Annotated in this window: 55 protein-coding genes and 1 other annotated feature (2 of these 56 cut by a window edge); of the genes, 31 read left to right on the top strand and 24 right to left on the bottom strand. The window is 54.0% G+C overall.

Annotated elements, in window-relative coordinates; genetic code table 11:
* From cpsG (ACUTSW_RS07945) to gndA, 11 genes are all read left to right on the top strand, one after another.
* Positions 1-384, top strand: the final stretch of a protein-coding gene (gene cpsG / locus ACUTSW_RS07945; RefSeq protein ID WP_062870306.1) for a phosphomannomutase CpsG. The gene continues 984 nt to the left of window position 1, outside the view; the window shows 384 of its 1,368 coding nt (coding positions 985-1,368); its start codon lies beyond the left edge, outside the window; the stop codon is at positions 382-384.
* Between the two features lie 121 nt (positions 385-505).
* Entirely contained in the window at positions 506-1,522 is a 1,017-nt protein-coding gene (gene galE / locus ACUTSW_RS07940; RefSeq protein WP_062870308.1) for a UDP-glucose 4-epimerase GalE, read from the top strand.
* Positions 1,523-2,159: 637 nt separating this feature from the next.
* Entirely contained in the window at positions 2,160-3,572 is a 1,413-nt protein-coding gene (locus tag ACUTSW_RS07935) for a mannose-1-phosphate guanylyltransferase/mannose-6-phosphate isomerase (protein WP_062870310.1), read from the top strand.
* Between the two features lie 14 nt (positions 3,573-3,586).
* Complete coding sequence (gene cpsG, locus ACUTSW_RS07930; protein WP_445584093.1) at positions 3,587-4,960, top strand: phosphomannomutase CpsG; 1,374 nt, start codon at positions 3,587-3,589, stop codon at positions 4,958-4,960.
* Positions 4,961-4,971: 11 nt separating this feature from the next.
* The gene (locus tag ACUTSW_RS07925; RefSeq protein WP_445584458.1) at positions 4,972-5,757 is read left to right on the top strand and encodes an ABC transporter permease; all 786 of its coding nucleotides are present in this window, start codon (positions 4,972-4,974) and stop codon (positions 5,755-5,757) included.
* Positions 5,757-6,974, top strand: a complete 1,218-nt coding sequence (locus ACUTSW_RS07920; protein ID WP_445584092.1) for an ABC transporter ATP-binding protein — start codon at positions 5,757-5,759, stop codon at positions 6,972-6,974. The genes ACUTSW_RS07925 and ACUTSW_RS07920 overlap by 1 nt, the downstream gene beginning before the upstream one ends.
* Positions 6,971-8,308, top strand: a complete 1,338-nt coding sequence (locus ACUTSW_RS07915; protein ID WP_445584091.1) for a class I SAM-dependent methyltransferase — start codon at positions 6,971-6,973, stop codon at positions 8,306-8,308. Before ACUTSW_RS07920 ends, ACUTSW_RS07915 begins: the two co-directional genes overlap by 4 nt.
* Complete coding sequence (locus ACUTSW_RS07910) at positions 8,308-11,952, top strand: glycosyltransferase (protein WP_445584090.1); 3,645 nt, start codon at positions 8,308-8,310, stop codon at positions 11,950-11,952. The genes ACUTSW_RS07915 and ACUTSW_RS07910 overlap by 1 nt, the downstream gene beginning before the upstream one ends.
* Before the next feature lie 101 nt (positions 11,953-12,053).
* Positions 12,054-13,199 (top strand): glycosyltransferase family 4 protein, encoded by a 1,146-nt coding sequence (locus ACUTSW_RS07905; RefSeq protein ID WP_445584089.1) that lies wholly within the window; start codon positions 12,054-12,056, stop codon positions 13,197-13,199.
* Complete coding sequence (locus tag ACUTSW_RS07900; protein WP_445584088.1) at positions 13,192-14,322, top strand: glycosyltransferase family 4 protein; 1,131 nt, start codon at positions 13,192-13,194, stop codon at positions 14,320-14,322. Before ACUTSW_RS07905 ends, ACUTSW_RS07900 begins: the two co-directional genes overlap by 8 nt.
* A gap of 208 nt (positions 14,323-14,530) precedes the next feature.
* The gene (gndA, locus tag ACUTSW_RS07895; RefSeq protein WP_062870323.1) at positions 14,531-15,937 is read left to right on the top strand and encodes an NADP-dependent phosphogluconate dehydrogenase; all 1,407 of its coding nucleotides are present in this window, start codon (positions 14,531-14,533) and stop codon (positions 15,935-15,937) included.
* A 114-nt stretch (positions 15,938-16,051) separates the two neighbouring features.
* Here the strand turns inward: gndA and hisIE are convergent, their stop codons facing one another.
* The 9 genes from hisIE to hisL all read right to left on the bottom strand — a co-directional run bounded on the left by hisIE (position 16,052) and on the right by hisL (position 23,331).
* The gene (gene hisIE, locus ACUTSW_RS07890) at positions 16,052-16,666 is read right to left on the bottom strand and encodes a bifunctional phosphoribosyl-AMP cyclohydrolase/phosphoribosyl-ATP diphosphatase HisIE (protein ID WP_445584087.1); all 615 of its coding nucleotides are present in this window, start codon (positions 16,664-16,666) and stop codon (positions 16,052-16,054) included.
* Positions 16,660-17,436, bottom strand: a complete 777-nt coding sequence (gene hisF, locus ACUTSW_RS07885) for an imidazole glycerol phosphate synthase subunit HisF (protein WP_062791475.1) — start codon at positions 17,434-17,436, stop codon at positions 16,660-16,662. The genes hisIE and hisF overlap by 7 nt, the downstream gene beginning before the upstream one ends.
* Positions 17,418-18,155, bottom strand: a complete 738-nt coding sequence (hisA, locus tag ACUTSW_RS07880; RefSeq protein ID WP_004942443.1) for a 1-(5-phosphoribosyl)-5-[(5-phosphoribosylamino)methylideneamino]imidazole-4-carboxamide isomerase — start codon at positions 18,153-18,155, stop codon at positions 17,418-17,420. Before hisA ends, hisF begins: the two co-directional genes overlap by 19 nt.
* Positions 18,156-18,160: 5 nt before the next feature.
* Positions 18,161-18,751: an imidazole glycerol phosphate synthase subunit HisH gene (hisH, locus tag ACUTSW_RS07875; RefSeq protein WP_006324441.1), complete on the bottom strand. Its 591-nt coding sequence runs from the start codon at positions 18,749-18,751 to the stop codon at positions 18,161-18,163.
* Positions 18,751-19,818, bottom strand: a complete 1,068-nt coding sequence (gene hisB / locus ACUTSW_RS07870) for a bifunctional histidinol-phosphatase/imidazoleglycerol-phosphate dehydratase HisB (protein WP_006324442.1) — start codon at positions 19,816-19,818, stop codon at positions 18,751-18,753. The genes hisH and hisB overlap by 1 nt, the downstream gene beginning before the upstream one ends.
* Positions 19,815-20,903: a histidinol-phosphate transaminase gene (gene hisC / locus ACUTSW_RS07865; protein ID WP_445584086.1), complete on the bottom strand. Its 1,089-nt coding sequence runs from the start codon at positions 20,901-20,903 to the stop codon at positions 19,815-19,817. Before hisC ends, hisB begins: the two co-directional genes overlap by 4 nt.
* The gene (gene hisD, locus ACUTSW_RS07860; protein WP_063199858.1) at positions 20,900-22,207 is read right to left on the bottom strand and encodes a histidinol dehydrogenase; all 1,308 of its coding nucleotides are present in this window, start codon (positions 22,205-22,207) and stop codon (positions 20,900-20,902) included. Before hisD ends, hisC begins: the two co-directional genes overlap by 4 nt.
* A 4-nt stretch (positions 22,208-22,211) precedes the next feature.
* Positions 22,212-23,111, bottom strand: a complete 900-nt coding sequence (gene hisG / locus ACUTSW_RS07855) for an ATP phosphoribosyltransferase (protein ID WP_004942454.1) — start codon at positions 23,109-23,111, stop codon at positions 22,212-22,214.
* Between the two features lie 70 nt (positions 23,112-23,181).
* Positions 23,182-23,308: a sequence feature (His leader region), on the bottom strand.
* Positions 23,284-23,331 carry a his operon leader peptide gene (gene hisL, locus ACUTSW_RS07850; protein WP_110605893.1) on the bottom strand — a complete coding sequence of 16 codons (48 nt, stop codon included), beginning with the start codon at positions 23,329-23,331 and terminating at the stop codon, positions 23,284-23,286. It overlaps the preceding feature by 25 nt.
* 229 nt (positions 23,332-23,560) lie before the next feature.
* Between hisL and ACUTSW_RS07845 the strand changes: the two genes are divergently transcribed.
* Entirely contained in the window at positions 23,561-24,385 is an 825-nt protein-coding gene (locus ACUTSW_RS07845) for an SDR family oxidoreductase (RefSeq protein WP_062870331.1), read from the top strand.
* Here the strand turns inward: ACUTSW_RS07845 and ACUTSW_RS07840 are convergent.
* Entirely contained in the window at positions 24,378-25,319 is a 942-nt protein-coding gene (locus ACUTSW_RS07840) for a LysR family transcriptional regulator (protein ID WP_445584085.1), read from the bottom strand. The genes ACUTSW_RS07845 and ACUTSW_RS07840 overlap by 8 nt on opposite strands.
* Positions 25,320-25,567: 248 nt before the next feature.
* Between ACUTSW_RS07840 and speB the strand changes: the two genes are divergently transcribed.
* Complete coding sequence (speB, locus tag ACUTSW_RS07835; protein WP_063199851.1) at positions 25,568-26,500, top strand: agmatinase; 933 nt, start codon at positions 25,568-25,570, stop codon at positions 26,498-26,500.
* A gap of 71 nt (positions 26,501-26,571) precedes the next feature.
* A complete protein-coding gene (locus ACUTSW_RS07830) occupies positions 26,572-27,954 on the top strand; it encodes a sodium:solute symporter (protein WP_445584084.1) in 1,383 nt (460 codons plus the stop codon).
* Positions 27,955-27,976: 22 nt separating this feature from the next.
* On the opposite strand, the gene ACUTSW_RS07825 is transcribed toward ACUTSW_RS07830, so the two are convergent.
* Positions 27,977-28,957 carry a magnesium and cobalt transport protein CorA gene (locus ACUTSW_RS07825; protein WP_445584083.1) on the bottom strand — a complete coding sequence of 327 codons (981 nt, stop codon included), beginning with the start codon at positions 28,955-28,957 and terminating at the stop codon, positions 27,977-27,979.
* A gap of 13 nt (positions 28,958-28,970) precedes the next feature.
* Entirely contained in the window at positions 28,971-29,390 is a 420-nt protein-coding gene (locus ACUTSW_RS07820; RefSeq protein WP_445584082.1) for a GNAT family N-acetyltransferase, read from the bottom strand.
* 131 nt (positions 29,391-29,521) lie between these two features.
* Between ACUTSW_RS07820 and ACUTSW_RS07815 the strand changes: the two genes are divergently transcribed.
* Complete coding sequence (locus tag ACUTSW_RS07815; protein WP_445584081.1) at positions 29,522-30,631, top strand: PQQ-dependent sugar dehydrogenase; 1,110 nt, start codon at positions 29,522-29,524, stop codon at positions 30,629-30,631.
* Between the two features lie 23 nt (positions 30,632-30,654).
* On the opposite strand, the gene ACUTSW_RS07810 is transcribed toward ACUTSW_RS07815, so the two are convergent.
* Both ACUTSW_RS07810 and ACUTSW_RS07805 read right to left on the bottom strand, forming a co-directional pair.
* Positions 30,655-31,275, bottom strand: coding sequence for a glutathione S-transferase family protein (locus ACUTSW_RS07810; protein ID WP_013812229.1), 621 nt, complete (start codon positions 31,273-31,275; stop codon positions 30,655-30,657).
* A gap of 101 nt (positions 31,276-31,376) precedes the next feature.
* On the bottom strand, positions 31,377-32,033 hold the full coding sequence (locus ACUTSW_RS07805) for an HAD family hydrolase (protein WP_004942490.1): 657 nt from the start codon (positions 32,031-32,033) through the stop codon (positions 31,377-31,379).
* Positions 32,034-32,328: 295 nt separating this feature from the next.
* Between ACUTSW_RS07805 and ACUTSW_RS07800 the strand changes: the two genes are divergently transcribed.
* On the top strand, positions 32,329-33,351 hold the full coding sequence (locus tag ACUTSW_RS07800; RefSeq protein ID WP_004942491.1) for an isopenicillin N synthase family dioxygenase: 1,023 nt from the start codon (positions 32,329-32,331) through the stop codon (positions 33,349-33,351).
* A 57-nt stretch (positions 33,352-33,408) separates the two neighbouring features.
* On the opposite strand, the gene ACUTSW_RS07795 is transcribed toward ACUTSW_RS07800, so the two are convergent.
* Together ACUTSW_RS07795 and ACUTSW_RS07790 are read right to left on the bottom strand one after the other, a co-directional pair.
* Entirely contained in the window at positions 33,409-34,554 is a 1,146-nt protein-coding gene (locus tag ACUTSW_RS07795; protein ID WP_064798763.1) for a trans-sulfuration enzyme family protein, read from the bottom strand.
* 13 nt (positions 34,555-34,567) lie between these two features.
* Complete coding sequence (locus ACUTSW_RS07790) at positions 34,568-35,935, bottom strand: pyridoxal-phosphate dependent enzyme (RefSeq protein WP_197912842.1); 1,368 nt, start codon at positions 35,933-35,935, stop codon at positions 34,568-34,570.
* 466 nt (positions 35,936-36,401) lie between these two features.
* Here ACUTSW_RS07790 and ACUTSW_RS07785 point away from each other — a divergent pair, with 466 nt between their 5' ends.
* Entirely contained in the window at positions 36,402-37,607 is a 1,206-nt protein-coding gene (locus ACUTSW_RS07785; RefSeq protein ID WP_020438774.1) for a serine hydrolase, read from the top strand.
* A 50-nt stretch (positions 37,608-37,657) separates the two neighbouring features.
* On the opposite strand, the gene ACUTSW_RS07780 is transcribed toward ACUTSW_RS07785, so the two are convergent.
* From ACUTSW_RS07780 to deoC, 4 genes are all read right to left on the bottom strand, one after another.
* A complete protein-coding gene (locus ACUTSW_RS07780; protein WP_006324455.1) occupies positions 37,658-39,025 on the bottom strand; it encodes an L-serine ammonia-lyase in 1,368 nt (455 codons plus the stop codon).
* A gap of 93 nt (positions 39,026-39,118) precedes the next feature.
* Positions 39,119-40,414, bottom strand: a complete 1,296-nt coding sequence (locus ACUTSW_RS07775) for an HAAAP family serine/threonine permease (protein ID WP_062870346.1) — start codon at positions 40,412-40,414, stop codon at positions 39,119-39,121.
* Between the two features lie 969 nt (positions 40,415-41,383).
* Positions 41,384-42,148, bottom strand: coding sequence for a DNA-binding transcriptional repressor DeoR (gene deoR, locus ACUTSW_RS07770; RefSeq protein WP_445584080.1), 765 nt, complete (start codon positions 42,146-42,148; stop codon positions 41,384-41,386).
* A 146-nt stretch (positions 42,149-42,294) separates the two neighbouring features.
* Positions 42,295-42,975, bottom strand: coding sequence for a deoxyribose-phosphate aldolase (gene deoC / locus ACUTSW_RS07765; protein WP_012006065.1), 681 nt, complete (start codon positions 42,973-42,975; stop codon positions 42,295-42,297).
* A gap of 227 nt (positions 42,976-43,202) precedes the next feature.
* Here deoC and ACUTSW_RS07760 point away from each other — a divergent pair, with 227 nt between their 5' ends.
* Positions 43,203-44,036, top strand: coding sequence for a hypothetical protein (locus ACUTSW_RS07760; RefSeq protein ID WP_445584457.1), 834 nt, complete (start codon positions 43,203-43,205; stop codon positions 44,034-44,036).
* 36 nt (positions 44,037-44,072) lie between these two features.
* On the opposite strand, the gene ybjG is transcribed toward ACUTSW_RS07760, so the two are convergent.
* Positions 44,073-44,678 carry an undecaprenyl-diphosphate phosphatase gene (gene ybjG / locus ACUTSW_RS07755; RefSeq protein WP_004942504.1) on the bottom strand — a complete coding sequence of 202 codons (606 nt, stop codon included), beginning with the start codon at positions 44,676-44,678 and terminating at the stop codon, positions 44,073-44,075.
* A gap of 5 nt (positions 44,679-44,683) precedes the next feature.
* Positions 44,684-45,418: a phosphatase PAP2 family protein gene (locus ACUTSW_RS07750; RefSeq protein WP_020438775.1), complete on the bottom strand. Its 735-nt coding sequence runs from the start codon at positions 45,416-45,418 to the stop codon at positions 44,684-44,686.
* Between the two features lie 151 nt (positions 45,419-45,569).
* Here ACUTSW_RS07750 and ACUTSW_RS07745 point away from each other — a divergent pair, with 151 nt between their 5' ends.
* From ACUTSW_RS07745 to ACUTSW_RS07715, 7 genes are all read left to right on the top strand, one after another.
* Positions 45,570-46,418, top strand: a complete 849-nt coding sequence (locus ACUTSW_RS07745) for a 5'-methylthioadenosine/S-adenosylhomocysteine nucleosidase (protein WP_197912840.1) — start codon at positions 45,570-45,572, stop codon at positions 46,416-46,418.
* Between the two features lie 140 nt (positions 46,419-46,558).
* A complete protein-coding gene (eco, locus tag ACUTSW_RS07740) occupies positions 46,559-47,071 on the top strand; it encodes a serine protease inhibitor ecotin (RefSeq protein WP_445584079.1) in 513 nt (170 codons plus the stop codon).
* Between the two features lie 199 nt (positions 47,072-47,270).
* The gene (locus ACUTSW_RS07735; RefSeq protein ID WP_445584078.1) at positions 47,271-48,239 is read left to right on the top strand and encodes a threonine ammonia-lyase; all 969 of its coding nucleotides are present in this window, start codon (positions 47,271-47,273) and stop codon (positions 48,237-48,239) included.
* Between the two features lie 151 nt (positions 48,240-48,390).
* On the top strand, positions 48,391-48,570 hold the full coding sequence (locus tag ACUTSW_RS07730; protein WP_445584456.1) for a tail fiber assembly protein: 180 nt from the start codon (positions 48,391-48,393) through the stop codon (positions 48,568-48,570).
* A gap of 188 nt (positions 48,571-48,758) precedes the next feature.
* A complete protein-coding gene (locus ACUTSW_RS07725) occupies positions 48,759-49,322 on the top strand; it encodes a DUF2975 domain-containing protein (protein ID WP_037432515.1) in 564 nt (187 codons plus the stop codon).
* A gap of 12 nt (positions 49,323-49,334) precedes the next feature.
* The gene (locus ACUTSW_RS07720) at positions 49,335-49,565 is read left to right on the top strand and encodes a helix-turn-helix domain-containing protein (RefSeq protein ID WP_006324462.1); all 231 of its coding nucleotides are present in this window, start codon (positions 49,335-49,337) and stop codon (positions 49,563-49,565) included.
* 322 nt (positions 49,566-49,887) lie between these two features.
* Complete coding sequence (locus ACUTSW_RS07715) at positions 49,888-50,496, top strand: contractile injection system protein, VgrG/Pvc8 family (protein WP_445584077.1); 609 nt, start codon at positions 49,888-49,890, stop codon at positions 50,494-50,496.
* A gap of 47 nt (positions 50,497-50,543) precedes the next feature.
* Here ACUTSW_RS07715 and ACUTSW_RS07710 read toward each other — a convergent pair whose 3' ends face one another.
* The gene (locus tag ACUTSW_RS07710; RefSeq protein ID WP_062871318.1) at positions 50,544-52,232 is read right to left on the bottom strand and encodes an aspartate:alanine antiporter; all 1,689 of its coding nucleotides are present in this window, start codon (positions 52,230-52,232) and stop codon (positions 50,544-50,546) included.
* Positions 52,233-52,547: 315 nt separating this feature from the next.
* Here ACUTSW_RS07710 and ACUTSW_RS07705 point away from each other — a divergent pair, with 315 nt between their 5' ends.
* Positions 52,548-52,937: an inner membrane protein YbjM gene (locus tag ACUTSW_RS07705; RefSeq protein ID WP_445584076.1), complete on the top strand. Its 390-nt coding sequence runs from the start codon at positions 52,548-52,550 to the stop codon at positions 52,935-52,937.
* 43 nt (positions 52,938-52,980) lie between these two features.
* On the opposite strand, the gene ACUTSW_RS07700 is transcribed toward ACUTSW_RS07705, so the two are convergent.
* The gene (locus ACUTSW_RS07700) at positions 52,981-53,244 is read right to left on the bottom strand and encodes a GrxA family glutaredoxin (protein WP_004942515.1); all 264 of its coding nucleotides are present in this window, start codon (positions 53,242-53,244) and stop codon (positions 52,981-52,983) included.
* Between the two features lie 240 nt (positions 53,245-53,484).
* Between ACUTSW_RS07700 and ACUTSW_RS07695 the strand changes: the two genes are divergently transcribed.
* The 5 genes from ACUTSW_RS07695 to potG all read left to right on the top strand — a co-directional run.
* Positions 53,485-53,799: a YbjC family protein gene (locus ACUTSW_RS07695; RefSeq protein WP_062870353.1), complete on the top strand. Its 315-nt coding sequence runs from the start codon at positions 53,485-53,487 to the stop codon at positions 53,797-53,799.
* A 56-nt stretch (positions 53,800-53,855) separates the two neighbouring features.
* Positions 53,856-54,758: a 30S ribosomal protein S6--L-glutamate ligase gene (rimK, locus tag ACUTSW_RS07690; protein WP_004942517.1), complete on the top strand. Its 903-nt coding sequence runs from the start codon at positions 53,856-53,858 to the stop codon at positions 54,756-54,758.
* A 163-nt stretch (positions 54,759-54,921) separates the two neighbouring features.
* The gene (locus ACUTSW_RS07685) at positions 54,922-55,401 is read left to right on the top strand and encodes a type III secretion system chaperone family protein (protein ID WP_004942518.1); all 480 of its coding nucleotides are present in this window, start codon (positions 54,922-54,924) and stop codon (positions 55,399-55,401) included.
* Between the two features lie 408 nt (positions 55,402-55,809).
* Positions 55,810-56,919 (top strand): spermidine/putrescine ABC transporter substrate-binding protein PotF, encoded by a 1,110-nt coding sequence (gene potF / locus ACUTSW_RS07680; protein ID WP_062792956.1) that lies wholly within the window; start codon positions 55,810-55,812, stop codon positions 56,917-56,919.
* A 140-nt stretch (positions 56,920-57,059) separates the two neighbouring features.
* Positions 57,060-57,313, top strand: the beginning of a protein-coding gene (gene potG, locus ACUTSW_RS07675; protein ID WP_013812251.1) for a putrescine ABC transporter ATP-binding subunit PotG. The gene runs 880 nt beyond the window's last position; the window shows 254 of its 1,134 coding nt (coding positions 1-254); it begins with the start codon at positions 57,060-57,062; its stop codon lies off the right edge, out of view.

The following is a 57,313-nucleotide window of genomic DNA, read 5'->3' as shown; positions in this document are numbered from 1 at the left end:
AGCGCTCACCACTATTTCCGCGATTTCGCCTATTGCGACAGCGGCATGATTCCGTGGTTGCTGGTAGCTGAACTGGTCTGCGTCAAGGGCCAGACTTTGGGGCAACTGGTGCAGGACCGAATCGCGGCTTACCCGTCCTCGGGAGAAATCAATATCAAACTGTCGCAACCGGCAGCTTCCATCGAAAGCGTGAAGCAACATTATCTGGCCCAGGCCGCTGAAGTAGATTACACCGATGGAATCAGCATGGAATTTGCTGATTGGCGCTTTAACTTACGCTCATCCAACACCGAGCCGGTAGTTCGTCTCAACGTTGAGTCACGTGCGGATGTGGCGCTGATGCAAGAAAAAACAAACGAAATTTTGGCGATGCTGTCTCGTTAATAGTTTTGCCATGATATTGCATCAGATTAGGGCTGTTTTTTCAGCCCTAATCGCTTGAATGAACGTCATGGGCGGTAAAAACTTATATCTTTAGCGCCACGGGCGCGCATAGGGAGTTGTTATGGCGGTTTTAGTCACTGGTGGTGCCGGTTATATTGGTTCTCATACTGTGCTGGCCTTGTTGGGGCGCGGCGAAGATGTTGTTGTATTGGATAATCTGTCGAATTCGTCAGAGGAGTCGTTGCAGCGCGTCGAACAGTTGGCGGGTAAAGCGGCTGTTTTCTACCAAGGGGACATCCTGAACGGTGAGTGTCTGCGTCGCATCTTTGATGAGCATGATATTTCATCGGTGATCCATTTTGCCGGCCTGAAAGCGGTGGGGGAGTCGACCCGCAAGCCACTCGAATATTATCAAAATAATGTTTCCGGGACTCTGGTATTGCTGGAAGAAATGCGTCGTGCGGGGGTGCATCAGTTCATTTTTAGTTCTTCCGCTACTGTCTACGGTGCCAATTCTCCGGTCCCTTATGTTGAAACGACTCCGATCGGCGGCACGACCAGCCCTTACGGCACATCAAAGCTGATGGTGGAGCAAGTTCTGCAGGATTTTGCCAAGGCAGAATCGCAGTTCTCTATTATCGCATTACGCTATTTCAACCCGGTTGGAGCCCATGAGTCGGGGATGATTGGTGAAGATCCAAATGGCATCCCGAATAACCTGTTGCCTTATATTGCGCAGGTGGCGATAGGTAAACTGGAGAAATTGGGGATATTTGGCGGTGATTACCCAACGAAAGATGGCACCGGGGAACGCGATTACATCCATGTGATGGATTTAGCCGAAGGGCACCTGATGGCGATGGATCATCTGAAGAAAGTTGATGGTTTCAAAGCGTATAATCTGGGCGCTGGGGTAGGACACTCGGTATTGGCCATGGTGAAGGCTTTTGAGAAAGCGTCAGGGGTAAAAATCCCATACCAAATTTTACCTCGTCGTGACGGAGACCTGCCTGCGTTCTGGGCTGATGCAAACCTGGCACGCCAGGAGCTGGGCTGGGAAGTAAGTCGTGGCATTGATGATATGATGCGCGATACCTGGAACTGGCAAAAGAATAATCCTCAAGGTTACCGTAATTAACTTTTCGCACTGAAAGTATTCTTACACCCTCCTCAAGTCATGATTGCAGCTTGTAGCCTACAGGCTGCGATCATCTGTCTAAGATATATCCTGATTTTTAATAACATAAAGAACTATATCATTGCTAACTATTTGATGGGTATTGTATTTGTACAACAAGTATTTTGATCTGTGCATTTAATGAACGTTCATTTTCAGATAACCCTGAAAGAACGGATAATGTACAGGTGTTTTGATAGGTAAGGTGATAGCATACGCAACAAAAATATTGCCCTGCTTTCCTATGTATCCTATCAGGATGACGAGGACATGACTTATTGTGCCATACGGGGGATGCCCAGCGTGATGGCGCAAGATAGGGCGCTAAAATTTATATAAATATCAGTCTATTGGTAGCTGTAGAGCCAAGGGCGGTAGCGTGTTTTTTTGTTGGTATCGATGATGGCGCTTTCGAATGGGCCGTGCGAACTCGGTCCATCTACAGGTTATGAAACTGTCGCGTTTGTGATGAGTGGCACATCCTTGCCCTTCCACCAGTAACATGAAAGATGTAGCAAGTGCAGCAAATTAACCTGGTGTATTTGCTTAAGTTGTTGAAACTATAGTTCTATATAGCTGAGCGTTATAAGGATAAAAAATGTTACTTCCAGTAATTATGGCAGGCGGTACAGGCAGCCGTCTCTGGCCTATGTCCCGTGAACTTCATCCTAAACAGTTTTTGCGTTTGCATAGCCTGCACTCGATGCTGCAGGAAACGTTGAAACGTCTTGATGGGGTGGAGGTTAGCGAGCCTGTCGTAATCTGTAACGAAGATCACCGCTTTATGGTAGCTGAGCAATTGCGTCAAATTGACATGCTGTCCCATAACATCATTCTTGAACCTATTGGCCGCAATACGGCGCCGGCTATTGCCTTGGCAGCTTTGAATGCCATCGTTCAGGGACATGACCCTATCATGCTGGTGTTAGCCGCAGACCATATCATAAAAGACGTTGCAACCTTCCATAATGCCATTGAGGCAGCAATACCTTATGCCTCCGGCCAGAGCCTTGTTACCTTTGGCATTGTGCCAAGCGGGCCGGAAACGGGCTATGGTTATATCCAACGTGGCGAAAACACGGGTGAAAATGCAGCGGCATGCAGTGTAAAGCGTTTTGTTGAAAAACCTGATCTTGCTACAGCGCAGGCTTACGTGGACTCTGGGGAATATTTCTGGAATAGCGGCATGTTCATGTTCCGCGCCAAGCGGTATCTGGAAGAGTTGGAAGCGTTCCGTCCGGACATTCTGGATGCATGCCGCCGTTCCCTGGCTGACACCGAGTGCGATAAAAACTTTATCAACGTTAATTTTGATGCCTTCTCCAACTGCCCAGACGAATCGGTGGATTATGCGGTGATGGAGAAAACTCACGATGCCGTTATGATCCCGCTGGATGCCGGTTGGAGTGATGTTGGTTCTTGGTCGGCCTTGTGGGAAGTCAGTCAGAAAGATGAGGCAGGCAACGCGTTGACTGGCGACACCTTCCTGCATAATACCCATGACTGCTATATCAATACTGACGAAAAGTTGGTTGCTGCTGTGGGCGTAGATAACCTGGTGATCGTTAATACTAAAGACGCTGTATTGGTTGTTGACAAATCCAAGGTTCAGGACGTTAAAAAAGTCGTCGAACATCTGAAAAAGCATAAACGCAGCGAATACAGAAGACACCGCGAGGTTTATCGCCCATGGGGCATTTGCGACCTTTTGGTCGATGAAAAACGTTTTAATGTGAATCGCATCACCGTGAACCCGGGTGAAGCCTTCTCTTTGCAGATGCACCACCATCGCACTGAGCATTGGGTTGTACTTGCGGGCACGGCAAGAGTAACAACCGGAGATAAAACTTTTTTACTGACAGAAAATCAGTCCACATTTATTCCTATTGGTGTTGTTCACCGCTTAGAAAACCCAGGGAATATTCCGTTGGAATTGATAGAAGTGCAGGCGGGGTCTTATTTAGGGGATGATGATATTATTCGTATTAAAGATCATTATGGTCGTTGCTAAATTTTGAGGTTTTAATGAGTACCTTAACTTGTTTTAAAGCATATGATATTCGTGGGCAGTTGGGTGATGAACTGAACGAGGATATTGCCTACCGTATCGGCCGAGCTTATGGCGAGTATCTCAAACCGCAGCGTGTTATCGTCGGTGGTGATGTGCGGCTGACCAGTGAGGCCCTTAAACTGGCCCTTGCTAACGGGTTGCAGGATGCCGGCGCTGATGTGTATGACATTGGCATGAGTGGCACCGAAGAAGTCTATTTCGCGACTTTCCATCTCGGTATGGACGGGGGGATTGAGGTAACGGCCAGCCATAATCCAATGAATTACAATGGCATGAAACTGGTGCGAGCCAACGCACAACCAATTAGCGGTGATACCGGCCTGCTGGAAATTAAACAGCTGGCAGAGGCGAATGTTTTCCCTGCTGTTGCAGAAAACAGACGTGGCAATTATCAGAGAATATCGATTCTGACCGAGTATGTTGATCATCTGTTGGGATATATTGACACAGCGACACTGAAGCCGATGAAGCTGGTAATTAATTCCGGTAATGGCGCTGCAGGTCATGTTATCGATGAAATTGAACGCCGCTTTAAATGCAACAATGTTCCCGTAACCTTTGTGAAAGTACACCATCACCCGGATGGAAATTTCCCGAATGGTATTCCTAACCCGTTATTACCTGAATGCCGTGCCGACACCGCTAAAGCAGTACTTGAGCACCAGGCTGATATGGGGATAGCTTTCGACGGCGATTTCGACCGTTGCTTCCTGTTTGATGAGAAAGCCACCTTTATCGAAGGTTACTATATCGTTGGTCTTCTGGCTGAAGCTTTCTTGCAAACCAATCCAGGTTCCAAAATTATTCATGATCCGCGCCTTTCCTGGAACACGATTGATATTGTCAATCAGGCTGGCGGTGTACCGGTGATGTCTAAAACCGGGCATGCTTTTATCAAAGAACGCATGCGCAAAGAAGACGCCATCTACGGTGGCGAGATGAGCGCACATCATTACTTCCGAGATTTCGCTTATTGCGATAGCGGTATGATCCCTTGGCTTCTGGTAGCCAGCTTGCTCTCTGTCAAAGGCAAAGCGCTGAGTCAATTGGTGAAGGATCGCATGCATGCCTATCCGGCATCTGGCGAGATTAACCGCAAGCTGATTGACGCCAAAACTGCCATTGAGCGCGTTTTGAACGTCTATAAAAATGATGCTCTTGTTTTTGATATGACTGATGGCATTAGTCTTGAATTTGATGAATGGCGTTTTAATTTGCGAACCTCAAATACCGAGCCTGTCGTGCGTTTGAACGTTGAATCAAAGGGGAACGTTGAACTGATGCAGAAGAAAACTAAAGAAATTTTGGCAATCTTAGGCGGAGAATAACAATGAAAGAGATGTTATTAGCCATCTATGGTTATCGGGGTTTCATTTGGAGCAGTATTAAACGGGACTTTCAGTCCCGTTACCAGACCAGTATGCTGGGTGCGTTATGGTTGGTATTACAGCCGTTAGCCATGATTTTGGTTTATACGCTGGTGTTCTCTGAGGTAATGAAAGCCAGGATGCCTGATAATTCGGGACCTTTTGCTTACAGTATTTATCTTTGCTCTGGGGTTCTGACATGGGGACTATTTACTGAGATTCTTGATAAGAGTCAAAGTGTATTTATTACCAATGCCAATTTAATAAAAAAACTCAGTTTCCCTAAAATATGTTTGCCGGTGATCGTTACTGCTTCCGCAATTTTAAACTTCGCCATCATATTCAGCTTGTTTTTGGTCTTCCTTATATTTACTGGTAATTTCCCAGGTGTCTTATTCTTTTCCGTGTTACCGGTTTTGGCATTGCAAGTCCTGTTCACCGTTGGACTAGGAATGACTTTGGGGGTGATGAACGTCTTCTTCCGCGATGTCGGACAGTTTGTTGGTGTATTACTGCAATTCTGGTTCTGGTTTACACCTATCGTTTACGTATTGAACTCGTTGCCAGAATGGGCAAGAAAATCACTGATGTATAACCCAATGGCTAGAGTAATGCAGTCATACCAGTCGATATTTGCCTACCATCAGCAACCTAATTGGTACTCATTATGGCCGGTATTCGTACTGGCCATAATATTCTGCGCGTTTGGTATGAGACTGTTCAGGAAGCATGCAGCAGATATGGTGGACGAGTTATAATGAGTTATATCAAAGTACATAATGTTGGCAAGGCATACAAACAGTACGCATCTAAAACTGGGCGCCTGCTTGAATGGATTTCGCCATTTCATCCCGTCAAACATAAACTGAAATGGATCCTGCAGGACATCAGTTTTAACGTTGAGCCCGGCGAAGCGCTGGGGATTATTGGTATCAACGGCGCGGGAAAAAGTACATTATTGAAATTGATTACCGGGACGGCCAAACCTACCTGCGGCGATATTGCACTGTCTGGCCGTGTGGCCGCATTGCTGGAGCTCGGTATGGGCTTCCACTCTGACTTTACCGGTCGTCAGAACGTTTATATGTCCGGACAATTGCTGGGTATTTCCGTCGAAAAAATTTCGGAACTGATGCCGGAAATCGAGGCGTTTGCCGAAATCGGTGATTATATCGATCAACCAGTCCGAGTTTATTCAAGCGGCATGCAGGTGCGACTGGCATTCAGTGTAGCAACAGCAATTCGGCCAGATATTCTAATTGTCGATGAGGCATTGTCCGTCGGTGATGCCTACTTCCAGCACAAAAGTTTCGAACGGATACGCGAGTTTCGCAAATTAGGCACTACGCTTTTACTAGTTTCGCATGATAAACAGGCGATCCAAAGCATATGCGACAGGGCTATTTTGCTCAATAAGGGCAGGATAGAGATGGAGGGCGAGCCTGAATCTGTAATGGATTATTATAATGCATTGCTCGCTGACAAACAGAATCTGTCCATTCGTCAGGTTGAAAATAACGGAAAGTTACAGACCCTTTCCGGTTCTGGTGAAGCGAGTATCACTGATATTTGTCTGCTGAACGATGAAGGTAAAAGTATCGAAGTGGCTACGGTGGGACAGCCTGTTAGTCTGCAGGTGAAAGTGCACATTAATAAGGCGATCCCTGAGCTGGTCGTGGGGTATATGATTAAAGACCGATTAGGGCAACCGGTTTTTGGTACTAATACCCATCACCTGCGGCAGCCGTTGTTTGATCTGCAAGAGAATGATTTTAGAACATTTTTATTTTCATTCTCAGCCAATTTGGGTGTCGGATCCTATTCGGTTGCGGTAGCTCTACACACGTCAGGAACTCACGTTGGTAAGAATTATGAATGGCGTGACTTAGCGGTCGTTTTCAACGTTGTGAATTCAGACGAGAAAGATTTTGTTGGGGTAGCCTGGTTGCCTCCAAAGTTGGAGATTTTTGAATGAGTGATGATTTCTATCGCGTTTTTGAGGAAAAACATCGGGGTAGCGTACAGGACATTAAACAACGCTTATCCGTGTACCTTCCTTTCATCACAGAGTTGGCAAAAATTTACCCTTCGGCTGAAGTTGTCGATGTTGGCTGTGGGCGTGGAGAGTGGCTCGAAACCTTAAGGGATAATGCTATTCCGGCCATGGGTGTCGATCTTGATGATGGCATGCTCGAACGCGCCTTGCAGATCGGCCTGAACGTGAAGAAGATGGATTGCCTGGATTTTCTCCAACAGCAGGCAGACGCTAGCCTGCTGGCCATCACTGGTTTTCATATTGCCGAACATTTGCCCTTTGAGGTTTTACAGTCACTGGTAAAAGAGGCACTGCGGGTGCTTAAACCTGGTGGCCTGCTAATCCTGGAGACGCCAAATCCTGAAAATGTGAGCGTTGGAACCTGTTCTTTTTATATGGATCCCACCCACAACCATCCGTTACCCCCTGCACTGCTTGAGTTCATTCCAAACTATTACGGTTTTCTGAGAACTAAAATACTGCGCCTGCAGGAAAAAGCCGCGTTGAGAGACTCCGACTCGTCGATTTATTTGGTCGACGTGCTGAAAGGCGTTAGTCCAGATTATAGTTTGATTGCTCAAAAAGAGGCCGAGGAGTCGGTTGTCCGCGAGTTAGATCCTTATTTTGATAAAGAATATGGGATTACCCTCGATGGTCTGAGCCATCGCTATGATCAACGGTTGAATAGCCAATTTAAGCGAGTGGACAAGGCACAGAGTGCTCAGGCAGCGAAACTTAACGACGTGGGTAATCAATTGGAGCGTTTCCAGCACCACTTGGATAAATCGCATCAGGAACTGATGGCGGTGCATGCTCACAATCAAAGCCTGCAGCAACAACTCATTGATGTGCATGCTCACAATCATAGTATGCAACAACAACTCATTGATGTGCATGCCAGTAATTCTTGGCGTGTGACCTATCCATTGCGATGGGTTTCTTACCAGTTGCAGGCTATTCGAGATGAAGGAATTAAATCCCGGGGCCGCAAGGCGGTCAAAAAGGTTTTGAGGAAAACGATCAACACGGCTCTCGGGCTGTTCCATGAGCATCCAAAGTTCAAAGGCTTCGTACTTTCCAGCGCTAGAAGACTGGGCGTTTACCGGTTACTGCAATCTGTTTTCCGACGTGTTTTGAATTCCGCGCCTAACTATCACGCCGATCTTATGGCGAATGAACGTCATGTTGTTTATCAGGAGAATATGACGAGCAGGGCCATCGATTTGTATGAACAGTTAAAGAACGCAAATAATAAGAAGCACGGAGATTCATAATGCGTATTGTTATTGACCTGCAAGGGGCACAAACAGAAAGCCGCTTTCGTGGGATTGGCCGTTATACTATTTCGATCGCCAAAGCGATTATCCGCAACAACAGCCAACACGAAATTTTTATTGCGTTGTCTTCACTATTCCCGGAAACCATTGCTGACCTGAAGGCGCAATTTAGTCGCCTGGTTCCGGTCGAAAATATCGTGGTTTGGTATGCGCCTGGTCCGGTCCGAGCGATGGATAGGCACAATGCTTGGCGGAGCGAATGCGCGGAATATGTTCGCGAAGCTTTTTTACACAATCTTGAACCTGATGTCGTTTTCATTACCAGTTTGTTTGAAGGGCATGTGGATAATGCGGTGAGTTCGATTGCCAAACTCACACCTAAAACAAAAGTAGCGGTGTTGCATCATGATCTGATTCCATTGGTACAATCGGACGTCTACCTTCAGGATGAAGTTTATAAAGAATACTATCTAAAGAAAATCAATTGGTTGAAGAAAGCTGATCTGTTGCTTACCAACTCGGACTACACCTCTGCCGAGGTGATGGAGTGGTTGGATATCCCCGTTGACAAGGTGTGTACGATTTCTGCTGCGACAGAGGAGCATTTTGTTATCAGTAAGGCATCTGATAATGAATTTTCCGCTTTAAAACAGCGATACGGCATTATCCGTGATGTCGTGCTGTATGCTCCGGGCGGTTTCGATTCCCGTAAAAACTTCAAACGCTTGATTGAAGCCTACAGCAAATTATCGCCGGAATTGCGTGAAAAAAATCAGTTGGTCATCGTCAGCAAACTATCGGACAGCGATCGCAGCTACCTGAGATCAATTGCTGATAACGTACAGCTGCGTGATAACGAGATGATCTTGACCGGATATGTTTCGGAACAAGATTTGGTCGTTTTTTATCAGTTGGCCAAGCTGTTTGTTTTTGCTTCGCTGCATGAAGGGTTTGGCCTGCCGATTTTGGAAGCCATGACGTGTGGCGCGGCGACTATCGGCTCTAACGTAACCAGTATCCCGGAAGTGATCGGTTACGCCGATGCGCTATTTGATCCTTATTCGGTGGAGTCAATTAAAGAGAAGCTTCATCAGGCTTTGAGTGATGAAATTTTCTTCGACAAGCTGAAGCAGCACGCGATGGAACAGGCCAGCAAGTTCTCGTGGGACAAGGCGGGAATTACCGCCTTGTCCCGCTTTGAACAGTTGGTTTCCGATGCCGGGGATGTGATGGCTGAGACTGTAACATCATCACAATTGATCGCTGCCATCTCCGCGATCAAATGTCGCGAAGAGCCTACAGATAACGATTTGCGCTCAACCGCCGAGGCGGTGGATCGAAATGTCAAACGGCTGGAGCTGCAGCATATTGATTTAGCTGCGTTATCTTGGCGTGTAGAAGGGCCTTATGACAGCTCCTATAGTTTGGCTCTGGTGAATCGAGAATTCTCTCGTGCGCTCAATCGGGATAATGTTGAGGTTCTGCTGCATTCGACGGAAGGGCCGGGGGACTTTGCCCCCAGTGAAACTTTCCTGAATGATGAGAGTAATGCGGATCTGAAGGAATATCATCACCGGGTTCGGAAACGGGGTGATCAACCGGTTAACATATTGAGCCGCAACCTTTATCCGCCACGTGTCAGTGACATGATGGCTGATGTGAAGCTCCTGCATTGCTATGCCTGGGAAGAAAGCGGTTTTCCGCAAGGTTGGATCAATAACTTCAATCGTGAGCTGGATGCGATCCTTTGTACCTCAGAGCATGTGCGTAAAGTATTAATTGATAATGGTACCAAGGTTCCCGTGTTTAATGTAGGGAACGGTTGTGAGCATTGGGAGCGTATCCAGTCCGCTAAGCAACCGCAGCTTAACGCCAAGACATTCAGGTTCCTGCATGTCTCTTCGTGTTTCCCGCGCAAAGGCGTTCAGGCGATGCTGGCGGCCTATGGGGCTGCTTTCACCGCCAAGGATGATGTTTCCCTGATTATTAAAACCTTCGCTAATCCGCACAATGAAGTGCAGGCTTGGCTGAAGCAAGCCCAGAAGCAGCATGTCGACTTTCCTAACGTCATTATTATCGAACAGGATATGCCGGAGCAGGAACTGAAGGCGCTCTACGAGTATTGCGATGTGTTGGTGGCGCCAAGTTGTGCCGAAGGGTTTGGTTTGCCGATTGCGGAGGCCATGCTGAGTGGTTTGCCGGCGATCACCACCGACTGGAGCGGGCAGCTTGATTTTTGTACGCAGGAAAACTCATGGCTGGTTGATTACCGTTTTGAGCGAGCGAAGACTCATTTTGGTCTGTTCTCTTCGTCATGGGTCAGTGTCGATGTCGAAAATTTGGCAGAGGCAATGAAGCAGGCCGCCGCTACCGAAAAAACGCAGTTATCAGCTATGGCGTCAAAAGGTCGCGAGCTTATTCTTCGTGAGTTTACCTGGGACGATGTCGCACAGCGATCGACTGCGGCAGTTGGCGCGTTGCGTAAGCATTTTGATGTCGCGCAAGAGGAAGCTCGTATTGGTTGGCTCTCGACATGGAATACAAAATGCGGCATTGCTACCTACTCACAACATCTGGTTGCCGACATGCCCAGCGATCAGATCGTGATTTTTGCACCTACAGCAAATGATCTGGTTCATGCGGATGAAAGTAATGTTTTGAGGAACTGGGTGGTTGGCAAAGAAAATAACTATCTTGATGCCTTGGATGCTCAGATCGAAACTCTGCGTTTGAATACTCTCGTTATCCAGTTTAACTACGGGTTCTTTAACCATCGCGAGCTATCGGCCTTTATCGAAAGGCACCACCTGGCGGGTCGGGTTATCATTATGGCCATGCATTCGACAGTCGATCCACTGGAAAAAGAGCCGCATTGGAACTTCCGGTTGTCAGAAATGACTGACGCGCTGAAAATGTGCGATCGTTTGTTGGTGCATTCTATTACCGACATTAACCGCCTGAAACAACTGGGTCTGGTCAATAATGTGACCCTATTCCCGCACGGGGTGATTAATTATCTCACACAGGCGCCGGTGGCCGCCAAACGTAATGCACTACCGCTGGTGGCTAGCTACGGTTTTTGCTTGCCTCATAAGGGATTGAAAGAGCTTATCGAGGCGGTGGCACACCTTAAAAAGGTGGGGAAACCTATCCGGTTAAGGCTGGTTAATGCAGAATATCCCGTCAGTGAATCTGCTGCCCTAGTGCGCGAACTTAAAGCGACTGCGGCCAACCTGAAAGTTGAAGATCTGGTAGAGATGCATAACGATTTTCTTGATGACAAAGAAAGTTTGCGTCTGCTCTCTGATGCTGATGTGTTGGTTTTCGCTTATCAAAATACGGGTGAGTCAGCCAGTGGCGCGGTACGGTATGGCATGGCGACACATAAGCCAGTGGCAGTTACGCCGCTAGCCATCTTTGACGATCTTGGCGATGCTGTCTTCAAGTTTAAGGGGACCTCGGTAACGGATGTTGCTGAAGGTATTTCCGAAATTATTTCTGATATCGCTAAAAACTCGGAGTATGCAGTTGAAACGCAACGACGTGCGGATGCGTGGTGCGAACAGCATGATTATCATGCCGTTGCCAGAAGGCTTGAAAATATGTGTACGGGTTTGTTAAGAGCAAAGTACTTCAAGTAGCCTCTTGGTTTTAGCCCCTTCAATGCAGTAGGAGTAGTTTTACCCTGCTGCATTGAACCTATTATGTTGAAAGCATAATATTCCATGGAATATGACTCTAGATGAAAATAATTCTTTCTGTTGAGCCAATCAAGTTTCCGCTGACGGGCATAGGGCGTTATACCTATGAGTTGGCAAAGGGCTTGCAAAGTAGCAACGAAATTGAAGAGCTTCATTTTTTTTCCAGTACTCGCTTTTTATCAGATATTCCTACAGCAAAAAATACATCTGATGGGGGGCACCGGTTAAAAAGAATTGTGCAAAGCAACTCGCTGGCTATTGAAGCCTATAGATTGCTGATGCCGCAGCTCAAAAAAAAGGCGTTGCGTGGCTATGAGCGCTGCCTTTACCATGGCCCTAACTTTTTTCTCCCTCCTTTTGAAGGCCCCTCCGTTGCAACGTTTCATGATCTTTCTCCCTTTAAATGGGAGCACTGCTTTGATCCCAAAAGGAACCGTTTTACCAAGAAAGAAATATTAAGCGCGTTGTCCCGCGCCAATGGTCTCATAACGGTATCGAACTATATTCGTAATGAGATTCATGAATATTTTGACTACCCGCTTGAAAAAATTCATACGGTCCATCTGGCAAGCTCTCCTGATTTTTACCCGCGCAAGGCAGAGCAGGTGTCCAGCGTTTTAAAAAAATTTGGTTTAGGCTATAAAGCCTTCACCTTATTTGTTGGTACCATTGAGCCGAGAAAGAATATCCTTTCCTTAATTAATGCCTATAGAAACTTACCTAGCGAGCTACGCACTCGCTATCCGTTAGTTCTCTCCGGTTATAAGGGATGGCGTAATGATGACATCATGCAGGAAATCGAAAAAGGACAGCGTGAGGGCTGGCTTAAACATCTGGGTTTTGTTGCCGCAGAAGAATTACCGTTATTGTACTCTGCCGCCAACCTCTTCGTTTTTCCTTCGCATTATGAAGGTTTCGGGCTCCCTGTATTGGAAGCAATGAGTTCAGGAACCCCGGTCGTCTGTTCCAACAGTTCCTCTTTGCCGGAGGTGGTGGGCAACGCGGCTTTGACCCATGCTCCAGATGATATCAGTTCATTGACACAGCTCATCATCAGGGGCCTGACTGATGAACAGTGGCGTAAAGAAGCTGTCGAGCTAGGGTTGTCAAATGCAGCAACGTTTTCCTGGCAAAGTTGCACTCGTAAAACTTTAGATGTTTATCAAAAACTGGCCAATAATGATTAAAGTACTTCATTTTTATAAAACTTATTATCCAGATTCTTTCGGCGGCATCGAGCAAGTGATATATCAGCTTGCTGAAGGTGGTGTCGAGAAAGGCATATCGACAGAGGTTCTGTCTGTGACGCCTGCGGATAAGGATAGTTGCGAAGTTATTTCACAGCATACCGCCCATAAAGTCAGACAAGATTTTAGCATCGCGTCTAACCCTTTCTCGCTTCGCGTCATAAAGAAGTTTAAAGAGCTCAGCGAACAAGCGGATCTTATTCACTACCATTTCCCTTGGCCTTACATGGACCTGGTGCACTTCCTGTCTGGGGTTAAGAAACCGACGGTAGTCAGCTATCATTCTGATATAATTAGACAAAAAAACCTTCTGTGGCTCTATAAACCGCTGATGTACCTTTTTTTGCGTAAGATAGATTGTATTGTTGCGACGTCGCCGAACTATGTTGCCACCAGTGACGTATTGGAAACCTTCAAAGACAAAGTCACCGTAATCCCGATTGGCCTGGACAAAGCGACGTATCCCTTACCGGAACAGAGTCGGCTTGATAAATGGCAACGGCAGATCGGCGAGCCTTTCTTCCTGTTTATCGGTACGCTGCGTTATTACAAAGGTTTACATATCCTGCTTGAGGCTGCCATTGGCGCAGCCTATCCGATCGTGATTGTAGGGGCAGGGCCGATAGAAAGTGAATTGCGCGAACAGGCCCAAAATTTGGGGCTGAAAAACGTCCATTTTCTTGGGGCGTTGCCGGATGAGGATAAAACGGCACTGTTGATGCTGTGTTATGGCATTGTGTTTCCTTCACATTTGCGTTCAGAGGCATTTGGCATATCGCTGCTGGAAGGCGCCATGTACCGAAAACCTATGATTTCCAGTGAAATCGGCACTGGCACCACCTTCATTAATATCGATAACCAGACCGGGGTGGTGATTCCCCCATCGGATCCCTCGGCCTTGCGAAAAGCCATGGATAAGTTGTGGGCCAATCCAGAGTTGGCAGAACTGTTCGGCAATAAGGCGTATGAGCGCTACGAGGAAATGTTTACTTCCAAGCAAATGGTTGAGGAGTATACGAAAATCTACAGATCCCTGCTGGGACGCCAAAGCGAGCTCGACTGAAACAGGTTGGATGGCGTCCTGTTGGTCTTAGACGGTTGCTTGTTTTGTGAACTATGTCAGGCAGTTACTGAAAATTTAAACGAGATATGTGACCTATCGCACCAATCACTACCCACGTGGAGCCATCCTGAGTTAACATGTTTGCCACATCAAAAACCTGTTGGCCATGGGCCGTTAACAGGTGTCATCCTCAGACAGGAGTTCCTAAATGTCCAAGCAACAAATCGGCGTTGTCGGCATGGCGGTGATGGGCCGCAATCTGGCACTGAACATCGAAAGCCGTGGTTATACCGTTTCCATCTTTAACCGCTCAGGCGACAAGACTGACGAAGTTATTGCTGAGAATCCGGGCAAAAACCTGGCGCCGTTCTACACCGTCGAAGAGTTTGTCGAATCGCTGGAAAAACCACGCCGCATTTTGCTGATGGTGAAGGCGGGTGAAGCGACAGACAAAACCATTGCTTCCCTGACTCCGCACCTGGATAAAGGTGACATTCTGATCGACGGTGGCAACACCTACTATCAGGACACCATCCGTCGTAACCGCGAACTGTCTGATCAAGGCTTCAACTTCATCGGTACCGGCGTTTCCGGTGGCGAAGAGGGCGCGTTGAAAGGGCCTTCAATCATGCCTGGCGGCCAGAAAGAAGCTTATGAGCTGGTGGCGCCAATCCTGAAGAAGATCGCTGCGGTTGCCGAAGGCGAGCCTTGCGTGACCTACATCGGCGCTGACGGTGCCGGCCACTACGTGAAGATGGTGCACAACGGCATCGAATACGGCGACATGCAGCTGATCGCAGAAGCCTATTCCCTGTTGAAACAGGCGCTGAACCTGAACAACGAAGAGTTGGCTGAGACCTTCGCCGAGTGGAACAAAGGCGAACTGAACAGCTACCTGATCGACATCACCAAAGACATCTTCACCAAGAAAGACGAAGAAGGTAAATACCTGGTTGATGTGATCCTGGATGAAGCGGCCAACAAAGGCACCGGCAAATGGACCAGCCAGAGCTCTCTGGATCTGGGCGAACCGCTGTCTCTGATCACCGAATCCGTTTTCGCACGTTACCTGTCCTCACTGAAAGACCAACGCGTTGCCGCGTCTAAAGTGCTGACCGGTCCTAAAGCTGCGCCAGTCAGCGGCGACAAAGCTGAATTCATCGAGAAAGTGCGCCGTGCGCTGTACCTGGGCAAAATCGTTTCTTATGCGCAGGGCTTCTCTCAGTTGAAAGCGGCTTCTCAGGAAAATAACTGGGATCTGCACTACGGCGATATCGCCAAGATCTTCCGCGCCGGTTGCATCATCCGCGCTCAGTTCCTGCAGAAAATCACCGACGCTTACGCAGACAATGCCGACATCGCCAACCTGCTGCTGGCGCCATACTTCAAGCAGATCGCTGACGAATATCAGCAAGCGCTGCGTGATGTGGTGTCCTACGCGGTGCAGAACGGCATCCCAACGCCGACCTTCTCTGCCGCCATCGCGTACTACGACAGCTACCGTTCAGCCGTTCTGCCAGCCAACCTGATCCAGGCGCAGCGCGACTACTTCGGTGCCCACACTTACAAACGTATCGACAAAGAAGGCGTATTCCATACCGAATGGATGGAATAATCCCGACGTTTGAAGCATAAAAAAAGCCGCCGGCATTAAACCCGGCGGCTTTTTTATTTCCCGCTGCACGCGCATAAATCAGGGGCAAATATCTTTACCCCCTGTGAGTCAGGATTATTTCTGGTGCCGCTCGCGCAGCCGGCCAATCACCTTGCTCAAATCCAGATCCTGATCCTGCAGCAGCACCAGCAGGTGATAAATCAGATCTGAAGCCTCGTTGGTCAACTCTTCACGATCGTTCACCGTTGCGGCCAGCGCGGTCTCCACACCTTCTTCGCCAACTTTCTGCGCAATGCGCTTGGTGCCGCTGGCGTACAGGCTGGCGGTGTAAGAGCTGTCCGGGCTGGCGGTCTTGCGTTCCGCCAACAGTTGCTCCAACTGATACAGAAAACCCCAATCGCTGGTGGCCGGGTGGAAGCAGCTGCTGTTGCCCAGGTGGCAGGTTGGGCCAATCGGGTTGGCCAAAATCAACAGCGTATCGTTGTCGCAATCGGGGGTGATGCTGACCACATTCAGGAAATGGCCGGAGCTTTCGCCCTTGGTCCACAGTCGCTGTTTGGTGCGAGAGAAAAAGGTGACCTTGCCGCTCTGTTCGGTGGTGGCCAGCGCTTCCTGGTTCATATAACCGAGCATCAGCACTTCGCCGGACACGGCGTGCTGAACGATAACCGGCAGCAGGCTCCCGGTTTTTTCCCAGTCCAGCTGGTTTCTTTGTTGTTCTGTTAACACACGCGAATCTCCACGCCAAGGTCTGCCAGGAACTTTTTCAGTTCGCCGATATTAATGATTTGCTTGTGGAACACCGAAGCGGCCAGTGCGCCGTCGACGTCCGCATCGCGAAACGCTTCCAGAAAGTGTTCCATGGTGCCCGCACCGCCGGAGGCAATCAGCGGCACTTTGCACACGTCTCTCACCCGCCGGAGCTGTTCCAGATCGTAACCGTTGCGCACGCCGTCCTGATTCATCATGTTCAGCACAATCTCGCCGGCGCCACGTTTTTGCACTTCCTTAACCCAGTCCAGGGTTTCCCACTCTGTGACGCGGGTGCGGCTTTCGTCGCCGGTGTATTGATTAACGTGATACTTGCCGGTGTCGGCTTCGAACCAGGTATCAATCCCTACCACGATGCACTGCACGCCAAAGCGATCCGCCAGGCGGCTAATCAACGTCGGGTCGGCCAGCGCCGGTGAGTTAATGGAAATCTTGTCGGCGCCGAAAGAGAGGATCTGGCTGGCATCTTCCAGGCTTTTAATCCCGCCGGCGACGCAGAAGGGAATATCGATCACCTCCGCCACGCGCGACACCCAGCTCTTGTCTACCACCCGGCCATCGCTGGAGGCGGTAATATCGTAGAACACCAACTCGTCCGCGCCTTCTTGCGCATAGCGTTGCGCCAACGGCACGATATCGCCGATGATCTCATGGTTGCGGAACTGCACGCCTTTCACTACCTGCCCGTCTTTCACATCCAGACAGGGAATTATCCGTTTTGCCAGCATGCGATAGCCTCCTCAACGCTAAATTTACCTTCCAGCAGGGCGCGGCCTACGATGACGCCCTCAACGCCGCTGCCGCGTAACTGGGCGATATCATCCAGGTTGCCGATACCGCCCGATGCCTGGAAGGCGATCTGCGGATAGCGACGGCTGATTTCCTGATACAGCGCCACGTTAGAGCCGGCCAACGTGCCGTCACGCGAAATGTCGGTGCACAGCACATGCTTCAGGCCGTAGGGCAGGAACTGCTCGACCACCTGTTCCAGCGTGGCGTCGGAGTTCTCCTGCCAGCCGCTGATCGCCACGTGCTTGGTACCTTCGGCGTCGATGCGTACATCCAGCGCCAGCACCAGGGCTTCCGCGCCGTAGCGTTCGAACCAACCCTGCACCAGTTGCGGCTGTTTGACCGCCGTGGAACCGATGACGACCCGAGTCGCGCCCGCCTCGAGCAGGGCCGAGACGTCCTGCTCGGTGCGAATACCGCCGCCGACCTGTACCGGTACGTCAACCCCTGCCAGCAGTTTGCGCAGCAGCGGGATCTGGCGCGCCGCCGGATCCTTGGCGCCAGTCAAGTCGACCAGATGCAAGACTTGCGCGCCCTGTTGTTGATAGTCCTGCAGACGTGAGCGCGGATCGTTGCCGTAGTCGCGCTGCTGACCATAATCGCCCTGATGCAAACGCACCACGTTACCGTCGATCAAATCCAAAGCCGGAATAATCATGCTGCCTACATCTCCAGAAAGTTTTTCAACAGCTGCGCGCCGGCCGCTCCAGATCGCTCTGGATGAAACTGCACGCCGAAGAAATTGTCTTTTTGCACGGCGGCGGTGAAGGGCTCGCCGTAGTTCGCCTGGGCGATGGTGCTTGAGCATATCGGCATCGCATAGCTGTGAACGAAGTAAAAGTAGGCACCGTCTTCGATACCGCGGAACAGATGGTGACCCGCCTGCGCGGAAACCTGATTCCAGCCCATGTGCGGCAACGGCAGACCGAAGTCGGTCATCTGCACCACCGGCGTGTCGATAATGCCCAGCGTGTTGATGCCGCCGCTTTCTTCGCTGCTTTTCGCCAGCAACTGCATGCCGAGGCAAATACCCAGCACCGGCTGGGTGCAGGCTTTGATCAGATCAATCAGCTCGCGCTCTTTCAATTGATCCATCGCCGCCTGCGCGGTGCCGACGCCCGGCAGGAACAGCTTGTCGGCGCGCAGCACGATCTCCGGATCACGGCTCACCTCCGGCTGGTAACCCAACCGCTGCACCGCATAGGTGACAGACGAAAGGTTGGCGCAGCCGGTGTCCAGAATCACCACGTTCATCACAGCACTCCTTTCGAACTCGGGAGGGTGTTGCCCTCAACGCGGATCGCCTGGCGCAGCGTGCGGCCAAACACTTTGAACAGGCTTTCGACCCGGTGGTGGTCGTTTTTGCCTTTGGTTTTCAGGTGCAGTGTGCAGCCCATGGTGTATGACAGCGAACGGAAGAAGTGTTCGACCATTTCGGTGCTGAGATCGCCGACGCGCTGGTAGTTGAACTCGGCTTTATATTCCAGGTGCGGGCGGCCGGAGATATCCAGCGCGCAGCGCGCCAGGCACTCGTCCATTGGCAGCACGAAGCCGAAACGGGCGATGCCGCGCTTGTCGCCCAGCGCTTTGTTCAAGGCTTCGCCGAGCGCCAGGCCGGTGTCTTCTACCGTGTGGTGATCGTCGATATACAGGTCGCCTTTCACGTCGATGTCCATGCGGAAGCCGCCGTGGGTGGCGATCTGATCCAGCATGTGGTCGAAGAAGCCGACGCCGGTCTTGATCTTGCTGCCGCCTTCGCGATCCAGCCAAACGTTGACGTCGATCTGCGTTTCTTTGGTGACGCGATTAACCCGCGCGTGGCGGTCACGTTGGGTCAATTGGCGAGTGATCTCTTTCCAGCCCAACGTGTCGCGCTGATAGCGCAGCCCCTGAATACCCATGTTTTCCGCCAACTGAACGTCGGTCGGGCGATCGCCGATCACATAGCTGTGGGCGGTATCCATCACGCCCGGCTCCAGATAGCCTTTCACCAGCGCGGTCTTCGGCTTGCGGCAGTCGCAGTTGTCCGCCGGCAGATGCGGACAGATCAGGATATCTTCAAAGTGAACGCCCTGTGAGCTGAGGATCTGCATCATCAGGCCATGTGGCGCATCGAAGGTTTCCTGCGGGAAACTGGCGGTGCCGAGGCCATCCTGATTGGTGATCATCACCAGTTGGTAACCGGCCTGCTGCAAACTCAACAGCGAAGGGATCACGTCCGGCTCCAGCGCCAGCTTGTCCAGGCGATCGACCTGGAAGTCTTCCGGCGGTTCAGCAATCAGCGTACCGTCACGATCAATAAAGAGGAATTTCTGGCTCACATTGGCTCCTGGCGAGTCTTGGTTGCTCCGGGCAGGGCTGACAGCGCATCAACGACACGCCGGCATTCGTCGCGGGTGCCTATGGTGATGCGCAGGCAACCGGACAACCCAGGCTGTTTATTTTGGTCTCTTAAGATAATGCCCTGATCCCATAAGGTTTTAAACACATTACTTGATGCAGTGAATCGTGCCAGCAGGTAATTGCTGTCGCTGGTGAAAACCTGTTCAACGCAGGCGCAGTTTTCCAGTTCGCGTTGCAGCCAACTGCGGTTGGCCGAGATCTCGGTAACGCGCTGACGCATGGTGCGGATCCCTTCGGTGCTGAGCGCCTGAGCGGCGATGTCGGCCACTGGCGTCGACAGCGGGTAGGGTGCAATCACCTTAAGCAGCAGGGTAATGAGATCTTCATTAGCCAACGTAAAACCACAGCGCAGGCCGGCCAGCGCGAAGGCCTTCGACAGAGTGCGCAGGATCGCCAGGTGCGGGTAGTCTTTTAACCAACCGGCGCAGCTTGCCTGGGGGCAGAATTCGATATAGGCCTCGTCAATCGCGACGATCGCCTTGCCTTTGGCCATCTCCAACAGCGTGCGCAGGTCGTCGGGATCGATCAGATTGCCGGTCGGGTTGTTCGGGCTGCAGACATAAATCAGTTTCACGTTGTCCAGGCTGTCGGCGATAGCCGGCAAATCCAACTGCCAGTCCTGTTTGGCCGCTACGGTGCGGCGCTCCACGCCGAAGGTTTCGGCGCTGACGGCGTACATGCCGTAGGTCGGCGGACAGAACAAAATAGCGTCTTTGCCCGGCTCGCAGAACGCGCGAATCAGCAGTTCGATGCCTTCATCTGCCCCACGGCTGACCAGCACCTGATCCTTGTTAACCCCGGCGTAATCGGCGTAGCGCTCGATCACCAGCGCGGGCTGGCACTCCGGGTAACGGTTAAAGGTTTGAGCGGTCAGTTGGAATTCCGGCGCGGTCGGGTATTCGTTGGCATTCAGCCACACGTCGCCGTTGCCGCCCAGGCGGCGTGCCGATTGATAAGGGGTCAGCTCGCGAACGTTGGCGCGTGCCAGATTTTCTATGCTCATGCTTGCTCCTTCAGGGCGGCAACGCGCAGGGTGACGGCGTTTTTGTGGGCAATCAATTGCTCGGCGGTGGCCAGCGTTTCAATGGTGGCCGCCAGATTCATAAAGCCCTGCGGCGTCAGTTCCTGCACCGTCATGCGTTTCTGGAAATCCGCCAGGCCCAGGCTGGAACAGGTGGCGGTATAGCCATAAGTCGGCAACACGTGGTTGGTACCGGAAGCGTAGTCACCGGCGGACTCCGGCGACCAGTCGCCAAGGAACACCGAACCGGCGCTGGTGATGCTGTCGACCAGCTCGCGGGCGTTACGGGTCTGAATGATCAGGTGTTCCGGGCCATATTGGTTGCTGATGGCAATGCACTCGGCCAAATCTTTGGCGACGATCAGTCGGCTGCTGGCCAGCGCCTGACGGGCGGTTTCGGCGCGCGGCAACTGAGCTAACTGTTGCTCCACCGCAACGGCCACCGCCTGCGCCATGGCCGCGTCCGGGGTCAGCAGGATCACCTGGGAGTCTGGGCCGTGTTCCGCCTGCGACAGCAGGTCAGAGGCGACAAACGCCGGAGTGGCGCCGCTGTCGGCGATCACCAGCACTTCGGAAGGGCCGGCTGGCATATCGATAGCTGCACCGTCCAGCCGTTGACTGATCTGGCGTTTGGCTTCGGTGACAAAGGCATTGCCCGGTCCGAAGATTTTCGCCACCCGTGGCACGGAATCGGTGCCGAACGCCATGGCGGCAATTGCCTGCGCCCCACCCACCTGAAAGACTTCCCGCACACCGCACAACTGCGCGGCATAGAGAATTTCGTCGGCAATCGGCGGCGGCGAACAGAGCACCACGCGGCGGCAGCCGGCGATGCGCGCCGGGGTTGCCAGCATCAGCACGGTAGAAAACAGCGGTGCGGAACCGCCAGGAATATACAGGCCGACGGAGTCGATCGGGCGGGTTACCTGCTGGCAGCGTACGCCAGGTTGGGTTTCCACATCGACCGGCGGCAGTTGTTGCGCATTGTGGAAGGTTTCCACATTGGCCACCGCCACCGCCATCGCCTGCTTGACCTCGTCACTCAGGCGAGGGCCGGCTGCGGCGATTTGTTCTGCGGTGACGCGTAGCGCGCCAACGTCGGTTTTATCAAATTTGGCGCTGTAGTCACGCAGTGCCTGGTCACCCTTGGCCTTCACGTTGTCGAGGATTTCGCGCACCGTGCGGGTGATGCTGTCTTCGGCTGCGATCGCCGGGCGCATCAGCAGTTCTGCCCGTTGTTGCTCGCTGCAGTCCGCCCAATTGACGAGGGTATTGAAGGTCGACATGGCGTTACTCCATCATCTTCTCAATTGGCAGCACCAGAATGGAGCTGGCACCGAGCGCTTTCAGTTTCTCCATGGTTTCCCAGAACAGGGTTTCACTGCTGACCATGTGCATTGCCACGCGGTTTTGCGCGCCGGCCAGCGGCAGAATGGTAGGGCGCTCGGCACCCGGCAGCAGCGCGACGATTTCGTCCAGGCGCTCGCTCGGCGCGTGCAGCATGATGTATTTGGATTCACGTGCCTGGATCACGCCCTGAATACGGGTCATCAGGCGATCGATCAGCTGTTGTTTCGCCTCCGGCATTTCGCCGTCGCGCTGGATCAGGCAGGCTTTGGAGCGGTAAATCACTTCGACTTCACGCAGGCCGTTGGCTTCCAGCGTTGCGCCGGTAGAGACCAGATCACAGATAGCGTCGGCCAGACCGGCGCGCGGTGCCACTTCGACGGAACCGTTCAGCAGGCAAGATTTGAAACGTACGCCCTGTTTGTCGAGGTATTGCTTCAGCAGGTGCGGGTAAGAGGTGGCGATGCGGGAGTCTTGCAGGCTTTGCGGGCCGTTGTATTCACTGTCGAGCGGTGCGGCCAGCGACAGGCGACAGCCGCCGAAGTCCAGGCGGCGCAGGGTGAAGTAACGTGGGTCTTCGCCCTGGGCGCGACGGGTGAGCAGCTCTTCTTCCAGCACGTTCTCACCGATGATGCCCAGATCAACCACGCCATCCATGACCAGCCCTGGGATATCGTCATCACGCACGCGCAGGATATCAATCGGCATATTCTCGGCGAAGGCAATCAGGCGTTGTTGTTGCAGGTTGATTTTGATCCCGCAACGCGCCAGCAGTTCCTGGGATTCATCACTCAGGCGGCCTGATTTCTGCATTGCTATCCGTAAACGTGTTTTGTCCAGCATGGTAACCTCTGTTTTAATCTGTAATTTTATGAATTTATTGTAAAAATTATTTTTCTGTCTGTCCGGAGCCAAAAAAAAACCCTCGGAAGAAATCTTCCGAGGGCTCTCTCTTGCATTCTGCGCGCCACTGGAAGATTAAAAAACCGTCTCCCAGCACACATCGCCTGAAAGACTAGTCAGGATGATGGTGATGATGGTGGTTGAACTGAATGCGTGTCATGGTGTTTTCTCTGTAAAATGTCGGTACAAACCGAATTGCTAATTAACCTAAACTATCCGCTGTCTGTCGCGCAACCCTTTTTTACAGTCATAAATTTAATTTATTGAAACAGGGTGGGTTATTAGCTAGACACGGTTTTACCTAAGCTTAAGCAGGGTGGATTGTATCACCTCACGGAGTGGCGTAGCCTTAATGGGCAGAGCGCTGCGATCTTCAAGAGAGGAAGATAATGAAAAAGGTAGCCATTATTGGTCTGGGCTGGCTGGGGATGCCGCTGGCCCTGTCGCTGATGAGCCGTGGGTTTGACGTGGTCGGCAGTAAAACTACGCCGGATGGTGTCGAGGCCGCGCGCATGAGCGGGATTGAATGTTATCGGCTGGAAATGACGCCTGATCTGATTTGCGATCCGGACGATCTGGAGCCGTTGCTGAGTGTCGATGCGCTGGTGGTGACGCTGCCCGCTCGCCGTACCGTAGAAGGCAGCGAAAACTACTTCAATGCGGTTTGCATGCTGGTGGACAGCGCGATGGCCTTTGGCGTGTCGCGCATCATTTTTACCAGTTCAACCTCGGTGTATGGCGAAACTGCCGGCACGGTGCGCGAAGATTCTCCGCTGAGGCCGGTGACGCCCTCTGGGCGTGTGTTGGCGGAGCTTGAGCGCTGGCTGCATGAACTGCCCAACACCTCGGTGGATATTTTGCGTCTGGCGGGGCTGGTTGGCGCGGATCGTCACCCTGGCCGTTTCCTGGCCGGTAAAGTAGACGTCAAGGGCGGCTCGCAAGGGGTTAATTTGGTACATCAGGATGATGTGATTGCGGCCATTCAACTGCTGCTGAAGCTGCCGAAAGGCGGCCACGTTTATAATCTGTGCGCGCCGGCCCATCCGACCAAGCGCGAATTCTACCCGGCGCTGGCGGAGCAGTTGCATCTGGCCCCGCCACAGTTTGCCGCCGAGAGCGAGCAGGGCGGTCGGCTGGTGGACGGCAGCCGCATCTGCAACGAACTGGGGTTTGAGTACCAGTACCCGGATCCGGCACGTATGCCGGTCAACTAATTCGCCTCTCAAGCCCCGCTGTCGCGGGGTTTGTTTTTTGCGCTTCCCGCGCCAATTGATTTAAATCCTCCAGTAACGCGGTCAACGCCTCCTTCGGCTGGCCGGGCCGTGTCACCAGGTTTAACGCCGCCTGATATGAGAGCGCTTGCCCACCCAATTGTTTCAATACCCCTTGTTCCACCCAGCGCGCAGCGTAATGGGTCGGCAGGTAGCCGAGATATTCCCCGCTAAGCACTAAATGGGCAACGCTTTCCATATGGTGGGCAACCGCGCCGAGGTTTAAAGGTGCGATAGGGCACAGCCGTTGCGCCAGCAGATAGCCACGTTTAACCCAGCGTGCATTTTCGATCTGTTCGCGGTTCGGTTGCTCGACGGTAAACAGCGGATGATCGCTGCTGCAATAAATCGCCTGCGTTTCCTGGAGCCACGGCTGATACTGCAATTCATTCAACTGCTGGCCAAAGTACCCGATCCCCAGATCGAGCTGTTGATTCAGCAGCCCCTGTTCGAGTTCGGCGGGGGCGCAAATCCGGCACTGCAACTGAACATCCTGATGCCGGTGCTGAAAATGTTTGATGGCGCTACTGAACGGATTGCCCGGCAGCGACACCAGGTTATCCACCAGGCCGATCTGCAGATCGCCGGTCAGCAACCCATTTAGCGACTGGCTGACCCGGGTAAAGTCGCGTGCCGCGTTGAACAGACTGCGGCAGGCGATCAGTATGCGTTCCCCTTTCGGGGTCAGCATAAAACCGGAGCGGCCACGTTGGCACAGGCGAAAACCCAGCCGGGCCTCCAACGTGGCGAGGTGGGTGCTGATGGTCGACTGATTCATCAACAGCGTCTCCTGGGCGGCGCTGACGCCCTGGGCTTCGGCTACGGCGACAAAAACCCGCAGCAGTCTGAGATCGATATCGCTTAGGTTGGTGAGCACCTTTCCCTCCGCAAGAATAGCCGGCCGTTAACCCTCTGATAACATCATCGCAATGGGCATCCAAGGTTGGAAGCCTGCGTTCATATGTCATGGATTTGAAATAAAAATCAATAGTTCAATGTGTTACTGGCATCGGCGTTTTCGATGCTTACATTCCAAAGATGGAATGGTAGCCCTTTCTGGCGGCGGGTAGCCTGTGTTTGTTATCTGAATGTTGGCATTTTCGACGTCTGAGAAAAGGAAAAAACATGTTGAATCAACCCCAGAGCGGTAATGAGATGCCGCGTTTTGCGGGCATCCCCACCATGATGCGCCTGCCCGTAGCCGATGATGCCCAGGGGCTGGCTGCGGCCTTTGTCGGCATTCCTCTCGATATAGGCACCTCGAATCGCAGTGGAACGCGCTACGGGCCACGGCAAATTCGCCAGGAGTCGGTGATGCTCCGTCCCTACAACATGGGCACCGGCGCCGCGCCTTTTGAGCGGCTGCAAGTCGCCGATTTAGGTGATATCGCCATTAATCCTTACAGCCTGGAGGACAGCGTTCGTCGCATTGAGCTGGCCTATAACGGCATTTTGTCCCACGGTTGCGTTCCGCTGACGCTGGGGGGCGATCACACGCTGACGCTGCCGATCCTGCGCGCCGTGGCCCGTCGTTATGGTCCGGTTGGGTTAATCCACGTTGATGCCCACTCCGATACCAACGAGGAGATGTTTGGCGAAAAACTGGCTCATGGCACCACTTTTCGCCGCGCCTATGAAGAGGGGCTGCTGGCGCCGCAGCGGGTGGTGCAAATTGGTCTGCGCGGCAGCGGTTATGCGGCGGACGATTTTGATTGGTCGCGGCGGCAGGGGTTCCGTGTGGTGCCTGCGGAAGCCTGCTGGTATCGCTCGCTGGCGCCGTTGATGGCGGAGGTGCGCGAGCAAATGGGCGATGCCCCGGTCTATCTCAGCTTCGACATCGATGGACTGGATCCGGCGTTTGCACCAGGCACAGGTACGCCGGAGGTCGGTGGGCTGTCGGTTTGGCAGGGGCTGGAGATCGTCAGAGGGTGCAGCGGGGTGAATCTGGTTGGCGCCGATGTGGTGGAGGTGTCGCCTCCCTACGATCGTTCCGGTAACACCGCGCTGCTGGCGGCAAACCTGCTGTTTGAAATGCTGTGCGTTCTGCCTGACAGATAAGACGCTGCGAACCTGGACCGGCGGAGCCGTTGCGCCTGAGTTCACATAACAACAAGCCTACGGAGTTGCCGATGAATCTCGATCTGCTGGTAGTGGTGTTTTATTTTTTGGTGATAGGGGCGGTGGGCTGGCTTGGCGTTCGCCGCGCCACCACCAAGGACGATTATCTGGTTGCCGGCCGCAATCTGGGGCCGGGGCTGTATCTTGGTACGTTGTCCGCCGTGGTGCTCGGCGGCGCGTCAACCATCGGCAGCGTCAAACTGGGTTACACCTATGGCATATCCGGCGTGTGGCTGTGCGGCGCGCTGGGAGCAGGAATTGTGGTCCTGAGCACGGTGCTGGCCAAGCCGTTGCTCCAGCTAAAGTTGTATACCGTCAGCCAGGTGTTGGCGCGCCGCTATCACCCGGCCGCCAGGGTCACCAGCGGCGCCATCATGTTGGCGTATGACCTGATGGTGGCGGTGACCTCGATTATCGCCATCGGCAGCGTGATGCAGGTGATGTTTGATCTGCCTTTTGCCACGTCAATTCTGTTGGGGGGCGGTTTGGTGGTGCTCTATTCTACGCTGGGCGGCATGTGGTCACTGACGCTCACCGATATCATCCAGTTTATCATCATGACCGTCGGCATGATGCTGGTGCTGATGCCGATGAGTATCGTCAAGGCCGGCGGCTGGGAAGCCTTCGGCAACCTGTTGCCGGCCGGTTATTATCAGCTGTCGTCCATCGGCCTGGACACCATACTGGTGTTTTTCCTGATCTACTTCTTTGGCATCCTGATTGGTCAGGATATCTGGCAGCGGGTATTTACCGCCCGCAGCGCCAATGTCGCGCGCTATGCCGGCCTGGGGGCCGGGGTCTACTGTGTGCTGTATGGCGTCACAGGTGCGTTGATCGGCATGGCGGGCAAGATTGTCCTGCCGCAGTTGGCCAACACCGACGGCGCCTTTGCCGCCATCGCTCAGGCGGTATTACCGGCAGGCGTTAGCGGGTTGGTGGCCGCCGCCGCCCTGGCTGCGCTGATGTCAACCGCCAGCGCATGCCTGCTGGCTTCTTCCACCATCGCGCTGGAAGACGTGTTGCCGGCGATCCGCAAGCAGCCTTCGGGCGGGCTGGCGGCCGGACGATTGACCACCCTGATCATGGGCGTGATTATGCTGGGGCTGGCGTTTCTGGTACGGGATGTCATGGCGGCACTGACGCTGGCCTATAATCTGCTGGTGGGCGGCATGCTGATCCCGCTGGTCGGGGCGATTTTCTGGCAGCGAGCCACCAGTACCGGCGCTATCGCGAGCATGTTGGCCGGTAGCCTGTGCGTGTTGGGGCTGATGTATTATCACGGCATCGAGGCCAACAGCCCGATTTACGGCGGGCTGCTGGCGGGCGGTGTAGCCTTTGTGCTTGGTAGCCTGTTGACCCGGCAAAACCCGCAACCGCAGGTACAGTCTGAGTAATTTGGAAAAACGGGGTTGCCGTTTACAACCAGCCGGATTTCTTCAGTTTCTGATACAAGAAGAAACAGCCGGCGACGGTCACCGCGAGGGTGGCGTGGTAGGCCCAAGGGAATTTCAGCTCGGGCATGTCGGCAAAGTTCATGCCGTACAGGCTGAAAACCACGGTAGGGATCGCCAGGATCGCCCCCCAGCCCGCCAGCCGTTTCACCACTTCGTTCTGTTTAACGGTGACCAGCGCCAGGTTCACGTGCATCGCATTGGTCAGCATTTCGCGCATGTCGTCGATGTTGCTGACCACCTGACGTGCATGATCCTGAACGTCCCGCACGTAGGCACGCAGTTCCTTCGGGATCACCTCTTCATGCAGGCGAATGAGTTGATTACAGATTTCGTCCATCGGCCACGCGGCATTGCGCAGCGCCAGCAGGTGCCGCCGCAGGGTATAGACGTTCTCAATGGCGGCTTGATCAAACTCCGATTTGAACATGTTGGCTTCGATGCCTTCGATGCTCGCCTCGAATTTGGCCACTACGGTGCGGTAGTTATCCACCACAAAGTCCAGCACCGAATACAGTGCAAAGCCGGGCCCGTGGCACAGCTGCTTCTGGTTTTCCTCCGCTTTGGCTCTGATCGGCGCATAGCTGGGTGACGCCCCGTGGCGCACCGTGACCAAAAAGTTTTTACCCACGAAGAAGTGGGTTTCACCGTACTCGACTTCGTTCTCGCCCCACTGCGCGGTTTTGACCACGATAAACAGCGAATCGCCGTAGGCTTCGAGCTTGGGCCGTTGGTGGGCGCACAGCGCATCCTCAATCGCCAGATCGTGCAGACCAAACTCTTCCTGCACCTTGCGCATAAAGGCGTCCTCCGGCTGCCAAAGCCCGAGCCAGACGAAGGTATCCGGCTGTTTGACCACGTCGCTGATGTCATCAATGGTCACTTCACCCAGCCGTTTACCGGCTTTGTACGCCACGCTGTTCACAACCATGGTTGCGGTTTCCATCAGGCCACCTGTTTTATTCAATTAGGGTTTTAGTGAGCAAGTAACATTCATGCTCCACCGGGTAATTCAGTAGCGTCATTTGGAGTTGGTAGCCAAGTTTCTCGTAGAACGGCCGCGCCTGGAAACTGAAGGTATCTAAACGAACGTAACGACAGCCACGGGCGATAGCTTCCTGTTCGGCGGCCAGCAGCACTTTACGGCCCAGCCCGGTGCCACGCTGCGAATCCGCCACCCATAGCCAGTCGACGCTGAGCCAGTAGCCCCAGGTCTCTGCGGTCAGCCCGGCGACAACCTGACCGGAAGCATCCCGGGTATAGACGCCAAGCGGTTTGCGCTGGCTGGCATCAATGTACGGGCTGTTATGGGCCCTCAGGCCTTGTCGGATGGCGTCAAGGGTGTCTTCACTGAGTGTATCGGTTACGGTGATATCCATGTTTCCTCCTGAGTAATTCGTTAACTTAAGCTCAGTTTGGCTAAAATTCAACATATTGAAATTTAAAACAAACGTCGGAATCGACCTGCTGGGCTACACTGAATGGGTCGGTTTTTGTCCAGGAGGATGCCATGCCCCGATTGACCATGATGGCCGGTTTGCTGTTATTCAGTGGTCTGCTGCAGGCCGCCCCTGCGGTAACGCAGTTGCAAGACAAGCTGGAACACCCGTGGTCGCTGGCGTTTTTGCCCGGTGAACAAGGGATGTTAATTACCGAACGGCCGGGGCGTTTGCGGGTATGGCAGCAGGGCAAAGGGCTATCAGCGCCGATTACCGGCGTGCCGCAGGTGTATGCCGAAGGGCAGGGTGGCCTGTTGGAAGTGCTGTTGGCGCCAGATTTTGCCGACAGCCGTCGGGTTTATCTCAGCTTTGCCGAAGCGGGTGATGACGGTAAGGCGGGCACCGCAGTGGGCTATGGGCGGCTGAGCGCAGACAACCGGCGGCTGGATGGTTTCAAGGTGATTTTCCGCCAGCAGCCGAAGCTGTCGGTCGGCAACCATTTTGGCGGCAAGTTGGCGTTCGATCGTCAGGGCTATCTGTTTATCGCGTTGGGTGAAAATAACCAACGACCGACGGCGCAGGATTTGGACAAGCTGCAAGGTAAGGTGGTGCGCTTAACTGCCGACGGCGAGGTGCCGCCGGATAATCCGTTCGTCGGGCAGGCCGGCAAGCGGCCGGAAATCTGGTCTTATGGTCACCGTAACCCGCAAGGACTGGCGCTGAATCCGTGGAGCGGAGCGCTCTGGGAGCACGAGCACGGCCCGCGCGGCGGCGATGAGATCAATCTTCCTCAGGCGGGCAAAAACTACGGCTGGCCTATCGCCACCTACGGCATCAATTACTCCGGTCTGGCGATCCCGGAGGCGAAAGGGCAGAAAGTGGCCGGCACCGAACAGCCGTTGCATTATTGGCAAGTGTCGCCGGGCATCAGCGGCATGGCGTTTTACAACGGCAGCCGTTTCCCGGAATGGCAGGGCTCGCTGTTTATCGGTGCGCTGGCGCAGGAGGCATTGATCCGTTTGACGTTGCAGGGCGACAAGGTGATCGCCGAACAGCGGTTGCTGGAGGAGCGAGGGGAAAGGATCCGCGAAGTACGGACAGGGCCGGATGGCTATATTTATCTGTTAACCGATGCGGATAACGGCAAGCTGTTGCGTGTCGGGCTGACGGAGAAATCATAGCGCCCCAAAGGGGGGCGCAACACTCAGGTTAACTCGCTCATCACGGCGCGTTGATAGGCCGGGCGTTCGGTCAACCGCTGGTACCAGCGCTCCATGTTCGGGCGCGGACGGCGCTCAATCGGCATGGAGAACCAGGCGTAAGCAAAGCTGCCGAGCGTAATGTCGCCGAAACCGAAGGCTTCGCCGGACAGATAAGGCTGGCTGCCCAGAGTGGCTTCCACCACGTCGAAGTGTTTTTCCAGCGTGGCGATCGCCGCTTCGATTTTCGCCATGTCGCGCAGTTCTGGTTTGGTGCGCACCAGTCCCCAGAACACGATGGAAAAGGACGCGACGATAGTGGAGGTTGTCCAGTCCATCCACTTCTCTGCGCTGGCTCGCGCCTGCAGATCCTGCGGGTAGAACGGCTCGCTGCCAAACTTCGCCGCCAGATAACGCACGATGGTATTCGATTCCCACAGCACGAAGTCATCGTCTTGCAGCAGCGGCACCAGGCCATTCGGGTTTAACGAACGATAGAGCTCTTCGTTCACCTTACCGAATGCGCCGCCGGCATTGATATGGGTGTAGCTCAACTCCAGCTCTGCGGCGCACCACAGCACTTTCCTGACATTATTTGAATTCTCACGACCCCAGATGGTCAGCATAGAGCCCCTCTTTAAGCTTCAGCGGATTAACAAACCTAAGTGATTATTCTTACGCCACAATTTGGGTTTTGTCACATCCGGATGGCATTTTTTGCCCGCTTTCAGCGTTCCCAGCGGCACACTTCCCAGCCGTGTTCGACCGCCAACGCATGCAGATCGCTGTCTGGGTTAATCACCGTAGCGCTGTCGACATATTCCAGCATCGCCTTGTCGTTCAGCGAGTCGCTGTAACCGTGGCTGTGTTCGAAGCTCAGCTCCGGGTGTTCCGCCAGCCACTGCTTCAGGCGGATCACCTTGCCTTTTTGGTAGGTCATGGTGCCGTAGGTGTCACCGGTAAAGCGTCCGTCTTCAATGGAGACGCCAATCGCCAGCGCACCGTCGGCACCGAGCTGTTCGGCTATCGGCGCAACCAGATGTTCGCCGGTGGCGGAAATGACCAGAATGCAGTCGCCGCGCTCGCGGTGCCACAGCAATCGCTCACGTGCAGCGGGATAAACCCGCGGCAGGATATCGCGTCGGATATAGCGCTGTACCCAACCGGCCACCGTCTGGGTGCTTAAGCCGGTCAGAGGCGTCAGGGTGGCCTGCATGTAGTCCTCCATTGACAGCTTGCCCTGGTAATAGAGCTGCATCAGTTGTTGTTCCTGCTGTTCCAGTTCCGCCGGCGCGAACCCTTCCGCCACCAGCCATCGGATCCACAGGCTGGCGCTGTCATCATCAATCAGGGTCTCATCCAGGTCGAACAAGGCTAAATCCATCAGTATTTCTCCGGCAGGCAGGGAGGGAAACGGGGGGTTGAATACAACAATAGCGGATACCCTATGCCGCCAGCCAGTGGCGGCGACGAAATTGCGCAGAGCATAAGAAACATTGATGACGGTTTTACGTCATTTTGTTGAACCTTTGCATATCTTAGAACGCAACAATATTGGCTCGCCCGTTAGACTGGGTGGTAACTATAGGGGCATACGCAGGCCATTCAGGAGCTGAAAATGTTGATAATTCGCCTTTATACCGGCCCGGTTTTTGTTGGGGATGACGAGGAACAGGACAATGACACCACCACTGACGCTGAAGACGCTGCCGCTGTTGGATCTTTCTCAGCTTGACGGTGATGCGCAGCAGCGGCAGGCGTTTCTCGACGGCTTGCGTGCGGCGGCGCGTGACGTAGGTTTCTTTTATCTGCGCGGACACGGCGTCGATACCCGGCTGAATGCGCAATTACAGCAGCGGGCAAGGCAATTTTTCGCGTTACCGGAAGCGGACAAGCTGGCTGTGCAGATGGTTCATTCGCCGCACTTTCGCGGCTATAACCGTGCGGCAGCGGAGTTGACGCGTGGCCAGCCGGACTGGCGCGAGCAGTTTGATATCGGCGCGGAACGTCCGGCGTTGCAACTGGCCGAAGAAACGCCGCGCTGGGCACGATTGCAGGGGCCGAATCAATGGCCAGAGGCGCTGCCCGAGCTGAAACCGCTGCTGTTGCAATGGCAGCAAGCGATGACCGGCATGTCGTTGCGGTTACTGCGCGCTTTTGCGCTGGCGCTTTCGTTGCCGGAGCAGGCGTTTGATCCGCTCTACGGCGAGAAGCCGAATGAACACATCAAGCTGATCCGTTACCCGGGGCGCGAAGCGACCGCCAGCGGGCAGGGGGTGGGTGCCCATAAGGATTCCGGTTTCCTCAGCTTCCTGCTGCAAGACCGGCAAAAAGGTTTGCAGGTCGAAGTCAGCGAAGGGAACTGGGTCGACGCCGAGCCGCGCGAGGAAACCTTCGTGGTCAACATCGGCGAGCTGCTGGAACTGGCGACCAACGGTTATTTGCGCGCTACGGTGCATCGTGTGGAGACGCCGCCGGCGGGAAGCGACAGGCTGTCGATCGCTTTCTTCCTGGGGGCGCGGTTAGACGCCGTGGTGCCGTTGTATCAACTGCCTGCGCAACTGGCGGCAGAGGCGCGCGGCCCGGCCAGCGATCCGCATAATCCGCTGTTCCGCGACGTGGGCTTTAACTACCTGAAGGGGCGGATCCGCTCCCACCCCGATGTGGCGCAGCGCCACTATCAGGATGTCGTCGGCGTTTGACTGCGGATAACAAAAAGGCCTGGCGGTAAGCCAGGCTTTTTTGTTCATGACGGGGGATTATTCTGCCAGCGCCTGTTGCAGATCGGCGATCAAATCTTCCACATCCTCAATCCCCACCGACAGGCGCAGCAATTGCGGCGTGATGCCGGTTTTCAGCCGCTGCTCCAGCGGGATCGACGCATGGGTCATGCTGAATGGCTGGCTGATCAGGCTTTCAACGCCGCCCAGGCTTTCCGCCAGGGTGAACAGTTGCGAACGCTTGATGACCCGGCGCGCAAAGGCGTCATCACCTTTCAGCCGGACCGAAATCATGCCCCCGAAGCTGCTCATTTGCTTCGCCGCCAGTGCGTGCTGCGGGTGGCTCGGCAGGCCTGGGTAATAAACATCCTCCACCTGCGGCTGGGTTTCCAGCCACTGGGCGATACGCAAGGCGCTGTTGCTGTGGCGCTCCATGCGCAACGCCAGCGTGCGGATGCCGCGCAGCGTCAGGAAGCTGCTGAACGGATCGAGGATGCCGCCCACCGCGTTTTGCAGGAAACCCAGTTGTTCCGCCAGCGCCGCGTTATCACCCACGGCAGCGACTCCGGCCACCACGTCGGAATGCCCATTAAGGTATTTGGTGGCGGAATGCACCACCACATCGAACCCCAGCTCCAGCGGCCGCTGAATATACGGTGAGGCGAAAGTGTTGTCCGCCACGCTGATCAACCCGTGTTTTTTGGCGATAGCGGCAATGGCGCTCAGATCGGCCAGCTTCAACAGCGGGTTGGTGGGCGTTTCTACCCAGATCATTTTGGTTTCCGGTTCGATCGCCTGTTCCAGCGCGGCAATATCCGCCGGGGAAACATAGGTGACGCGTAAACCGGCGGTACGGCTGCGCACCTTTTCCAGCAGGCGGTAGGTGCCGCCGTACAGATCGTCGACCGCCACCAGATGGCTGCCCTGATCGAGCAGCTCCAGTACCGTTGAGCAGGCCGCCAGGCCGGAGGCAAAGGCGTAGCCGCGGCTGCCGCCTTCCAGCTCGGCGATGGCGCTTTCGAGCGCGGTGCGCGTCGGGTTGGCGCTGCGTGAATATTCGTAGCCGGTGTGCTCGCCCGGCGCCGGTTGGGCGTAGGTCGAAGTGGCGTAGATAGCCGGCATCACTGCGCCGGTGGCGTCCGGGGTGTATCCGGCATGAACGGTCAACGTATCGAACTTGGCCATACAATAATCCTTATTAACGTAATTTTTGGCGCCAGGCGTTAAGCACGTCTGTCCGGGTAATCAGGCCGAGGAAGCGCTCGCCGTCGAGCACCACCGCAACGTGGCCGTGATTGAAGGTGGCGAGCAAATCCTGATAGCTGGCCTCTTTTTGCAAGGTGTTGACCGACTGGGTCATGGCGCGGGTGGCCGGCAGACTAAAGTGGCTGGCGTCCGCCTGAACCGCATTGAGCAGATCCCACTCATCGATCAGGCCGACCACGCGATCGCCCTCCAATACCGGCAGTTGCGAAATGTCATACAGCCGCATGCGGGCATGAACGATCGCCAGAGTATCTTCCGGCGCGACCGACACCGCTGCGCCCTCGTCGTGACGGTAGGCGATCAGATCGCGCAGGTCGTCGTGCTGCGGTTTGCTCAATAGCCCCTGTTCCAGCATCCAGTGATCGTTATACATTTTGGACAGGTATTTGTTGCCGCTGTCGCAAACGAAAGTGACCACGCGTTTTGGTTCGGTCTGCGCCCGGCAATAGCGCAGCGCGGCGGCTAAAAGGGTGCCGGTGGATGAACCGGCCAACACGCCTTCTTTACGCAGCAGGTCGCGCGCGGTGGTGAAGGCTTCGGCATCACCGATGCGGTAAGCGTTACGCACCTGATTGAAGTTGCTCAGCGGCGGAATGAAATCTTCGCCGATGCCTTCCACCAGCCAACTGCCGGCTTCGCCGATCTGGCCGTTATCGAGATAGTCCGCCAGGATCGAGCCGGCAGGGTCGGCCAATACAAACTCGGTTTGCGGCGATACGTCGGCAAAATACTGGCTCAGGCCACCAAGGGTACCGCCTGAACCGACGCCGACCACGATGGCATCCACCCGATTATCCATCTGCTGCCACAGTTCAGGCGCAGTGGTGCGGGTATGGGCCGCAGGGTTAGCCGGATTGTTGAACTGATCGATATAGAAAGCGCCGGGGATCTCATCCGCCAGCCGTTTGGCGTAATCCTGATAGTAAGCCGGATGGCCTTTGCCCACGTCCGAACGCGTCAGCACCACCTCAACCCCCAGCGCACGCAGATGGAAAATCTTCTCGCGGCTCATCTTGTCCGGCACCACCAGCAGCAGTTTATAGCCCTTCAGGGCCGCCACCAGCGCCAGCCCCAGGCCGGTATTGCCGGCGGTGGCTTCAATGATGGTGCCACCGGGTTGCAGGCTGCCGTCGCGCTCGGCCTGCTCGATCATCGACAGCGCCACGCGATCCTTGATCGAGCCACCGGGGTTTTGGTTTTCCAGTTTGACGAACAGCCGGCAGGGGCCGGTATCGAACTGGGTCAGTTCCAGCATCGGGGTATTGCCGATCATATCGATGACGGAGTGCGGTATTGCCATGGGTAATCTCCAGGATAATTCGGTTTAAAAACCGTTATCTGGATGATAGCGCTGTGAATAAGCGCATTAAAAAGAACAAATAACCGTTCAATATGCATTTTTGGAATATATTAGTCTGATTTGGACGTATGGATGCGCAGATGTTCAGCGGTTCAGATGTGCAGCCGTATAGCCGTTAGTGGTATAAGAAAACATCGTATGGCTGGCTTTTCATCCAAATTGCGCGACAGAGCGTACAGTTATGTAAAAATGATGAAAATTCATGCTAAACCCTGCAAAAATAAGATAAATCTAATAAACTCACAGCAAGGGCATTTTTGGTGCGCCGCTCACCCCGTTGGGGGGCCGCAAGGAGTCTGCGGTTGGCAAACGCGCGCCGAGCCACTCTCGCTGGTTGGCTGAAAACGTGAACATGTTTGAAAGTTAACGCTATTTCAATGATTTGAATGGACACTCTGGCGACGTCATGATGAAAAAAAACTTATCCACCTCCCTGAAGAAATTGACCTTTAGCGTCAGCATTCTGTTGCTGGCTACGCCTGCGATCCAGGCAGCCGAAGCGCCGGCGGCCCCGCAGGTTGACGCCAAGGCGTTTGTGCTGATGGATTACAACAGCGGCAAAATCCTGACGGAGGGCAATGCCGATACGCGTCTCGATCCCGCCAGCCTGACCAAGATCATGTCCAGCTATGTGATCGGCCAGGCCATCAAGGCCGGCAAGATCAAACCGGAGGATATGGTGACCGTCGGTAAGGACGCCTGGGCAACCGGCAACCCGGCGCTGCGCGGCTCTTCGCTGATGTTTATCAAACCGGGCGATCAGGTGCCGGTAATGGAACTGAACAAAGGCATCGTCATTCAGTCGGGCAATGATGCCAGCATCGCGCTGGCCGATTATGTCGCAGGCAGCCAGGATTCGTTCGTCGGCCTGATGAACAACTACGCCAAATCGCTGGGCTTGCAGAATACCCATTTCCTGACGGTGCATGGCCTGGATGCGGAAGGGCAGTACAGCACCGCGCGCGATATGGCGCTGCTGAGCCAGGCGCTGATCCGCGACGTGCCGGATGAGTACGCGCTGCATAAAGAAAAAGAGTTCACCTTCAACAAGATCCGTCAGGTTAACCGCAACCGCCTGCTGTGGAGTTCCAACCTGAATGTCGACGGCATCAAAACCGGCTACACCGGCGGCGCCGGCCATAACCTGGTGGCATCCGCGACCGACGGCCCGATGCGCCTGATCTCGGTGGTGCTGGGCGCGCCGAGCGACCGTATTCGTTTCAGCGAAAGTGAAAAATTGCTGACCTGGGGTTTCCGCTTCTACGAAACCGCCACGCCGATCAAAACCGACAAGCCGTTTGTTACCCAGCGCGTGTGGTTCGGTGAAATCAACGACGTGCCGCTGGGCGTCGCCAAAGATGCGGCGGTCACTATCCCGAAAGGGCAGATGAAAAATCTGAAAGCCAGTTACAAACTGAATCAGCCTACGCTGGAAGCGCCGTTGGCGAAAAACCAGGTGGTGGGCACCATTGATTTCCAGCTTGACGGTAAAACCATTGAACAATACCCGCTGGTGGTGATGCAGGAAGTGAAAGAAGGCAACTTCTTCAGCCGCATTTGGGACATGGTGATGATGAAGCTGAGCCAGTGGTTCGGCAGCGTTTTCGGTTAACGGCAATTATGAAAGAGGGCGCAATGGATAACATTGCGCCCTCGCTTTTATCAGTTACAGGCCACAACCTTGATCGCCAGGCCGCCTTGCGAGGTTTCGCGGTATTTGGCGTTCATGTCTTTGCCCGTCTCATACATGGTTTCAATCACCTTATCCAGGCACACGCGCGGCTCGCTGGTGCGGCGCAGCGCCATGCGTGCGGCGTTGACCGCCTTCACCGCAGAAATCGCGTTACGTTCGATACAAGGCACCTGAACCTGGCCGGCCAGCGGATCGCAGGTCAACCCCAGATGGTGTTCCATGGCGATCTCCGCCGCGATGCAAACCTGCGCCGGGCTACCGCCCATCAGCTCCGCCAATCCCGCCGCCGCCATTGAGCAGGCGACGCCCACTTCCCCCTGGCAACCCACTTCTGCACCGGAAATCGACGCGTTCATCTTGTACAGCGCGCCAATCACGCCGGAAGCCAGGAAATAACGGGTATAGGAATTCGGATTCACCGGGCGAATAAACTGGTCGTAATAGGCCAGCACCGCCGGAATAATGCCGCAGGCACCGTTGGTCGGCGCAGTCACCACGCGGCCGCCGGCGGCGTTCTCTTCGTTCACGGCGAAGGCGAACATGTTGATCCAGTCAACCACGTTCATCGGGTCGATATTGTTCTTGTCGCCGGTGACCAACATGCGGCGCAGGGCGGCGGCGCGGCGCTGGACTTTCATCGGGCCGGGCAACAGGCCTTCGCTGTTCATGCCGCGTTCGATGCCGGCGCGCATCACCTGCCAGACGTCGGCGAAGTGGGCGTCGATCTCGGCCTTGCTGTGCAGCGCCAGCTCGTTTTGCATCACCATGCCGGATAGCGACAGGCCTGAATCTTTGCAGTGTTGCTGCAGGTCACGCGCCGACCGGAACGGGTAGGGCACCTGAACCTGATTTGTCGCGGGTTGGCCGAAATGTTCTTCATCGACGATAAAGCCGCCGCCGGTCGAGTAATAGGTTTTACTGTGCAGCAGTTGCTCGCCGCCAAAGGCGCGAATGCGCATGCCATTTTCGTGCAGCGGCAGATTATCGCTGTGGAAGTTCATGCCGCCTTGCAACGGGAAATCCACCTCATGGCGGCCGTTAGCCAGCAGCAGGCGACCACGTTGTTCAACGTCGCGAATAAAACCGGCGATGCCGTCAATGTCCACGTCATGCGGCAGGTTGCCCGCCAGCCCCATGATAATCGCGATGTCGGTGTGGTGACCCTTGCCGGTCAGCGACAGCGAACCGTACACATCCACTACCACGCGGGTGGTATCCATCAACTGTTGATGGGCAATCAAATCATCGGTGAACAGCTTGCCGGCTTTCATCGGGCCGACGGTGTGGGAGCTCGATGGACCGATACCAATTTTGAAAATATCGAAAACGCTGACCATGGTCTCGCCTCCTTCTTCAGGTGTTAGGCGTTAGTGCAGTAAAGGGGGGCCGTGCTGAGAGACGCCGGCGCACGGGGCGCCGGCGGAGCTTGATTAGAGGCTGTACAAGATAGCGGAGATGGCAATCAGGCCCATCACGACGACGAATACGTTGCTGATGTGGCCGCTGTATTTGCGCATTGCAGGCACTTTGCGGATAGCGTACATCGGCATCAGGAACAGCAGCATGGCGATGATTGGGCCACCCATGTTTTCGATCATACCCAGGATGCTTGGGTTCAGGGTCGCGACAATCCAGGTGGTGATCAGCATGAAGATGGCAGTGATGCGGTTCAGCTTGTTGGTGCTGATGGTTTTGCCACGGCTCTTCATCGATTTGGCAATCAGGCCGTTAAAACCTTCACGTGCGCCCAGGTAGTGGCCGAGGAACGACTTGGTGATGGCGATAAAGGCGATAACCGGCGCGATGTAAGCGATCATCGGGTTATTAAAGTGGTTGGCCAGGTAAGACAGAATCGAGATGTTCTGCGCCTTGGCTTCCGCCAGATTCTCTGGAGACAGGCTCAGTACGCAGCTGAACACGAAGAACATGACGGTCAGCACCATCATGATGTGAGCGTAACCCAGAATGCGAGAACACTTTTTCTCGGCAACTTCCTGGCCATACTCTTCACGCTTGGCTACGGCAAAGGCGGAGATGATCGGCGAATGGTTAAAGGAGAACACCATGACCGGGATCGCCAGCCACAGGGTAATCACCAGACCGTGGCCCATGCCGGTGCCTGCACCGGAAAGAGAGACGTTCTCGAAGATGGCGCCGGTCCAGTTCGGGATCAAATACACGGCCAGCAGCATCAGCACGGCGACAAACGGGAACACCAGGATGCTCATGGTTTTCACGATGGCTTGCTCACCGAAACGCACGATGGTCATCAAGCCGACGATCAGAATCAGCGACAGAATGGCGCGCGGTGGCGAGGTCATGCCCAATTGGTGGGTAATGAAGCTGTCGACGGTATTGGTGATCGCCACGCTGTAAACTAGCAAGATTGGGTAGATAGCGAAGAAGTAGAGCAGGGTGATCAGCTTACCGGCGCTGATGCCGAAGTGTTCTTCAACGACTTCGGTGATGTCTTCACCGGCATTTTTGCCGGAGAGGACGAAACGGCACAGGCCACGGTGGGCGAAGAAGGTCATCGGGAAAGCAATGATGGCCATGATGATCAAAGGAATCAAACCGCCGATGCCGGCGTTAATTGGCAGGAACAAAACGCCCGCGCCGATGGCGGTGCCATACAGGCCCAACATCCACATGGTGTCCGTTTTACGCCAGGTACTGGTGGAGCCAGAAGCCGCAGAGGCAATAGTGCCGGTCTGTGTAGTGTCCATAAATATCTCCGAAGTGAACACGATAATTTAAAATTAAAGGCAAAACTTAAGGTTAAAACCGAATGGCGTAATTCAGATACGACATCGGTAAGAATCAGGTGTTGCTTGCGGGGATAACTGGCGTCCCCCTGGTTGTTTATTATGCTAATTATCTTTTTGCGCAGGCGTCGGATAACTAACCAAATGACGTTCCGCCGAATCAGGGCATTACATCGGTACTGCTGCCGGAAGGTCCGTGCCTGCCGATTTTGTTGGCGGCAAGATAACGATTTACAGTGGAAACAACCGTGATCATGCTCTCAAATGCGTAATGTGTGCGTGTAACTGCTTTTTTATTGGTTTTTCACGCATGTGTTGCGCAGTTGTGTAAGATTTCGCACTGAGAACGCTCTCAAGAGTCTTTCAATGTTTATTCGGTGCGAACAATATTTAACCAGATAAAACGCTGTTGTTGTCAGCAAGCCGAGCAATATATTTTAAGCGCAGGTTTGGATCTAGCTAAAAACCCGGATTAAGCAGTTTTAGTGACGCAGATCACATTGTATTTTTAAGTGAAATATCTATTAACTACATGATTTTTATTTGTTTTATTGAAAATATCCTGCTAATAACGCAGGTAAACTAGTTAACCGGATAGCGAATAAAAATGCTTAACCATTCATCATATAAATAAACTAATTTGGGCATATTTAGCGCGTTATGGTTGCATGTTTGTTGATATTTATCGCATCGACGTTGCCGCTATTTATCATATAAAAGTGCCGTCAAGCCGGATGAGTCGTCGATATTTCGTCGGATTTTGCTGAAGTGGGGGAATATGCCTGATAGGTTGTTGCGCTTTATTAACCTGAATCTGGCGTGCGGTTAAAAAAATAAATGCATCAACTGCGCATTATTTGTCCTGTTTGCGGCGGGGCTGAACCGAGCGATGAAGAGCACCGCCGGTCGCGGCCGACGGTAAGAGGCGGTTTAAAAACGAATGGCGATGGCGTTTTCGTTGAAAAAATCGACAAATAGCGGGTCGGGCTGACGGTCGGTAATCACCCGATCGAACTGGGTCAACGGGCCGATGCACGAAGGCTTGGTTTTACCGAACTTGCTGTGGTCGGCGACCAGGATCTTTTGCTGCGCCATCGCCATCGCCCGGTGCTTCATCTCCAGTTCGTCGAAGTTAAAACAGGTGGCGCCATGTTGGAGGCTCAGGCCGGCTGCGGAGATAAAGGCGATATTCGGGCAGATATGATCCAGTTCGTTGTGCCGGCCGACGGCGGTGAAAATATAGTTGTTCGGTTTGAATTCGCCGCCGCACAGGATCACTTTGCAGTTCGGTTTGTCCTGCAACGCCAGGAAGGTATTCAGCGAGTGGCACACCGCGGTGAAGGGCAATTCATCGGAAATAGCGTCGATAATCGCCGGGGTGGTGGTGCCGCAATCGAAAAACACCGTGTCGTTTTCGCCGATCAGCGCAGCGGCGAGCAGGCCGATACGGCGCTTCTCCGTTACTTGCTTGGCTTTTTGATCGGAAACAAAATAGTGAGTCACGCCGTTACTGCGTGGATCGGCCACCACATAGCCGCCGAGCAACACCACGGCGGCCGGCTCCGCGCTGAGATCGCGGCGAATGGTCATTTCTGAAACGCCTAACAACACGGCGGCTTCTTTTAAGTGGATCTTGTCAGAGCGCTTTAACGCCTGCACTAACCGGTTGATACGTTCTTCGCGCCGCGTTTCCATCAGTCTGTCTTCCCACAGGGTTAATAGCCAATCTCCAGGGCCGAACACACAAATGCGGGGCAATACGCACTCAGCCTATTGGCTGGACGTATTGCCCCGCATCAGATTATCACGGCGTGCGCCCGGTACCGGGGCGCCTCAGGTTATCAGTAACTGCCGGCGGCAGCCTGATCACCGGAAACGATTGCTACGCCAGAGCTGGTACCGATACGAGTGGCACCTGCTTTGATCATCTTCTCGGCGGTTGCGCGATCGCGCACGGCGCCGGATGCTTTCACACCCATTTCACTGCCCACAGTGGCTCGCATCAGTTTAACGTGCTCTTCACGAGCGCCGCCGGTGCTGAAGCCGGTTGAGGTTTTGACGAAGGCCACATCGAGTTCGCGACACATTTCACAAACCTGAACGATCTGCGCATCGCTGAGCAGGCAGGTTTCCAATATTACCTTCAACGGGATCGCCGCGCAAACCTCGCGCACTGCGGCGATGTCGGCTTTGACTTCATCCAGCAGGCCGCTTTTCAGCCAACCTACGTTGATCACCATATCAATTTCCTGCGCGCCGGCCGCAATCGCCGCTTTAGCTTCGAAGGCTTTCGTTACGGTCAGGCCGGCACCCAGAGGGAAACCGATCACGGAACAAATTTTTACTTCGCTTTCTTGCAGCAGGTGCGCCGCCAGCGGTACGTACCCGGAGTTTACGCACACGGCATAAAAATTGTGCTGCTGCGCTTCTTCACAGAGCTTGGCGATTTGCTCTTCGGTCGCGTCCATGGCCAGCAGGGTGTGATCGACATAACGGGCGTAATCAATGTTTTCGGTAGTCATCTCTATTCCTTATTGAGGTTTAAACAAAGCAGAATGTGAACAATGTTAGAATAATAACATTTATCTGACGGCAAACATAGAGCGATTCTAAAAATGACGCAGAGATCATCGTTTTTTGGGCTGTTAGGTGTATAACATAAGGAAGGGTGTTATGTTATTTAAATAACATTTAGAGTGCAGGCTGCGCGTTTACGAGCGAAACACTCAGGGGAAAAAGGAGGAACATGATGATAAATCTGGCGCCTGAGCAGTTTGGGATGCAACCGGATGAAGTTTTCCGCAATGCGGATTTTGTGGTCACGGCTTTTACCTGTGAAGAGGCCGGCCAGGTGCTGACGCTGGCGAACCGCCGTGGCACTCTGACGGTATTGCCTTACCGCGGCCTGACGATTTGGGATGCCGAGTTTGACGGCTACTCGCTGAAATCGGGGCGTCGCAGCACCCGAGCGGGCAAGGGCAAACCGGCTGGCGGCGTTGCGTTTCATTCACCCTGGCCGCAGCAAGACAGTTTGTTGGCAGGCATACAACGGATAGGGTTGCAGGTGGAAGGCGATACATTGGCGCTTTACGGTAGCGGAGAACTTTCTCACCCGCGTTGCCGGGTACGCCCGGCATTACGTTTAACGGCGGACAGCGCACAATTTGCCATCGAGATGCAAATCACCAACCTTGCTGATGAGCCGTTGCCGTTGAACTACGTTTGTCACCTCAACTATGGTTGCATTCCGGATGCGGTCTTCCGTCAGAATCTGCCGGCTCCGGCGTTGGCACCGCACGGGAACGTGGCCGAACAAGAGATGCTGTGCTCGGACGATCTGTCACTGTATGTCGATCAGGCCGAGTTCTTTATGCTGGCGTCAAAGGGCAGGCGGTACGTAACACGGTTTTCTACCGCCCAGTTCAATTACGGCCTGCGCCCCATTACGCAACAAGGCAGCCAACGCTTGGTCAGGTTTGTTCAGCCGGCTACCTGCAGCCCATATACGCCCGGCGGGGCGGCGGTGAAGATGTTGGGGGGAGGAAAAATGCGGGAGTTTCGTGTCACCACCGGGGTGGTGTAATGGCAGAGACGGTGCCGCCTCTGCCGTTATGCGCGATTATTCTTTTACCCAGCCCCTGCGGATCGCGAAGGCGAACAGGAAATGGTACAGGCGCGTCAGTTTAGCGGCGATAGCATCGCCAAACAGGTTCCACACCAGTTGTGCGAACAAGCAGCCGACCAGGCCGAGCAGGAAACCGCCGACCATATCCAGCGGCCAGTGCACGCCAAGGTACACGCGTGACCAGGCGATGCCGGCCGCGACGATCAGCAATAAAATGCCGGACCAAACCCGATGCCAGAACAGGAAGGACAGGGCAAAGGTAAAGATGGCGGTGCCGTGATCGCTGGGGAATGAGCTGTCCGGCGCATGGGCCAGGAAGGTGAAGCCGATGCCGGCGACAAACGGCCGCTCGTGCGGCAACAACATGCCGATGGTGGCGGCAGAAAGCATGGCGAATAGCAGAGCAATCGTCGTCTTGGTCACCACTTCACGTTGCGATATCAGTTGGCTCTGCGGCCCCCACAGCCATAGCCCGACGATCAGCACAGGCACGATGGCGATCAGATCGCGCGCCAGGAAGGTCGCGACATCGATTAACCACTCGGGGGACGCCGGGGTCGCGTTGATCCAGGCGAAAAGAAGATAATTCAACTGCTCCATAATATTTACCTTGTCTTGCGGCGGAAATACCCGCTCACCATCCAATAAACAGCCAGTTGGCTGAGCCAAACCCACCAACCTGCCCACAGGTTATGGGTAAGAAAATGTGCGCCGCGCATGACCTGACCAAACCCCATCAGCATGCCGAGCATAATGCCGCCGAACCAGCACCAGTAAGCCAGGCGCGGGCGTTGCGGATAAAACAGGAAAAACAGCGCCATCACCGAAAAACCGCTGGAAGCATGGCCGCCGGGGAAGCAACGGCCCGGCCCGGGTTCGGCCGGCACCGCGCCGAACAGCGGGTAGGACATCGCTTTACCGCCGTATTCGATCAGATCCCACGGGCACGAATGCGCGCTGGTGGCTTTGAGGATCCCGACCACCAACGGCCCGATGCCGATCAGCAGCATGGCGACGATCATGCGCGGGTTACGGCGGTAAATGCCATAAAACAGCGCCAGCACCGCACCGCTAATCACGCTGATTTTCAGCAAGCGATGGTTGATCAGATCCAGCCAGCGATCGTTTTGCCAGGGGAAATGGCCGCTGGCGGCGTCGAACCAGTAATTGCTGATTGCCCAATCCAGCTGTTCGTTGCGCGACAGCCAAAGGAACAACAACCCACTGACTATTAACCCAAAAACCTGCCAAAGGTAAAAGGATGCCGGTAGGGAGTAAAGGGCGTTAGTCTGAATTTGTGGTGTCGTTGAGGATTGATTTAATGAAGGTTTTGGGTTCACGCGCAGGCTCGGTGGCAGTGAGGAATTATGCCACTGTAATAATTCTGTCTTAAGAAAACCTTAACTCTCGGCAGACCTGCGAGAAAGCGATAGGCGGGATTTCGCCTTTCGGCTAAGGTAAACCTTTGCTTTTTATCGGGACGCTGTAGTGATGACGAAAAAACTGAGCTTTATGCTGTTGGCCGCCTGTGGCGTGGCATTTTCCCCGTTAGCACTGGCGCAGCAAGGCCATGCAACCGGGCCGATTGTGGTGCAAGGCGCAATGCCGGTGGAGGCGGAACGCTTCGCCCAACGCCTGGATAACCCGCGTGAGGAACAGATTGGTGGCTGGCGTTTCTGGCATGGCACCGTGGACGGCTATCCGGTGGTGGTATCTGAAACCCTGAAAGGCATGTCCAATGCAGCGGCGGCCACGGCGATTGCCGCCACCCGCTTCCAGCCGGTAGCGATTATCAACCAGGGAACCGCAGGCGGCCACGATCCGGCGCTCAAGGTCTACGATATCGTGCTGGGCAAATATTCGGTCAGCCTGGGCGCGTTTAAAACACCGAAGAAGGCGGCAGGAGAAGGCAGCGACTCGCGGCAATGGCAACCCATGGACCTATTGGCTTCGAAGGGCAGTGCGGGTGAGGATAAAAATGTCCACAGCATTCGCCAGTTCCCGGCAGACGCCAAACTGCTGGCGATAGCGGAGGGCGTTAAAGCAAGCTACACCCGGGGCAAGGTGGTTGAGGGCGTGATTGGCTCCGCCGACGTGTGGAACAGTGAACTGGACCGTATTAGCCATTTCCGGGCAAGTTATCACACCTCGGTTGAAGAGATGGAAACGGCTTCTGCGGCGCAGATCGCCGCTTCTTTCGCTATTCCGTTTATCGGCATCCGGGTGCTGTCCAACAATATTACCAATCAGGGCAAATACGACCCGCAAACCGGGCTGGCATGCCAGGATTATGTTTATCAGGTGGTGAAGGCCTATATCGCCAAAACCGCAATTCACTGAGGTTTTATCCCGACCAATGGCTGACGATAGGTTTTTGTGCCTGAATACTGGCTATTGTAAAGAAGATTAAACCTATAGCCAGGCTGGCGACAGTGTATTAGTTTATGGCCGGAGCATCTTATAAATTGTAGGGATAAAACATGAACAAGGCATCCGTTGTATTTTCCGGCCTGCTGATGGCCGCATCCGCCAGCGCTATTGCTGCCACCCCGGCCCTTGACGCCGATATCAGCAAACAGCCGCTGGAAAAGGTCGCGCCGTACCCGAAAGCGGAAAAGGGCATGAGCCGCCAGGTGATTTACCTGCCGAAACAGGAGCAGGAAGAAAACTTCAAGGTTGAGCTGCTGATCGGGAAAACGCTGGAAGTGGACTGTAACCGCCACATGATGGGCGGCACGCTGGAGAGCAAAACCCTTTCCGGCTGGGGCTACGACTACCTGGTGCTGGATAAACTGTCTGCACCGGCCTCCACCATGATGGCCTGCCCGGACGGCACCAAACAGCAGAAGTTCATCGCCGCCAACCTGGGCGATGCCGCCATGCAGCGCTACAACAGCCGCCTGCCGATCGTGGTTTACGTGCCGAAAGACGTGGAAGTGAAATACCGTGTATGGAAAGCCGAAGACAGCCTGAGCAGCGCCGAACAAAAGTAATGCCGCACGGTTAGGTCATTACAGGAAAACGAACCCGTCTGGAGGGTGGATTGCGCAGTTGGCAATCGCCCGCAGGCGGGTTTTTTTGTGGCAAAAACCAATATGGACGCCTGTTGCAACCCTGCCCGCAGAACTCTATTCTCAGTCGGGATAGTTTGCCAAACACGTGATTCAACAACCTCTACCTGACTGGGCAAAAATGACAACATTAATTGAATTTAACGCGGTCGTCGCGGCGGCGGAGCGGTTAGCAGGGAAGGTCATACGTACGCCAACCATTGCCGGCTCGAGATTGGCCGAAAAGATTCAGAGACCGGTTTTCCTGAAGCTTGAAAATACTCAGCTTGGCGGTTCCTTTAAAGCACGTGGGGTACTTAACAAGTTTCTGAGCCTGAAAGGCGATTTCAACGAGACCCGATTTGTCGCGGTGAGTGGCGGTAATTTTGGTATCGCCATTGCCGAGGCTGCGAAGATCTTTGGCGCCAACGTCACTATTATCATGCCCCCCAACGCGCCGGCGACCTCTGTCGACCGGGTCCGTGACCTGGGCAGTTCCGTCATCATCGAATCTGATGTCCACGCGGCATTTGAGCGCGCCAAAGTTATGGCTGACGAGGGATATGTCGTCATCGACGACTGCAACGATTCGCTGATAGCTGAAGGGCATGGAACCCTGGCGCTTGAGTTTATTGCCGATTGCCCGGAGTTAACCGACGTTTTCATTGCCGTGGGTGGCGGTGGAATGTTGGCAGGTGCGGCTACGGCGCTAAAGACCATCAAGCCGGATATCCGAATCTGGGGCGTTGAGACCGCAGGCGCCAGTTCAATGCATCAGGCGTTGCGTGCCGGAAAGCCGGTAAACATTGATGTCACCTCGATCATCTCTACCCTTGGGGTGCCGCTTATTGATGAAATGATGCTGGCCCATGCTCAAGCCTATGCCGAGGACATAGTTGTTGTCTCGGATAAGGAGGCGATTGACGGCATGCTCGCCTTTGGCGAACAGGCAAAATTATGGGTTGAACTCGCCTCCGGGGCGCTTATACCTGCAGTCATTGCCACCGCACCCAGGTTGCCCTCTGATGCCGTCATCGGGATAGTGGTGTGCGGCGGGAATATCTCGCATCACGACATGGCCAAATGGGTCGCTTACTCGCAAGAGCAGTGATTCAGGCCTGCGGGTACGGTAACGGTGCCTGATAAAATCCGCAGCCTTCCCGTTGTCATCATCGGCATTCGGGGCCTTACGGCCGTCTTCATTGGCGGGCCGTGCGGCTTCGCCCCCTCTATTTTATCTTCGGCGGCGTTCTGAGCAGTGAATCCGCATTGCATCAGCCGCCAGGATGATTGCGCCGCTACAGGATGCAGTGGATTTGGATATAGCGAGCAAGACGGGGCAAGTTAGGTTGGACGAATGGAAAAGATACCCTGTGATGCTATATCGCCTGGATATTTCAGACGCGCCTGGCATTGGCTGGCTGCCAGCACCCAGTAGCTAAAAAGGTGAATACCATGAAAGGCAGCACCAATAAGTCACTATCCTTACGGCTCGAAACTCAATCTCTGTCGAGTCAATAATCATCGTTATTTGGCAATAAATTATCGTAAAACGATAAAAAATTGTTGTTTAGTGATGTTTTGCGCGGTAGGATTCCTCCGTTTTCTACTCTTAAAAATCGAGGTCACTATGTCTACCGAACGGATTTCAATCCTGAGCCAGCGCATGGCCACAATCACACTTATGTTTCTAATCATAATCATATTACTGAATGTTGCTGGGTGGCTTTTCCCCGTTATGATTTCACGCGAAGGGGGGTATGGTTTCAGCTTCTCGCTTACTGCACAATTTGTTAAAGAAAGTGCAGCTGACTTGAGTTTATTTCCTTGGTGGCAAATTGCTGGCGCGATTATTCTGACCAGTATCCCGCTCCTGGCTCTCGCTTTTGGCCTTTACCATTTACGTTTGCTCTTTCAAACCTATGCGAAACGAGCTTACTTCTCTGCCACGGCCAGTATACATCTCGGGAAAACTGGCCGCTCAATTGCCATTTGGACTTTGCTAAATCTGATATGTGGTCCATTACTCAGTATTTGGGGAACGATGCGAGAGCCTTATGAACATAGAATGGTCACTTTCAGTTTCACACCGCAAGATGTTATGTCTTTATTTATCGCAGCTTGTGTAATGGTAATTGCACACATACTGAAGCAGGCCAGCGATCTACATGAAGAAAATCAGCAGTTTGTTTAAGGTCATTTCGATATGTCGATTATCGTAAAGCTAGATGTGGTTTTAGCTAGTCGTAAAATTAAATCAAAAGATTTGGCTTCGGCCATTGGTATTACCGAGCAAAATCTTTCATTATTTAAACAGGGAAAAATAAAGGGATTGCGTTTCTCCACGTTAAATGCAATTTGCCACTATCTTGAATGTCAGCCCGGTGACATATTAATTTACTGTCAAGATGAGTTTTTTCACGAAGATTCAGTGTGAGACTTTCTATTTTGAGATGAAGAACCTTTACGTTAGGTAAAGAGAAACTGCTCCATGAATGACGGCGTGTCTCTGGTTGCATTTGAACCGTACGGGCACATGCACAACGCATGAGACTGAAAGTGTAGAAAGTTAATAAGAAAAAGCCCGCAGCAATGCGGGTTTTGTGTTTGCGGCTTTCCCTGATGTTGCCGCATTTTTTTTATTGACCCACCCCCGCCCGACTCAATTCCGTCCCATTGATTGCGTAGATCAATGAGCCATTATTAATCGGTAAAAACGATCGTCATGTCCTCAAAACCGCCCCGGCAGGTATCACCTGTTGTCTGGCTTGTCTTCCATCACCCAACGCGTATTACCTGTCGTGCCGAGCGGCATCATGCCTGCAGCAACTCACCACGGAGCAAGCTATTCATTGCTGACCCTTTGTGCCCGGAGTGCGGATTTTCGCGGCTCACTGAATACCCGCCGGGATGAGTCTTATCATGACACCTCCCTGAGCGATATTGTGCAGAAGGTGGCGGCGCGTAATAAGCTCAACGCCACGCAGGCCGCAGGTTTAGGCACCATTAAGGTGAGCCATATTGACCAGACGCAGGAAACCGATGTGGCGTTTATTACCCGGCTCGCCTCGCTCAATACCGCATCCAACAAGGAGCAATCAGGGATCACTTTGGATTTAACAAGAAGCCTGCGAAAGCAGGTTTTTTTGTGCCTGCCAAATGGTTGCCGGCACTTTATCGCCATCAGCGAAACAGGGCCGTCCGAGGGGCCCGTTTTGCAAGGGTGGAAGGTTTTAGGCAACAAAAAACCCGATAGTCTTGAACCTAAAAAGGCGGGACTAACGGGCTCCACAAAATGGGGACATCAAAGAAAAGCAGTGGCACTAATTCAGACTACCCCCGGAAAGGAAAGTTCTCGCCGGCGATAAAAATTTCAAAATATATTTGCCACTGGTTCATCTTTGCTGCTTATCGGTTAGCCGAGTATCCCCGGCCATAACACCACAATCAACGAACCTGCCAGGGTTAACAATACGTTAGCTATGGCGTAGGTTCCGGCGTAGCCCAGCGCAGGGATGTTACTGCGTGCAGTATCGCTGATGATTTCCATTGCCGGCGCGCAGGTACGGGCTCCCATAATCGCGCCGAACAGCAAGGCGCGGTTCATGCGCAGCACATAGGCGCCAAACAGGAAGCAGATCACCACCGGCACCAGGCTGACGATCAACCCGGCGACCAGCATCTGGCCACCGACGGCGCCGAGGCTGTGGCCGATGCCCGCACCGGCGCTCAGGCCAACGCCGGCCATAAACACCATCAGGCCAAACTCTTTCACCATGTTTAACGCGCCCTGCGGAATGTAGCCGAAGGTCGGGTGGTTGGCGCGCAGGAAGCCCAGCATGATGCCGGACATCAGCAAGCCGGCGGCGTTGCCGATGCCGAACGAGAAATTGCTGAACTGGATGGTGATCTGGCCAATCATCAACCCGATGATGAAGAAGGAGCAGAAGGCCAACAGATCGGTCACCTGGCTGTGGATAGAGATAAAGCCGATCTTCTCCGCCACGCTTTTCACCCGGCGCGCGTCGCCGCTGACCTGCAGCACGTCGCCTTTGTTGAGCACTATGCTGTCGTCAATGGGCATTTCAATCTGGCTGCGGATCACCCGGTTGAGGAAGCAGCCGTGATCGGTCAGCTTTAACTGGCTCAGGCGCTTGTTTACCGCATTGCTGTTCTTGACCACGATCTCTTCGGTGACGATGCGCATGTCCAGCAAATCCCGGTCGAACACTTCTTTACCGTTGCGGAAGCTGGGGTCCAGCCGCGCGTGGGCGTCCGGGTAGCCGACCAGAGAAATCTCGTCGCCCACCTGCAGCACCGCATCGCCGTCCGGGTTCGCCAGAATGCCGTTGCGGCGGATGCGTTCTATATAGCAACCGGTCTGGCGATAAATGCCCAGCTCACGCAGGTTTTTGCCATCGGCCCAGGCCACCAGCTCCTGGCCAACGCGATAGGCGCGAATGACCGGCAGGTAAACCTTGCGCTGGCTGTCGGTGTCCAGACCGCGCTCGCGGGCAATCTGCTGGGCGGAGGTGGAGAGATCCTGATGTTGCAGCTTGGGCAGGTAGCGCGCGCCGAAGATCAGGCTTACCAGGCCAATCAAGTAGGTCAGGGCATAGCCGAGGCTCAGATGGTCCTGCGCCGCCAGCAGAGCCGGGCCGTTGACGATGGTGTTACGCAGCGTATCGCCTGCGCCCACCAACACCGGAGTCGAGGTCATCGATCCGGCCAGCATGCCGGCGGTTAGCCCGATGTCCCAATGGAACAACTTGCCAAGACCGATAGCGATCACCATCGCGGAGCCGACCATCACCAACGCCAGCATCAGGTAATTTTTGCCGTCGCGGAAAAAAATTGAGAAAAAGTTTGGCCCGGCTTCCACGCCGACGCAGAAAATAAACAGCATAAAGCCGAGATTCAGCGCTTCGGTGTTAATGGCGAAATGTTGTTGGCCCAGCAGCAGCGAAACCACCAAAACGCCAATGGAATTACCGAGTTGAACGGAGCCCAGACGAACTTTACCGAGGCACAGCCCCAGTGCGAGTACCACAAACAGTAACAGGATGTAGTTACCGTTTAACAAACTAGCGACGTTTATGTTCACGGAGGATAACTTATTGTTTACCAGTAAGTGCTTGATGTAGATGACTATAAGATATAAATTCAGTCGGAAAATGACGTCATAAATAACTAACCAGCGGAAGGCGATCCGAACCATCGATCGGCGGCGTATATTCTAGTCGCTATGGCGCGTGACAGCCAGCATTAAGCTGTGTTCCTGCGCTGCCGAACGCATTTAACTCTCTTTAGACCAAGGAAAAAGTTCAGCTCAGCGTTGTCGTTTACGGCAAGGCGTCACCTGTTTCGTGACACGGCTGATTTCTACGGGGTAGTGACGACGCTAAAGGGGAGTCTCCGCATGGCGAATTATCGGTATTGGGTGGGCATTTTAAGCTGTTCTCTGCTGTTCAGCCTGGTGTTTCTCGGCCAACAGAGTGGGGCGTTCGGCAGCACGGATCACGAGCATCACGGTGAAACCGGCCTGCTGTTGTTTGTGATACCCGGCATGATCGCCAGCTATTTGTCGAGCAAAAAACGGATCCTCTGTCCGTTGTTGGGCGCGCTGTATGCACTGCCGCTATGCCTGACGATCCGCCATTTTTGGCTGACGCCGTTTTATTCGTTCTGGCAGGAACTGGCTTATGCCACCAGTGCGGTGTTTTGGTGCGTATTCGGTGCCATGCTGGCATTGTTTGCGCGCAGCCTGCTACAGGCGTTTCAGCCAGACCACCGCCGCGAACGGCAATAAAAAAAGGCGCTTTAAGCGCCTTTTCGTCGTTAAACCTGAGGGTTTATTGGAACAGATTCAGGTTTTCTTTGGCGTAAGCTTCGAAATCGGTGAAGCCGCCAACGTGTTTTTCATCAAGGAAGATCTGCGGTACGGTTTCTACCGGCTTGCCGACGGTTTTTTCCAGGTCGGCCTTGGTGATGCCTTCAGCGTGGATATCAATGTAACGGAAGTTGAAATCGTCACGGTCTTCAGTCAGTTTTTCCGCCAACTCTTTCGCACGGACACAATAAGGACAGCCTGGGCGCCCGAAGATAACTGCAAACATGCATCACTCCTTAGTTGATATTCAATTATTTAATCGCTACTGCAACGACATTCTGTCAGCCAAAAAAGCCTCAGTCTGCGCATTACCTGCGTTGATACCGGTTACTATGCCCGTTGGCTTGGCGAAAAAAAAGCAGGAATTACCTGTTAATCTGATTCATGTAACCGATTAAGCCGCCGGGGCTGTCGCCGTCGTGGGGAATTCACTACACTGGAGGCAGTGCCTCTGGAGAAGAAAAATATGCGTTCGTTCGGTGACTTACCGCGCCCGGTGCTGGTATTGGAAGGCCTGGGTATGGTGCTGCTGGTGCTGGCCTATCTGAGTATTCACGATCATGTCCACCTGCCGGGTTGGCTGGCTTCACAGCAGGCGGCGGTGGCGATGATCTTTCTCGGGGTGGCGTTGATGGTGCCGGCGGCGGCGTTTTTGGTCTGGCGCGTGGCACAGGGCTTTGGCCCGTTGATGCGTGGCGGTCTGCCGCCGGAAAACGATCGGCACAAGCCCGATCAGAAAAACGCGTCGGACGATAAAAATGACCGTGAGCCGCGCGCTTGAGCGCCGGCCGCCGATAATATGCCTGCCTGGCAGGTAATTGCTTTTTGGGGTGACGAGTGAAAATTGCCATTCTTTCGCGCGATGGAACGCTGTATTCGTGCAAACGTCTGCTGGAAGCGGCGGAGCAGCGCGGGCACAGTATTGATATTATCGATCCGCTGTCCTGTTATATGAACATCAACCCCGCCGCGCCGACTATCCATTATCGCGGCCGTCAGTTGGACCGTTATGATGCGGTGATCCCGCGTATCGGCTCCGCCATCACTTTTTACGGCACTGCAGTGCTGCGGCAGTTTGAGCTGCTGGGCAGCTATCCGCTGAATGAATCGGTGGCGATCACCCGGGCGCGCGACAAGCTGCGCTCGCTGCAATTGCTGGCGAGGCAGGGAATAGACCTGCCGATCACCGGTTTCGCCCATTCGCCTGACGATACCGGCGATCTGATCGAGCTGGTCGGCGGTGCGCCGCTGGTGGTCAAACTGGTCGAAGGCACTCAGGGCATCGGCGTGGTATTGGCGGAAACGCGCCAGGCGGCGGAGAGCGTGATTGACGCCTTCCGCGGTCTCAATGCCCACATTCTGGTGCAGGAGTTCATTCGCGAGGCGCAGGGCAGGGACGTGCGCTGTCTGGTGGTGGGTGGCAAGGTGGTGGCCGCTATCGAGCGGCAGGCCAAGGCCGGGGAGTTCCGTTCCAATCTGCACCGCGGCGGCACCGCCCGCAAAGTGAGCATTACCGCCAAAGAGCGGGCGATTGCGGTGAAGGCCGCGACTACGCTGGGGTTGGACGTCGCCGGGGTGGATATCCTGCGTGCGGCCCGTGGCCCGCTGGTGATGGAGGTCAACGCCTCTCCGGGGCTGGAAGGGGTGGAGAAAACCACCGGGCTGGATATCGCCGGCATGATGATCGAATACATCGAACAGCGCGCCCGGCCGGGGTTTCGCCTGAAATCGGGCGGCTGAATGCCCGGCGGCAAAGATTCCGGCTTTGCGGCTGGTACTGCGACCTTTTCTCGCCCATATTTATCCTATCAGCGAATTAAGCGGCTTTGATCGTGGCGTATTGGGGCAATATTCCGTAAGCTATGCGCCTTTTTCGCGTTTTGAATATTGTGAGGCTGGTAATATGGATTCACTCATAGTCCCTGATTTGGCGTTGTTGCGACGTTGGCTGGATCAATCGGGCATTTCATTCTTTGAGTGCGATTCCTGCCAGGCGCTGCACCTGCCGCACATGCAAAACTTCGACGGCGTGTTCGACGCAAAAATCGATCTGGTAGACAACGTGATCTTGTTCTCCGCATTAGCCGAGGTGAAGCCGACCGCGCTGATCCCGCTGGTGGCCGATCTCAGCCAGATCAACGCCAGTTCGCTGACCATCAAGGCGTTTGTCGATATCCAGGACGACAACCTGCCGAAACTGATCGTCTGTCAGTCGCTGAGCATCGCCGTGGGCGTGACGCTGGAGCAGTTCACCCACTTTATGCAGCAGGGCGAAGAACAGATCTCGATGGTGATCCTCGAGGCGCGGGCGAACGATCTGCTGTTTATGGGTGACGAAGAAGAGAACCCGGCTGCCGCTGACCGCCAGCCAATGCTGCATTGATCGCCGCTGTAGATGATGCATGCCGCACCTCCGGCGGCATGCTGCCCTTATTTCCTTCCGCAATAATATATTCTGCGTTTTACCCTCTGTTGCCAGATATTTCTCGCCGTTTATGCCATTAATGGCGTATCACATAGAGAGAAACTGCATAAAAAATCGATAAAAGGCGTTTTTGGCCCTGAAGGCTGGTGCGTTCCGGCAACACCGGTTATGCTGCTGATTCTGCTAAGGGCTTGCGATTCCCCTTGTAACCACGCGAGCTGGACAGCTGAAAAAGGCGTATGCAATCAAATGCATAGCCATTCAATTCGCGGTTGCAACGATTGCGCTCGATCAGGAAAGGTTTTGTATCATTTCGGGATACAAGTTCAATTCTATGATTCACCCCTGTTTTGGAGGAAGTTACGGATGGTCACCCAACGTAAAAAGTGGTTATCGGGTGTTGTTGCCGGCTTGCTGATGGCCGCGTCCGTCACCGCGTCAGCCGATGAAAAAACGCTGCACGTCTATAACTGGTCCGACTATATTGCGCCGGACACCTTAGCTAAATTCCAGAAAGAAACCGGCATCAAAGTGGTGTACGACGTCTTTGACTCCAACGAAGTGCTGGAAGGCAAATTGATGGCGGGCAGCACCGGTTATGACCTGGTGGTACCTTCGTCCAACTTCCTTGAGCGCCAGTCGAAGGCCGGTATCTTTGAGCCGCTCGACAAGAGCAAAATGCCGAATTACAAAAACCTTGATCCCGATATGCTGAAACTGGTGGCGCATAACGACAAGGACAACAAGTACGGCATTCCTTACCTGATGGTGACCACCGGCATCGGCTACAACGTCGACAAGGTGAAAGCGGTTCTGGGCAAAGACGCGCCGGTCGACAGTTGGGATCTGATCCTCAAACCGGAAAACCTTGAAAAGCTGAAGAGCTGTGGCGTTTCCTTCCTGGATGCACCTAGCGAAGTCTATGCGACCGTGTTGCATTACCTGGGCAAAGATCCCAACAGCACCAACGCGGCGGATTACACCGGCGCAGCGAACGATCTGCTGCTCAAACTGCGGCCGAACATCCGTTACTTCCACTCTTCCCAGTACATCAACGATCTGGCGAACGGTGACATCTGCGTGGCGATCGGCTGGTCCGGCGACGTGATGCAGGCAGCTAACCGCGCCAAAGAAGCGAAGAATGGCGTGAACGTGGCTTACACCATTCCGAAAGAAGGGGCGCTGACCTATTTTGACATGTTCGCCATGCCGGCGGATGCCAAAAACAAGGACGCTGCCTACCAGTTCCTGAACTTCCTGCTCAAGCCGGACGTGATGGCGGGCATCAGCAACTTCGTGTATTACGCCAACGCGGTGAAGGATTCCACGCCGCTGGTGAACGCTGACATTCGCAACAACCCGAACGTGTATCCACCGGCCGATCTGCGCGCCAAGCTGTTTACGCTGAACGTGCAATCGCCGAAGCTGGACCGTGTCATTACCCGTGCCTGGACTAAAGTTAAAAGCGGGAAGTAATACGGAAGGGCTCAGCTTCCTGAGCCCGGTTTTCAGTCGTGTTCTGACCGGCAGGCGGGTGATCCCCGCCTGCGTTGCCATTTTGGGCCATGGCAATCGCCGTGGTTTTTTGCACTGCTTTACACCGGAGAGCACCCCGATTGAACGACGTCATTCCTCGTCCTCAAGCCAAGTCGCAGAAGGTTTTCACCCCTCTGCTGGAAATCCGTAACCTCACTAAAACCTTTGACGGCCAAAACGCGGTCGAAGACGTCAGTCTGACTATCTACAAGGGCGAAATCTTTGCGCTGCTGGGGCCGTCCGGCTGCGGCAAGTCTACGTTATTGCGCATGCTGGCCGGCTTTGAACAGCCAACGGAAGGGCAGATAATGCTCGACGGGCAGGACATGTCGCA

This window comes from Serratia sp. TSA_198.1, from assembly GCF_052686505.1.
Note: the sequence above shows the minus strand (reverse complement) of the source record. Positions and strands in the feature narration are given on the sequence as shown.

Bases quoted from the DNA above. Each gene is read 5' to 3' on its own strand.
- galE (WP_062870308.1), top strand. From the start codon at position 506: ATGGCGGTTTTAGTCACTGGTGGTGCCGGTTATATTGGTTCTCATACT.
- ACUTSW_RS07935 (WP_062870310.1), top strand. From the start codon at position 2,160: ATGTTACTTCCAGTAATTATGGCAGGCGGTACAGGCAGCCGTCTCTGG.
- cpsG (WP_445584093.1), top strand. From the start codon at position 3,587: ATGAGTACCTTAACTTGTTTTAAAGCATATGATATTCGTGGGCAGTTG.
- ACUTSW_RS07925 (WP_445584458.1), top strand. From the start codon at position 4,972: ATGTTATTAGCCATCTATGGTTATCGGGGTTTCATTTGGAGCAGTATT.
- ACUTSW_RS07920 (WP_445584092.1), top strand. From the start codon at position 5,757: ATGAGTTATATCAAAGTACATAATGTTGGCAAGGCATACAAACAGTAC.
- ACUTSW_RS07915 (WP_445584091.1), top strand. From the start codon at position 6,971: ATGAGTGATGATTTCTATCGCGTTTTTGAGGAAAAACATCGGGGTAGC.
- ACUTSW_RS07910 (WP_445584090.1), top strand. From the start codon at position 8,308: ATGCGTATTGTTATTGACCTGCAAGGGGCACAAACAGAAAGCCGCTTT.
- ACUTSW_RS07905 (WP_445584089.1), top strand. From the start codon at position 12,054: ATGAAAATAATTCTTTCTGTTGAGCCAATCAAGTTTCCGCTGACGGGC.
- ACUTSW_RS07900 (WP_445584088.1), top strand. From the start codon at position 13,192: ATGATTAAAGTACTTCATTTTTATAAAACTTATTATCCAGATTCTTTC.
- gndA (WP_062870323.1), top strand. From the start codon at position 14,531: ATGTCCAAGCAACAAATCGGCGTTGTCGGCATGGCGGTGATGGGCCGC.
- hisF (WP_062791475.1), bottom strand. From the start codon at position 17,436: ATGCTGGCAAAACGGATAATTCCCTGTCTGGATGTGAAAGACGGGCAG.
- hisA (WP_004942443.1), bottom strand. From the start codon at position 18,155: ATGATTATTCCGGCTTTGGATTTGATCGACGGTAACGTGGTGCGTTTG.
- hisH (WP_006324441.1), bottom strand. From the start codon at position 18,751: ATGAACGTGGTGATTCTGGACACCGGCTGCGCCAACCTTTCGTCTGTC.
- hisC (WP_445584086.1), bottom strand. From the start codon at position 20,903: ATGAGCATAGAAAATCTGGCACGCGCCAACGTTCGCGAGCTGACCCCT.
- hisD (WP_063199858.1), bottom strand. From the start codon at position 22,207: ATGTCGACCTTCAATACCCTCGTCAATTGGGCGGACTGCAGCGAGCAA.
- hisG (WP_004942454.1), bottom strand. From the start codon at position 23,111: ATGCTGGACAAAACACGTTTACGGATAGCAATGCAGAAATCAGGCCGC.
- ACUTSW_RS07845 (WP_062870331.1), top strand. From the start codon at position 23,561: ATGAAAAAGGTAGCCATTATTGGTCTGGGCTGGCTGGGGATGCCGCTG.
- speB (WP_063199851.1), top strand. From the start codon at position 25,568: ATGTTGAATCAACCCCAGAGCGGTAATGAGATGCCGCGTTTTGCGGGC.
- ACUTSW_RS07830 (WP_445584084.1), top strand. From the start codon at position 26,572: ATGAATCTCGATCTGCTGGTAGTGGTGTTTTATTTTTTGGTGATAGGG.
- ACUTSW_RS07825 (WP_445584083.1), bottom strand. From the start codon at position 28,957: ATGGAAACCGCAACCATGGTTGTGAACAGCGTGGCGTACAAAGCCGGT.
- ACUTSW_RS07820 (WP_445584082.1), bottom strand. From the start codon at position 29,390: ATGGATATCACCGTAACCGATACACTCAGTGAAGACACCCTTGACGCC.
- ACUTSW_RS07815 (WP_445584081.1), top strand. From the start codon at position 29,522: ATGCCCCGATTGACCATGATGGCCGGTTTGCTGTTATTCAGTGGTCTG.
- ACUTSW_RS07810 (WP_013812229.1), bottom strand. From the start codon at position 31,275: ATGCTGACCATCTGGGGTCGTGAGAATTCAAATAATGTCAGGAAAGTG.
- ACUTSW_RS07805 (WP_004942490.1), bottom strand. From the start codon at position 32,033: ATGGATTTAGCCTTGTTCGACCTGGATGAGACCCTGATTGATGATGAC.
- ACUTSW_RS07800 (WP_004942491.1), top strand. From the start codon at position 32,329: ATGACACCACCACTGACGCTGAAGACGCTGCCGCTGTTGGATCTTTCT.
- ACUTSW_RS07795 (WP_064798763.1), bottom strand. From the start codon at position 34,554: ATGGCCAAGTTCGATACGTTGACCGTTCATGCCGGATACACCCCGGAC.
- ACUTSW_RS07790 (WP_197912842.1), bottom strand. From the start codon at position 35,935: ATGGCAATACCGCACTCCGTCATCGATATGATCGGCAATACCCCGATG.
- ACUTSW_RS07785 (WP_020438774.1), top strand. From the start codon at position 36,402: ATGATGAAAAAAAACTTATCCACCTCCCTGAAGAAATTGACCTTTAGC.
- ACUTSW_RS07780 (WP_006324455.1), bottom strand. From the start codon at position 39,025: ATGGTCAGCGTTTTCGATATTTTCAAAATTGGTATCGGTCCATCGAGC.
- ACUTSW_RS07775 (WP_062870346.1), bottom strand. From the start codon at position 40,414: ATGGACACTACACAGACCGGCACTATTGCCTCTGCGGCTTCTGGCTCC.
- deoR (WP_445584080.1), bottom strand. From the start codon at position 42,148: ATGGAAACGCGGCGCGAAGAACGTATCAACCGGTTAGTGCAGGCGTTA.
- deoC (WP_012006065.1), bottom strand. From the start codon at position 42,975: ATGACTACCGAAAACATTGATTACGCCCGTTATGTCGATCACACCCTG.
- ACUTSW_RS07760 (WP_445584457.1), top strand. From the start codon at position 43,203: ATGATAAATCTGGCGCCTGAGCAGTTTGGGATGCAACCGGATGAAGTT.
- ybjG (WP_004942504.1), bottom strand. From the start codon at position 44,678: ATGGAGCAGTTGAATTATCTTCTTTTCGCCTGGATCAACGCGACCCCG.
- ACUTSW_RS07745 (WP_197912840.1), top strand. From the start codon at position 45,570: ATGACGAAAAAACTGAGCTTTATGCTGTTGGCCGCCTGTGGCGTGGCA.
- eco (WP_445584079.1), top strand. From the start codon at position 46,559: ATGAACAAGGCATCCGTTGTATTTTCCGGCCTGCTGATGGCCGCATCC.
- ACUTSW_RS07735 (WP_445584078.1), top strand. From the start codon at position 47,271: ATGACAACATTAATTGAATTTAACGCGGTCGTCGCGGCGGCGGAGCGG.
- ACUTSW_RS07725 (WP_037432515.1), top strand. From the start codon at position 48,759: ATGTCTACCGAACGGATTTCAATCCTGAGCCAGCGCATGGCCACAATC.
- ACUTSW_RS07720 (WP_006324462.1), top strand. From the start codon at position 49,335: ATGTCGATTATCGTAAAGCTAGATGTGGTTTTAGCTAGTCGTAAAATT.
- ACUTSW_RS07705 (WP_445584076.1), top strand. From the start codon at position 52,548: ATGGCGAATTATCGGTATTGGGTGGGCATTTTAAGCTGTTCTCTGCTG.
- ACUTSW_RS07700 (WP_004942515.1), bottom strand. From the start codon at position 53,244: ATGTTTGCAGTTATCTTCGGGCGCCCAGGCTGTCCTTATTGTGTCCGT.
- ACUTSW_RS07695 (WP_062870353.1), top strand. From the start codon at position 53,485: ATGCGTTCGTTCGGTGACTTACCGCGCCCGGTGCTGGTATTGGAAGGC.
- ACUTSW_RS07685 (WP_004942518.1), top strand. From the start codon at position 54,922: ATGGATTCACTCATAGTCCCTGATTTGGCGTTGTTGCGACGTTGGCTG.
- potF (WP_062792956.1), top strand. From the start codon at position 55,810: ATGGTCACCCAACGTAAAAAGTGGTTATCGGGTGTTGTTGCCGGCTTG.